Annotated in this window: 35 protein-coding genes (1 of these 35 running past the window's edge); 13 read left to right on the top strand and 22 right to left on the bottom strand. The window is 72.4% G+C overall.

Going from position 1 to position 57671, the window contains the following annotated elements; all coding sequences use genetic code 11:
• The 4 genes from IE332_RS15785 to IE332_RS15770 form a co-directional block, all read right to left on the bottom strand.
• A protein-coding gene (locus IE332_RS15785; RefSeq protein ID WP_189916477.1) for a flotillin family protein crosses the window boundary here: on the bottom strand, positions 1 to 566 show its 5' portion. 1495 nt of this gene lie to the left of the window's left edge; 566 of the gene's 2061 nt are visible here — the first part of the coding sequence; it begins with the start codon at positions 564 to 566; its stop codon lies beyond the left edge, outside the window.
• Positions 567 to 654: 88 nt separating this feature from the next.
• Positions 655 to 1467 carry a hypothetical protein gene (locus IE332_RS15780; protein WP_189916584.1) on the bottom strand — a complete coding sequence of 271 codons (813 nt, stop codon included), beginning with the start codon at positions 1465 to 1467 and terminating at the stop codon, positions 655 to 657.
• A 249-nt stretch (positions 1468 to 1716) separates the two neighbouring features.
• On the bottom strand, positions 1717 to 2832 hold the full coding sequence (locus IE332_RS15775) for a PucR family transcriptional regulator (RefSeq protein ID WP_189916476.1): 1116 nt from the start codon (positions 2830 to 2832) through the stop codon (positions 1717 to 1719).
• A gap of 146 nt (positions 2833 to 2978) precedes the next feature.
• Positions 2979 to 3779 (bottom strand): GntR family transcriptional regulator, encoded by an 801-nt coding sequence (locus IE332_RS15770; protein ID WP_189916475.1) that lies wholly within the window; start codon positions 3777 to 3779, stop codon positions 2979 to 2981.
• Positions 3780 to 4091: 312 nt separating this feature from the next.
• On the opposite strand from IE332_RS15770, the gene IE332_RS15765 reads away from it, so the two are divergent.
• Entirely contained in the window at positions 4092 to 4856 is a 765-nt protein-coding gene (locus IE332_RS15765) for a tyrosine-protein phosphatase (protein ID WP_189916474.1), read from the top strand.
• Positions 4857 to 4979: 123 nt separating this feature from the next.
• Positions 4980 to 5543 (top strand): DUF4291 domain-containing protein, encoded by a 564-nt coding sequence (locus IE332_RS15760; RefSeq protein WP_189916473.1) that lies wholly within the window; start codon positions 4980 to 4982, stop codon positions 5541 to 5543.
• Positions 5544 to 5590: 47 nt separating this feature from the next.
• Here IE332_RS15760 and IE332_RS15755 read toward each other — a convergent pair whose 3' ends face one another.
• Entirely contained in the window at positions 5591 to 6442 is an 852-nt protein-coding gene (locus IE332_RS15755; RefSeq protein WP_189916472.1) for an ABC transporter permease subunit, read from the bottom strand.
• Positions 6439 to 7350 carry an ABC transporter ATP-binding protein gene (locus IE332_RS15750; protein ID WP_189916574.1) on the bottom strand — a complete coding sequence of 304 codons (912 nt, stop codon included), beginning with the start codon at positions 7348 to 7350 and terminating at the stop codon, positions 6439 to 6441. Before IE332_RS15750 ends, IE332_RS15755 begins: the two co-directional genes overlap by 4 nt.
• A gap of 134 nt (positions 7351 to 7484) precedes the next feature.
• On the opposite strand from IE332_RS15750, the gene IE332_RS15745 reads away from it, so the two are divergent.
• Complete coding sequence (locus IE332_RS15745) at positions 7485 to 8663, top strand: sensor histidine kinase (RefSeq protein WP_189916471.1); 1179 nt, start codon at positions 7485 to 7487, stop codon at positions 8661 to 8663.
• Positions 8660 to 9322 carry a response regulator gene (locus IE332_RS15740; protein WP_189916470.1) on the top strand — a complete coding sequence of 221 codons (663 nt, stop codon included), beginning with the start codon at positions 8660 to 8662 and terminating at the stop codon, positions 9320 to 9322. Before IE332_RS15745 ends, IE332_RS15740 begins: the two co-directional genes overlap by 4 nt.
• A 160-nt stretch (positions 9323 to 9482) precedes the next feature.
• On the opposite strand, the gene IE332_RS15735 is transcribed toward IE332_RS15740, so the two are convergent.
• The 8 genes from IE332_RS15735 to IE332_RS15700 all read right to left on the bottom strand — a co-directional run bounded on the left by IE332_RS15735 (position 9483) and on the right by IE332_RS15700 (position 18929).
• On the bottom strand, positions 9483 to 10589 hold the full coding sequence (locus IE332_RS15735) for a hypothetical protein (RefSeq protein WP_229928623.1): 1107 nt from the start codon (positions 10587 to 10589) through the stop codon (positions 9483 to 9485).
• A gap of 401 nt (positions 10590 to 10990) precedes the next feature.
• The gene (locus IE332_RS15730; RefSeq protein ID WP_189916469.1) at positions 10991 to 11584 is read right to left on the bottom strand and encodes a hypothetical protein; all 594 of its coding nucleotides are present in this window, start codon (positions 11582 to 11584) and stop codon (positions 10991 to 10993) included.
• Positions 11585 to 11733: 149 nt separating this feature from the next.
• Positions 11734 to 12783 carry an N-acetylglucosamine kinase gene (locus tag IE332_RS15725; protein ID WP_189916468.1) on the bottom strand — a complete coding sequence of 350 codons (1050 nt, stop codon included), beginning with the start codon at positions 12781 to 12783 and terminating at the stop codon, positions 11734 to 11736.
• A gap of 172 nt (positions 12784 to 12955) precedes the next feature.
• The gene (locus tag IE332_RS15720) at positions 12956 to 14239 is read right to left on the bottom strand and encodes a 6-phospho-beta-glucosidase (RefSeq protein WP_189916572.1); all 1284 of its coding nucleotides are present in this window, start codon (positions 14237 to 14239) and stop codon (positions 12956 to 12958) included.
• Between the two features lie 29 nt (positions 14240 to 14268).
• Complete coding sequence (locus IE332_RS15715) at positions 14269 to 15195, bottom strand: carbohydrate ABC transporter permease (protein WP_189916467.1); 927 nt, start codon at positions 15193 to 15195, stop codon at positions 14269 to 14271.
• Between the two features lie 21 nt (positions 15196 to 15216).
• Positions 15217 to 16233: a carbohydrate ABC transporter permease gene (locus tag IE332_RS15710; RefSeq protein WP_189916466.1), complete on the bottom strand. Its 1017-nt coding sequence runs from the start codon at positions 16231 to 16233 to the stop codon at positions 15217 to 15219.
• A 27-nt stretch (positions 16234 to 16260) separates the two neighbouring features.
• A complete protein-coding gene (locus IE332_RS15705; protein ID WP_189916465.1) occupies positions 16261 to 17616 on the bottom strand; it encodes an ABC transporter substrate-binding protein in 1356 nt (451 codons plus the stop codon).
• Positions 17617 to 17738: 122 nt separating this feature from the next.
• Positions 17739 to 18929, bottom strand: a complete 1191-nt coding sequence (locus IE332_RS15700) for an ROK family transcriptional regulator (RefSeq protein WP_189916464.1) — start codon at positions 18927 to 18929, stop codon at positions 17739 to 17741.
• A gap of 637 nt (positions 18930 to 19566) precedes the next feature.
• Between IE332_RS15700 and IE332_RS15695 the strand changes: the two genes are divergently transcribed.
• Complete coding sequence (locus IE332_RS15695; RefSeq protein ID WP_189916463.1) at positions 19567 to 20130, top strand: tetratricopeptide repeat protein; 564 nt, start codon at positions 19567 to 19569, stop codon at positions 20128 to 20130.
• A 91-nt stretch (positions 20131 to 20221) separates the two neighbouring features.
• On the opposite strand, the gene IE332_RS15690 is transcribed toward IE332_RS15695, so the two are convergent.
• A complete protein-coding gene (locus IE332_RS15690) occupies positions 20222 to 21400 on the bottom strand; it encodes a mechanosensitive ion channel family protein (RefSeq protein WP_189916462.1) in 1179 nt (392 codons plus the stop codon).
• A gap of 521 nt (positions 21401 to 21921) precedes the next feature.
• Here IE332_RS15690 and IE332_RS15685 point away from each other — a divergent pair.
• Entirely contained in the window at positions 21922 to 22566 is a 645-nt protein-coding gene (locus IE332_RS15685) for an HNH endonuclease (RefSeq protein ID WP_189916461.1), read from the top strand.
• Between the two features lie 278 nt (positions 22567 to 22844).
• On the opposite strand, the gene IE332_RS15680 is transcribed toward IE332_RS15685, so the two are convergent.
• Positions 22845 to 26801, bottom strand: coding sequence for a glycoside hydrolase family 84 protein (locus IE332_RS15680; protein WP_229928621.1), 3957 nt, complete (start codon positions 26799 to 26801; stop codon positions 22845 to 22847).
• A 271-nt stretch (positions 26802 to 27072) separates the two neighbouring features.
• A complete protein-coding gene (locus tag IE332_RS15675) occupies positions 27073 to 31185 on the bottom strand; it encodes a ricin-type beta-trefoil lectin domain protein (RefSeq protein ID WP_189916460.1) in 4113 nt (1370 codons plus the stop codon).
• 593 nt (positions 31186 to 31778) lie between these two features.
• Here IE332_RS15675 and IE332_RS15670 point away from each other — a divergent pair.
• The 4 genes from IE332_RS15670 (at position 31779) to IE332_RS15655 (ending at position 42126) form a co-directional block, all read left to right on the top strand.
• On the top strand, positions 31779 to 39020 hold the full coding sequence (locus IE332_RS15670; protein ID WP_189916459.1) for an RHS repeat-associated core domain-containing protein: 7242 nt from the start codon (positions 31779 to 31781) through the stop codon (positions 39018 to 39020).
• Complete coding sequence (locus tag IE332_RS15665; RefSeq protein ID WP_308437571.1) at positions 38944 to 39426, top strand: DUF5959 family protein; 483 nt, start codon at positions 38944 to 38946, stop codon at positions 39424 to 39426. Before IE332_RS15670 ends, IE332_RS15665 begins: the two co-directional genes overlap by 77 nt.
• A gap of 212 nt (positions 39427 to 39638) precedes the next feature.
• Entirely contained in the window at positions 39639 to 41780 is a 2142-nt protein-coding gene (gene malQ / locus IE332_RS15660; protein WP_189916457.1) for a 4-alpha-glucanotransferase, read from the top strand.
• A 118-nt stretch (positions 41781 to 41898) separates the two neighbouring features.
• Positions 41899 to 42126, top strand: coding sequence for a hypothetical protein (locus IE332_RS15655; protein WP_189916456.1), 228 nt, complete (start codon positions 41899 to 41901; stop codon positions 42124 to 42126).
• A gap of 154 nt (positions 42127 to 42280) precedes the next feature.
• On the opposite strand, the gene pepN is transcribed toward IE332_RS15655, so the two are convergent.
• Both pepN and IE332_RS15645 read right to left on the bottom strand, forming a co-directional pair.
• Positions 42281 to 44860 carry an aminopeptidase N gene (pepN, locus tag IE332_RS15650; protein WP_189916455.1) on the bottom strand — a complete coding sequence of 860 codons (2580 nt, stop codon included), beginning with the start codon at positions 44858 to 44860 and terminating at the stop codon, positions 42281 to 42283.
• A 184-nt stretch (positions 44861 to 45044) separates the two neighbouring features.
• Positions 45045 to 46697, bottom strand: coding sequence for an outer membrane protein assembly factor BamB family protein (locus IE332_RS15645; protein WP_189916454.1), 1653 nt, complete (start codon positions 46695 to 46697; stop codon positions 45045 to 45047).
• 535 nt (positions 46698 to 47232) lie between these two features.
• Between IE332_RS15645 and IE332_RS15640 the strand changes: the two genes are divergently transcribed.
• From IE332_RS15640 to IE332_RS15630, 3 genes are all read left to right on the top strand, one after another.
• Positions 47233 to 48411, top strand: coding sequence for an ROK family transcriptional regulator (locus tag IE332_RS15640; protein WP_189916453.1), 1179 nt, complete (start codon positions 47233 to 47235; stop codon positions 48409 to 48411).
• A 291-nt stretch (positions 48412 to 48702) separates the two neighbouring features.
• Positions 48703 to 50607: a 1-deoxy-D-xylulose-5-phosphate synthase gene (gene dxs, locus IE332_RS15635; protein WP_189916452.1), complete on the top strand. Its 1905-nt coding sequence runs from the start codon at positions 48703 to 48705 to the stop codon at positions 50605 to 50607.
• A 170-nt stretch (positions 50608 to 50777) separates the two neighbouring features.
• Positions 50778 to 52304, top strand: coding sequence for an ArnT family glycosyltransferase (locus IE332_RS15630; RefSeq protein WP_229928620.1), 1527 nt, complete (start codon positions 50778 to 50780; stop codon positions 52302 to 52304).
• A gap of 130 nt (positions 52305 to 52434) precedes the next feature.
• Here the strand turns inward: IE332_RS15630 and IE332_RS15625 are convergent, their stop codons facing one another.
• The 3 genes from IE332_RS15625 to IE332_RS15615 all read right to left on the bottom strand — a co-directional run bounded on the left by IE332_RS15625 (position 52435) and on the right by IE332_RS15615 (position 57344).
• Positions 52435 to 54582 (bottom strand): 3-hydroxyacyl-CoA dehydrogenase NAD-binding domain-containing protein, encoded by a 2148-nt coding sequence (locus IE332_RS15625; RefSeq protein WP_189916451.1) that lies wholly within the window; start codon positions 54580 to 54582, stop codon positions 52435 to 52437.
• Positions 54583 to 54584: 2 nt separating this feature from the next.
• The gene (locus IE332_RS15620) at positions 54585 to 55802 is read right to left on the bottom strand and encodes a thiolase family protein (protein ID WP_189916450.1); all 1218 of its coding nucleotides are present in this window, start codon (positions 55800 to 55802) and stop codon (positions 54585 to 54587) included.
• 288 nt (positions 55803 to 56090) lie between these two features.
• Positions 56091 to 57344 (bottom strand): HRDC domain-containing protein, encoded by a 1254-nt coding sequence (locus IE332_RS15615; protein WP_189916449.1) that lies wholly within the window; start codon positions 57342 to 57344, stop codon positions 56091 to 56093.
• Positions 57345 to 57671: the final 327 nt, after the last annotated feature.

The raw sequence follows: 57671 nt of genomic DNA, 5'->3' as shown, positions 1-57671 counted from the left end.
TGGCTCATCGGGGTCTGTTCCAGGTGGTCGATGGCAGCGTCCTCCAGCGTGTAGCCGTTGAGGTCGGTGCCGATGACCGCGATGATCTGGTCCCGGAACTCGTGCCGGTGGGTGTACAGGTCGGTGAAGTCCAGCTGCTTGCCGACGGTCTTGAGCGCCTCGGCGAACTTCGCGGCGAAGAAGTCCTGGATCGCCTGCGGGTCGCTGGCCCGGACGGTGCCGATCGACTGCGCGACCTTGACGACGTCCTCGACGGTCTTGTTCACCCGGACGAAGAAGGAGATCCGGATGTCCGCCCGGATGTTGTCGCGGCAGATCAGACCGTCCCGGCCGGCCCGGTGGATCTCCACCGTCTTGGCGGTGATGTCCATCAGCTCGGCCTTGTGCAGGATCGGCAGGACGATCGCGCCGGTGAAGGTGACGTCCACCTTCTTCGTCCGGGAGACGATCAGGGCCTTGCCCTGCTCGACCTTCTGGAACAGGCGGCCCACGAACAGCAGCACGGCGAGCACGATGAGCAGCACGACGGCGACGAGTACGCCGAAACCCACGGCGATGGTGTCCATCACGGAGTCCTTTGACGAGATGGTGCGAAGAGGAAGCGAGCGGAAGTGGAGCGAGGTGACGCTGAAGTGACTGTGCGTCAGGCGATGTTCAGGTGAGACCCGGCGGTGACGGATCGAACGGCGCCACCAGGAAGTGCTCGCCGTCGGCGTCGTAGTCGTAGATCAGAGCGGTCCGCCCGGCCTTCAGCTCGGGCTCGGGCGTGGGGGTGCGGACCTGGACGGTCGCGGTGGAGCCGTCCTCGGCGGTGACCTCGGCCTGCCCGAAGTCGGCCGTCACCCGGCCGGTCCGGATCACGCAGACCCGGCCGACGAAGTCCCCCCGGGTGATCGGCCGGTCCTCCGGGAACAGCCGCCGCAGCGGCTTGACCAGCACCCGGGTGCCCGCCCAGGCGGCGACCAGCGCCACGGCGAACACGCCGCCGCGCGCCGGCGCCCCCGAGGTGAGCACGGTGCCCGCCAGACTGACGAACCAGGCGATCGCGACCAGCAGCGACACCGCCACGGTCACGGGCACCCCGCCCAGGCCCAGCGCGTCCGGCACGCCACCGTGGTGGCCGGCCCCGGTGTGGGAGCCGTTGCCCCCGTGCCCCCCGCCGGCGTTGCCGCCCGCGCCGTGGCCGTCGGTGCCGTGCCCGCCGGGCGCCCCGTGGGCCACGTGCCCCCCGACACCGTGCCCCCCGGCACCGTGCCCGACGTGACCCACCTGCCCGACGTGCCCGGCATGGCCGACGTGGCCGATGTGCCCGGCGTCCAGGTGACGTCCGACGCCGTGCCCCCCGTGCAGGGCGTCGAACCCCAGTCCGCCGAGCAGCATCAACAGCCAGTACCCGACGACCACCACCAGCGCGAAGCTGAACAGCGCGGTCGGGAAGGCCAGCGCGGCCGCGAAGAATCCCCCCACCCCGGCCACGCTCCCCCGTCTTCCCCACGGCACCGCGCTTCGGCGCCGGGGAGATCATGACAGTGGCGGAGCCCGCCGCACATTGCCAGGATCCGGCAATCTCTACGGCCTCTTGACACCCTGGTACACGCGTCCCACGTGACACTGCAACAGTCGGGCAACAGGCCGGTCGCCGGGCCGTCCCAGCGGGTCCGCGCGGGTTTGCGCGGCGGGCCCGAACGAGCGCGCACCGGCCCGCTCCGCGCCGCCCTACAGCGGCTGCTCCGGCCAGTTCAGCAGCCGGGCGCCCATCGCCGCCGTCTCCAGGGTGAAGCGCTGCAGCGCGTCCGACGGGTCGTACCCCGTGAGCGCCTTGATCCGCTCCAGCCGGTAGCTCAGGGTGCGCACGCTCAGCCCCAGCCGGCGCGCCGCCTCCGCGTTCACGTACGCGGCCTCCGCCTGCACCACGATGGTGTCCAGCAGCGGACGGGCGCCGCCGCGCGCCTCGGTCAGCGGGCCGAGGACGCTGCGCACCAGGTCGGCCATGGCCGCCCGGTCGCGCATCAGCACCGGGAAGACCAGCAGCTCCTCGGCCTTCAGCTGCCTGGCCGACAGGCCGAGGCGCTGGGCGTAGTCCAGCGCGTCCAGCGCCTCCTCGTAGCTGCGCAGCACCCCGCTCGGGCCCGAGTGCCGGCGGCCGGTGGCCACCCGCAGCACCGGGCGGTAGCCGGCGCCGGGGCGCAGCGTCAGGTCGGCGAAGGCCTCCAGCACGGCCCGATCGGAGTCCGGGGCGATGCAGACCAGCCGGCCGTCCTTGCTGGCCAGCAGCACGTCCCGCTCGCCGAACCGCCCGGACAGCTCCCGCTCCACCCGGTGCACCAGCGGATGCACGTCCGCGAACGGCTCGTCGCCCACCGCGACGGCCACCGTGTACGCGCCCGCCAGCCGCAGTCCGAACCGCTCCGCGCGCTCGGCGAGCAGCCCGAGGTCGCTGCGGCCGAACAGCAGGTCGTCGATGAACTCCCGCCTGGCCGCCTCCTCCTGACGGACCGCCAGGCGCTGCGCGCGCTCGTGCCCTTCGCCGAGTGCGGCCAGCGCGGCGTCGGTGGCGGAGAGGACGGCGTCGCCCATCCGGCGCAGCTCGCCGACGCTGGTCGCGGCCGTCGTCCCGGGCAGCGTCTGCCAGGCCCGGCGGGCCGCCGCCAGGCAGTGCGACACCACTTCGCGCAGCCCGTACCCCGCCTCGGCGCAGTGCTCGCCGAGCTTGCGCAGCCCCTCCAGCTCGTCGCGGCGCAGCAGCCGGCCGGTGCGCGAGACGTCGGCGAGCAGGACGAGGTAGGCCTCGGCCAGCTCGGTGGGTATGTCGTACTCGATCCCCTCGGTCATCGCGTCCTGCCATCCCCCGTACGACCTGGTATTTCGGCGCTGAACACTAGCAGGATCGATACGCCCGGAGACCGGTGCCGCCGGCCCCGCGACGGGCCTGCCGCGCCCGCCGGAGCCAGGGGTCGAACCCGGGGTGGAACTCGGCGCTACCGGTCGCGGAAGTGCAGTACGAAGCGCGCGCTGCTGCCGTCGATCCGCCGCCGGACGTACAGCGCCGGGGTGCCGTCCGGGGTGCAGCTGACGCCCTCGCGGACCAGCAGGGCGGTGCCCGGCGGGACGCCCAGCAGCTCGGCGTCCGCGAGGTCCGCGCCGACCGCGCCGAAGGCCCGCCAGTCGTACTCCAGCTCCACCCCGGCCGCCCGCGCCAGGGCCGGCACGAGGTTCCCCGGGCGGCCCGGGCGGACCAGCTCGGCGGGCAGCGGGCCGAACGGCACCCAGTAGCTGCAGGCCGCCCGGGCCCGCCCGCCCAGCCGGATCACCGAGTCCACCCGGGACAGCTCCCGCGCCGTACGGCCCAGTCGCCGGGCGGCCTCTGCGTCCTCCGCGGAGCCGGTCACGGCGGGCGCGGCCACGACGAACTCGCCGTCCCCCGGGGCGCGGCCCTCCCGGTCGCCGTCGGGCAGCGCGGCGTGCACGCTGCCGAGGTCGAAGCGCTGGCTGCGCGGGTCCACGGTGATCGACACCCGGACGGCGGGCGGGCGCACGAAGGTGCCCACGCCCCGGCGGATCTCCACCACGGCGGCCCGCTCCAGCTCCGCGACGGCCTGCCGTACGGTCAGCCGGTTCACGCCGAACTCGGCGGCCAGTTCCGGCTCGCTCGGCAGCCGGGCGCCGGCCGGGTACGCGCCGGCGTCGACGCGCTCCTGGAGCCGACGGGCCAGGCGGCGGTACACCGGGGTGTTCGGCTGGTCGGCCGCTTCGTTGCTGCTCGGCTGGTTCGTGCCCACGCACCGATCCTACGGAGGACTCCCGCCGGCCCGGGTCGCCGCCACCCGCTCCGGTTGCCCCTGCCCCCGCCCGCTCCGGTCGCCCCGCCCGCGCCGTCCGCCCCCGCCCGCTCCGGTCGCCGCCGTCCGCCCCCGCCCGCTCCGGTCGCCGCCGCCCGCCGACAGGAGTGGGATGGAGAGATGCGCCGGTTCCGCGGCTTGCCCGGCACCCCCGGGACGGGTTAGACATCTAGACGTCTAGATGTCCTGCCCCCGTCCCGCTCCCCCCGGGCGCGGGCGCGCCGCCGAGCGGCTCCACCGAAAGGCCTCCGCATGTCCCTGGTCAACTTCCGCGACGCCGCCGCCCTCGGCGACCCCGAGGGCCGCCTGGTCCGCCCCGGAGTGCTGTACCGCTCCGCCCAGCCGTTCCCGGCCGCCGACGAGGCGACCGTCGCCCAGCTGCGCGCCTGCGACATCCGCACCATCGTGGACCTGCGCGACCCGCGCGAGACCGACCCCGCCGACTGGGCCGCCGCCGAGGCCGCCGGCATAGCCGTCGTCGCGGCCCCGGTGAACCCCGCCACCGACGCCCTCACGGCGCGGATGAGCACCATGGCCACGGCCGCCGACCTCGGCGACTTCTACGTGCTGCTGGCCGAGTCCGCGCCGGAGGCGCTCGCCGCCGCCGTCGAGGCCACCGTCCGCCCCGGGGCCGTCCTGCTGCACTGCGCGGCCGGGAAGGACCGCACCGGTCTGCTGACCGCCCTCCTGCTCGACCTCCTCGGCGCTTCGGCCGAGCGGATCGTCGAGGACTACGCCCGCACCACCGACGCCCTCCCGCAGATCTTCGCCGGCCTCGCCGAGCGCCACCGCACCGCGCTCAACGACCGGTCCACCTCCCGGGTCACCGACTCCCAGGGCCGCAACCTCACCATCCCCGCGCCGCTCCTGGAGGCCCCGGCCGAGGCGATGTCGGTCTTCCTCGACCGGGTCCGCGCCCACCACGGCGGCGCCGCCTCCTTCCTCCCCGCCTGCGGCGTCCCGGCGGCCACCCTCACCGCCTTCCGCACCAAGGTCGGCGCCACGGCCACGGTCTGACCCGGCCCCTGCCCCTGTTACCCCCGTCCCCACCCGCGCGGCAATTCCGTTGCGCCACCCCGCCCGGCCTGGCAGCGTGCCGGGCCAAGGGGTACGGGGGCGACGACCAAGGGGTGCGCGGAGATGACCGCACTGCGCGAGATCCGCGCCGACCACGACGACCGGACGATCGTGCTCTACCAGGCCTACCCGCCCGCCGTCGCCGACGCGGCGCTGGCGGCGGGGCGCTTCGTCGCGCCGTTCGGCTTCCACCGGATGACGTGGATCAAGCCCTCGTTCCGCTGGCTGATGCACCGCAGCAACTGGGCCCAGAAGCCGGGGCAGACCCGGGTGCTGGCGGTCCGGATCACCCGCGAGGGCTGGGAGGAGGCGCTCGCCCGGGCCGTGCCGACCACGGCGCACCCGGACGAGCTGGCCCGGGCCGCGGTGCACGTCCAGTGGGATCCGGAACGGACCCTGCGCGGGGCGGCGCTGAACCACTACAGCATCCAGGTGGGCGTCGGCCGCTCGCTGGTCCGGGCCTTCGCCGAGGAGTGGGTCACCGGGCTCACCGACCTCACCCCGCAGGTGCGGCGGATCGCCGCGCTGGTCCGCGGCGGGCAGGCGTCCAAGGCCCAGCGGCTGCTGCCGCCCGAGCGTCCGTACCCGCTGCCCGCCGCGACCGCGCGGCGCCTCGGCCTCGGCTGACCGCCGGGTCGGCGCGACGCCTCGGCCTCGACCGACCGCCGGGGGCCTCAGACGTCCCGCCGCCGGACCAGGACCACCGTCACCGCCACCGCGACGATTGCCCACACCCCCATCGTCACCCAGGCGTCCAGCACGCTCGGCGCGTACTTCCCCATCGTGGCCGACGAGTTCGGGTTGAGCGTGAGCCGGTTGACGGTGCTGAGCGGCAGGTGGGTGCCGATCTCCTTCAGCCAGCGGTAGCGGTCCCCGCCGAACATCAGCGGCATGATGAACATCAGCACCACCAGCGACACGATCGAGGCGGTGGCGTGCCGCAGCACCGCGCCCAGCGCCATCCCGATCAGCGCGCAGACCGGCACGATCGCCGCATAGCCGAGGACGGCCCGCAGGCAGCCCTCGTCGGTGATGGAGAGCCCGACGTGCCGGGAGGCGAGCATCGCGTTGGTGGCGAAGAAGGACCCGGTGGACACCACGGCCCCGGCGAGCGCGGTGATCCCGCCGATCAGCACCACCTTGGCGGCGATCACGCCCCGCCGGTCCGGCACCGCGGCGAAGGTGGTGCGGATCAGGCCGGTGGTGTACTCGCCGAACACGGTGATCGCGCCGAGGCTGCCGGCCGCGATCGCCATCAGGTCGCCGGCGATGCTGCCGAGCCCGTGGAACAGCGGGTCGTACCGGTACGCCGGGAGGCCGTCCGGCGGCGGGGGCGCGTGGTCGATGTACGTCAGGTCGGTGTGGACGGCGTTCAGGTTGACCGCGATCGCCGCCAGCGAGGCGAGCGCGAGCACCCAGTACGTCGACCGCAGCGAGCGCAGTTTGATCCACTCGGCGGCGAGCAGGTCGGTGAACCGGGCGCGCGGTTCGACGGGCGGGGCGAAGGAGTTCATCGGGTGGCTCATCGGGCTTCTCCAGCCAGGTATTCGACGCTGTCGGCGGTCAGGGACATGAACGCCGACTCCAGGGACGACGTCCGGGCGGCGAGTTCGTGCAGCACGACGCCGTGCCGCAGGGCGAGTTCGCCGATCCGCTCGGCGGGCAGCCCGGTGACGATCCCGAACCGCGGCTCCACCTCCTGGACTTCGGCCCCCTCGGAGCGCAACACCTCGGCCAGTGCGGCAAGTTCGGGTGACCGGACCGCCACCGACGTCGCCGCGTCCCGGGCGGCGAACTCGGCCAGGCTCTCGTCGGCGATCAGCCGGCCGCGCCCGATCACCACCAGCCGGTCGGCGGTGTGCTCCATCTCCGCCATCATGTGGCTGGAGACGAACACCGTCCGGCCCTCGTCGGCCAGGCGCCGGAACAGGCCGCGCACCCAGAGCACGCCTTCCGGGTCCAGCCCGTTCAGCGGCTCGTCGAAGAGCAGCACCGGCGGGTCGCCGAGCAGGGCGCCCGCGATGCCGAGCCGCTGCTTCATGCCCAGCGAGTAGCCGCCGATCCGGCGCCCGGCGGCCTTGCCGAGGCCGACCTCCGCCAGCACCTCGTCCACCCGGGCGTCCGGGATCCGGTTGCTCCGGGCCAGCGCCGACAGGTGTGCCCGGGCGCTGCGCCCGCCGTGCACGTCGCCCGCGTCCAGTAGCGCGCCGACGTGGCGCAGGCCGCGCGGCCTGCTCGCGAACGGGACGCCGTCCACGGTGACGGTGCCGGCGGTGGGGGTGTCCAGGCCCAGGATCATCCGCAGCGTGGTGGACTTGCCCGCGCCGTTGGGGCCGAGGAAGCCGGTGACGGTGCCCGGCCGGACGGTGAAGGTCAACTGGTCGACGGCCGTGGTGGCGCCGTACCGCTTGGTCAGTCGCTCGATCTCGATCACGGGGACAACACTGCTGGTCACCGCCCCGTCCGGGCATCGGGCCGCGGGCCACAACCGGCCGGCGCCGTACTGGCCCGGGGGATTACGCCCGCGGGCCGATGTGGCGCCGGACGGGCCGCGGCTACCATCGCTCCATGATCATCGAAGCTCGGCGCCCGCTGCTCCGGCGCCTGCCCGCCGGTGTGTGGGTGGGGGCGTTCTGGACGGCCCTGGTGGTGTTCCGGGCCTTCACCCGGGACGAGGAGCTGCACCACCTCTTCAACTACCAGGGCAACCTGGAGGACATGCCGCTGGTGGTCACCGCGGTCGTCACCACCCTGGTCGCGACGCTGCTGGTCCGGCTGCCGCTGGCCGCCGTCGCGGTGGCGCTGGCGGGCTGCGTCTACTCGCTCGGGATGTGGACGGTGCCGGAGACCGCCGTGCTCCAGTTCCTGATCGCCGACGCGGTGGTCGGCCACTGCGCCGCCTCCCGCTCCCGCCGGGTCTCGCTGACCGCCCTGGGGCTGCCGCTGGCCACGCTCGCCGGGCTGTTCCTCTGGGGCTTCGCCAGGGACTTCCCCGTCAACCCCTTCGCGTACGGGGGCCTCGCGGCCACCGCGCTGATCGCCTGGCTGATCGGCAACACCGTCCACCAGGGCCGCGCCCACACCGAGGCGCTGCGCGGCCGCGCCACCGAACAGGCGGTGACCGCCGAACGGCTGCGGATCGCCCGCGAGTTGCACGACATGGTCGCGCACAACATCGGCATCATCGCGATCCAGGCCGGCATGGGCAGCCGGGTCATGGACACCCAGCCCGCCGAGACCCGCAACGCGCTCGACGCCATCGAGACCACCAGCCGGGAGACGCTGGCCGGACTGCGCCGGATGCTCGGCGCCCTGCGGGCCGGTGAGGGGGAATCCGCGCCGCTCGAAGTCGCCCCCGGGCTAGCCGAGTTGGACCGCCTGGTGGAGAAGAGCGCGGGTGCCGGCGTCCGGGTCGCGGTGACCCGCGGCGGCGAGCCGCGCGCCCTGCCCGCCGACGTCGACCTGGCCGCCTTCCGGATCGTCCAGGAGGCGGTGACCAACGTGGTCAAGCACTCCGGCACCCGCGACTGCCACGTCACCGTCGACTACCGGCCGGACGAACTCGCCGTCACCGTCGTCGATCTGGGCGCCGGACCGGCCACCGGCGGCCCCGGCGCCGGCTACGGCCTCGTCGGCATGCGCGAGCGCGCCGCGCTGCTGCACGGCGAGTTCAGCGCCGGCCCGCGCCCCGAAGGCGGCTTCCGGGTCGCCGCCCGACTGCCGATCCCCGTGGAGGTGGGACCGTGATCCGTGTCGTACTCGTGGACGACCAGCCGCTCATCCGCACCGGCCTGCGGGTGCTCATCGCCGACGCCCCGGACCTGGAGGTGGTCGGCGAGGCCGGCGACGGCGCCGAGGCCGTCGAACTGGTCACCCGGCTGCGCCCCGACGTCGCCGTGATGGACATCCGGATGCCCGGCACGGACGGCATCGAGGCCACCCGCCGGATCACCGCCGACCCGGACCTGCCCACCCACGTCCTCGTCCTCACCACCTTCGACGACGACGACTACGTGTACGGCGCGCTGCGGGCCGGCGCGAGCGGCTTCCTGGTCAAGGACCTCGCCCTGGAGACCATCCTGGACGGCGTCCGGATCGTCGCCGCGGGGGACGCCCTGATCGCCCCGGGCATCACCCGCCGCCTGATCGGCGAGTTCGCCGCCCGCCCGGACGCGGCGGCCGCGAACCGGCCCCGGCGGGCCGTCGTCGAGAGCGTCACCGAACGCGAGCGCGAGGTGCTCACCCTGGTCGGCCGCGGCCTGTCCAACGCCGAGATCGCCGCGGAGCTCACCATCAGCGTGGCCACCGCAAAGGCCCACGTCGCCCGGCTGTTCACCAAGCTCGGCGCCCGTGACCGGGTCCACCTGGTCATCCAGGCCTACGAGTTCGGGCTGGTCAGCCCGTAGCGGCGGGCGGGGGCGGGTGCGCGGAGCGCCGGGGCGGGCCCGCACAGCCCGCCCCGGCGCTTCCCCTCCGGAGCTCCCCACCCCGGAGCTGCCCCCTCGACCGACCGCCGTCAGTCGTCTCCCGACCGCTACCGGCCGGGAATCAGGGGACGACCGGGAATCAGGGGACGACCGGGTGCGAGATCTCGCAGCCGCCCGCACCGCCGTTGTAGTCGTTCGCCCAGGTGCCCTGCATGGCGAAGGAGCCGGTCGCGAAGGCCACGTTCTGCGAGCCGCCGACCCCGCCGGTGCCCTTCCAGGCGCACTTGTCGGCGTTCTCGTAGCCGGTCGAGTCGGTCCAGCCGCCCGCCGGGTTCTGGTCGGTGACGGTCTCCGAGTACTCGTGCCCGTACACCATGGTCACGCCGTCCAGCAGGCCCGCGCTGCCGCTGTTGACGTAGTTCTGGCCGCAGGAGGTGCCCATGTCCGTCACGTACGGGTCGTTGGTGAAGGCCAGGTCGCCGTACGGGGACGGGGCCGCGCCGCCGCTCAGCGTGGTGTCGCCGTTCCAGTCGTGCCAGGCGCAGAAGTTGCCCGAGGAGGTGTTGAAGCCGTCCGGGTGGGTGCCGGTCGGCGACAGCACCACGTACTGCACGTTGCGGTTGGCGGCGGCCGTGGTGTTGCCGAAGTGCCCGGCGGCCTTGACCGCCTCGGTGGCCAGCTGGTTGCCGGTGGCCTGGCCCGGGGCGGCGGCCGAGGAGTCCACCCAGACGCCGGCCAGCGCGCCGCCGGTCGGGTAGCCGACGTGGGCGGCGGTGGACGGGCAGCTGGTGGAGCCGGTGGCGACGCCCTCGCAGTACTGCGTCATGACGCCGGACCAGGTCTCGCCGTTGGTGCCCAGCCCCTTGAACAGCTGCTGGGCGCGGACGGCCTCGCCCATCGGGTCGCCGGAGAGGGTGGTGTAGCCGTTGGCGTCGGTGCCCTGGGTGCCCCACTGGGAGCCCCAGAAGATCAGGTAGACCTTTGGCGCGCCGGTGGTGACGCCGATGCCGTCGACACCGCCGCCGTACTTCAGGTTCGCGGTCCGCTTCCCGGTGGCGGCGGCGCCGGCCTCCTTGGTGGGGACGACACCGTGCCGGTAGGGGTGGGTGTGCCCGGCGGTCTCGTTGACCGGCTGGTCGGCCTGGGCGGCCGGAGCGGCCGCGAATCCGGTGGCGGCGAGCGCCAGCGCGCTGAGCCCGGTCAGGGCCCGGGTCCGCGTCCGGCGGGAGGTGGGGGACATGCCCATCGTGAGGGTTCCTCTCTCATGTGCCGACCGCACGCCGGTAGGGCGCGGCGGCACCGTGGGGGGACGAAGGGGAGTGCGACGACGGCAGGCCGGAGCCGCGGGCCGCCCGGCACGGGCGGTCCGCGAGGTGGGGATGGGGGCCGGATCACCGTCGACGGCCGGAAGCAAAGCAGAGCCGCGGAAACCGGGTCAACGACGCAGGAGGTAAGACCCGCCCCATGGAAGGCCCTTGCGGACGTATCAAACGTCAAAAGCCCCCAGCTGGGGCGTGGCCGACGCGCGTAGCGCAGCCGAATGTCAACAGTTGCGGGGAGCTTCTACACCGTATTCACCGCGGCCGGACGGCCCGTGGCCGCCCAGAACCGCAGCCGCCCAGGATCCTGGCCCAGGCGCCCGGCGGCTCACTCCCCGCCGACCTCCGCGATCCGCATGATCCGCCCGTGCGAGTCCAGCACCACGTCGTACGCGTTCCCGTGGCAGCCCCACGGGTCCGCCGGGTCCCGTTCCGCCAGGCAGTCGTTGAGGTGGACGATCAGGTCCTCCAGCGGCACCGCGCGGGCCGGGTCGCCGCTCGGCCGGTCGACCAGGGTCGCCGCCACGCCGGCCGCCGCGAAGCCGTAGTGCACGGGGGAGCCGGTCGGCTCGTAGCGGCCGGGGTCGCAGCTGTAGCGGGCGGGCTGGGCGGTGACCTCGGCGGGGCCGGCGGAGACGACGACGAGCACCTCGTGGCCCGGGAGTTCCTCGGGGGCCGTGCAGTCCGGAGCGGCGGCCGGGGTGGTCGCGGACGCGCCGTCGGCGGGGGAGTAGGCCTCCTCGTCCTCCTCCGCCAGGAAGTCGTCGTCCTCGTCCCAGAGGTCGTCCGTCCCCTCGTCGTCGGCCGAGGCGGAGGCGGCGGCCGTCGTGGGGTGGGGGTCGGCGGGGGTGCAGCCGCTGAGTGCGGCTGCGGTGCAGCAGGCCAGGACGGCTGCGGCGAGGAGGTTGCGGGGCACGGCCATGGCACAAGTCTCCCCGGCGGTGGCGGTTGTCGGTACTCGGTTGTACACGACGGTTGCCGGGAGCGCGGTTCCCTCCTCCACCGGGAGCGCGGTTCCCTCCTCCGCCGGACGTGCGGATCCGGCGGAGGAGGGAGGTCTTGGACGAGGGGTCAGGCCGCGACCGGCCGCGGTCCCTCGTAGGCTTCGCGCACCCGGGCCTGGGCCTCGGTGCCGGCGTCCAGGTGGTCGAGTCCGAGCAGGGCCGCGCCGAGGACCGGCGGCGCCACGACGACCCGGGGTTCGGCCAGCGGCGCGGCCGCGGCGAGCCGGGCCCTGAGGTTGTCCAGCAGCAGCGGCTGCCGCGAGGCGAGGACGCCGCCGCCGAGCACCACCGGGGTCGGGGCGTCGAGCAGTCCCAGGCGGCCGAGCGCGACCACCGCGAGCCGGACGATCTCGTCGGCCTGGCGGTCGATCAGCTCCAGCGCGACCTCGTCCCCGGCGTTCGCGGCCGCGAACAGCACCCGGACGATCTCGTGCAGCCGGGTGCCCGGCAGCCGGCCGAGGTGGACGGCCTCGGCGACGGCGCCGGCGCTGGGCAGGCCGAAGTGCGCGGCGATGGCGGGGGCGAGCGCGGTGGGCCCGCCGCGGCCGTCCTCGGCGCGTACGGCGTGCCACATGCTGGTGAGGGCGAGGCCGGAGCCGCCGCCCCAGTCGCCGGTGAGTTCGCCGAGGGCGGGGAAGCGGGCGGTGCGGCCGTCCGGGAGGAGGCCGACGCAGTTGATGCCGGCGCCGCAGACGACGGCGACGCCGCGCGGGCCGTCGGTGCCGGCCCGGAGCAGGCCGAAGGTGTCGTTGACGACGGTGTTGCTGGCGCCCCAGGGGTGCGATTCGAGGGCGTCGCGCAGCGCCTCCTCCTCGACCGGCAGGTCGGCGTTGGCGAGGCAGGCGCTGACGTGGCTGGTGAGCACGCCCTGCCAGGTGGGGTGGCCGGCCTCGGCGGCGGCCTGCGCGACCAGCGGGGCGAGGCCGGCGACGGCCGCCGCGCCGCCGATCTTCTGGGGTTCGAAGCCGCCGCCGCGGGCGCTGCCGAGGACGGTGCCGTCGGCGCCGATCAGGGCGACGTCGGTCTTGGAGTTGCCCGCGTCGATGGCGAGAACGCCCGGCAGGAGTGGGGCGGGCAGGAGCGGGTCGGGCAGGAGTGGGTCGGGCTGGTGGGTCATCAGGTCCCCGCGGCTCGTACGTGGCCCGGCCGTCGGTGGCGGCCGGGGTGCCCGGTCGTGGTGTCCGAACGGGTGGTGCCCTGCCGGGAGTTCCCCGGCCGGGGGTGGAGGTCTCCTCGCGGTGCCCGGCCCGCGCCCCGTGGGGCCGGCGGGCCGGGCACCGCGGGCCGGGTCAGGCCCAGGCGAGGTGCTCGCGGTTGTGGGCGAGCAGCCGGTCCGTGAGCCGGTCGGCGAGGTCGATCTGGCCGACCAGCGGGTGGGCGAGCAGCGCGTCGAAGACCCGGTCGCGTCCGCCGTGCAGGGCGGCGTCGAGGGCGAGGTGCTCGTACGCGGTGACGGCGGCGACGAGGCCCGCGTACAGCGGCTCCAGGGGGCGCTGCGGCAGCGGGCGCACGCCCGCCGCGTCGACCTCGGCCGGCACCTCGATGACGGCGTCGTCCGGCAGGAAGGGCAGCACGCCGTCGTTGCGGGTGTTGACGACCTGGACGGAGGTCGCGCCGCCGGTGCCGAGCAGCGCGGCGATGAGCTGGACGGCGGCCTCCGAGTAGAAGGCGCCGCCGCGCTCGCCGAGCAGTGCGGGCTTGGTGTCGAGGGCCGGGTCGGCGTACAGCTCCAGCAGCCGCCGCTCGATCTCGGCGACCTTCGCGGCCCGCGAGCCCTGCTCCCGGAGCTCGGCGACGACCGCGTCGTGCTGGTAGAAGTACCGCAGGTAGTAGGAGGGCACGACGCCGAGCCGCTCGATGACGGCCCGCGGCAGGTGCAGGTCCTCGGCGATCTCCTTGCCGAAGCCGCCGAGCAGCTCCGGCAGCACCTCCCGCCCGCTCGTGGAGCCCGGCCCGTCCAGCAGGGTCACCCCGCGCTCCCAGGTCAGGTGGTTGAGCCCGACGTGGTCGAGGCGGATCAGCTCCGGGTCCACGCCGAGGTGCCCGGCGAACTTGCGCTGGAAGCCGATGGCGACGTTGCACAGCCCGACGGCCTTGTGGCCGGCGCTCTGCAGGGCCCGGGTGACGATGCCGACCGGGTTGGTGAAGTCGACGATCCAGGCGTCCGGGTTGGCCCGGCGCACCCGCTCGGCGATGTCCAGCACCACCGGGACGGTGCGCAGCGCCTTGGCGAGCCCGCCGGCGCCGGTGGTCTCCTGCCCGACGCAGCCGCACTCCAGCGGCCAGGTCTCGTCCTGGTCGCGCGCCGCCTGCCCGCCGACGCGCAGCTGCAGCAGGACGGCGTCGGCGTCGGCGACGCCCGCGGTCAGGTCGGTGGTGACGGTGACGGTCGCGGGGTGCCCCTGCTTGGCGAAGATCCGCCGGGCGAGCCCGCCGATCAGCTCCAGCCGGTCGGCGGCCGGGTCGATCAGCACCAGTTCGCCGACCGGCAGGGTGTCGCGCAGCCGGGCGAAGCCGTCGATCAGCTCCGGGGTGTACGTCGACCCGCCGCCGACGATGGCCAGCTTGAGCATGGCGGCTCCGGACGTCTTCGGTGCGGACATCAGCCCTTGACCCCTGTCAGTGTCACGCCTTCGATGAAGGCCTTCTGAGCGAAGAAGAAGAGGACGATCACCGGCGCCATCACCAGCAGGGTGGCGGCCATGGTGAGGTTCCAGTTGGTGTGGTGGGCGGCCTTGAACGACTCCAGGCCGTAACTGAGGGTCCAGGCCCCGGGGTTGCTGCTGGCGTAGATCTGCGGGCCGAAGTAGTCGTTCCAGCAGTAGAAGAACTGGAACAGCGCGACCGCCGCGACGGCCGGCTTGGCCATCGGCAGGACCACCCGCAGCAGGGTGCGCAGGTCGCCGCAGCCGTCGATCCGGGCGGCCTCCAGGTACTCCTTGGGGATGGTCAGCAGGAACTGGCGCAGCAGGAAGATGGAGAACGCGTCGCCGAAGGCCATCGGGATGATCAGCGGCCAGAGCGAGCCGCCCATGCCCATCTGCTTGGCCCAGAACAGGTACATCGGGATGACGGTGACCTGCGGCGGCAGCATCATCATCGCGATGACCGCCGTCAGGGCCAGGTTGCGGCCGCGGAAGCGGAACTTGGCGAGCGCGTAGGCCACCGGCAGGCTGGAGACGACGGTCAGCAGGGTGCCGAGCCCGGCGTAGAGCAGGGTGTTGCGCCACCAGGTGAGGAAGCCGGGGGTGTCCCAGACCTTGCTGTAGTTGCCCCACTGCCAGGTGGCCGGCCAGTAGTCGGTGGTGAGCGCCTGCTGGTCGGTCATCACCGAGGTGAGGAAGACGAAGACGAAGGGCAGCAGGAAGAACAGCGCCGCGGTGACGGCCAGCGAGTGGACGGCCACCCAGTTGAGCAGGGCGCGGCGCCGGGCGGCCCGGGCGGCGGGGCCGCCGGGGCGGGCCGGGCGGGCCGGCCGGGTGGAGCCGGTCGGGGACGGTGCCCCGGTGAGCGTGTTGCTGAGAGTCATGATCAGGTCCTCACTGGCCCGCTAGTCGTCGCTCGCCATGAAGCCGGACTTGCGGCGGAGCAGGATCGAGGTGACGGCCATGGAGATGGCGAACAGCACCAGGGCGACGACGCAGGCCGCGCCGTAGTTGAAGCGCTGGAAGCCGAGGTTGTAGACCATCTGCGGCAGGGTCCAGGTGGAGCCGTTCGGGAAGCCCGGCTCGAACTGCTGGCCGGAGTTGCCCGCGATGCCGCCGGCGACCTTCCCGGCGACGATCGCCTGGGTGTAGTACTGCATGGTCTGGATCACCCCGGTGACCACCGCGAACATGATGATCGGCGAGATGTTCGGCAGCGTGACGTACCGGAACCGCTGGAACGGTCCGGCGCCGTCCAGTTCGGCCGCCTCGTACTGCTCCTTGGGAACGTCCAGCAGCGAGGCCATGAAGATGACCATCAGATCGCCGACGCCCCACATGGCGAGCAGGGTCAGCGCCGGCTTGGACCAGTCCGGGGAGGCGAACCAGCCCGGCTGCGGCAGGCCGAGCTCGCCGAGCAGGTGGTTGACCGGGCCGGTGCCGGGGTTGAACAGGAAGGCGAAGGCCACCGTCGCGGCCACCGGCGGGGCCAGGTACGGCAGGTAGAAGGCGGTGCGGAAGAAGCCGGCACCGGTCTTGACCTTCGTGATGAGCATCCCGACGCCGAGCCCGAAGGCCACCCGCAGGCTCACCATGACGACGACCAGCCACAGGGTGTTGCGCAGGCCCTGCCAGAAGGTCGGCAGGTGGTTGAAGACGTAGTCCCAGTTCTTCAGGCCGGTGAAGCTGGGCTGGCCGAAGCCGTTGTAGCTGGTGAAGGAGAAGTAGGCGGTGGAGACGAGCGGGTAGGCGAAGAAGACGCTGAACCCGATCAGCCAGGGGGAGAGGAAGGCGAGGGTGCGGGCCGCCTCCCGGCGGCGCTTCCGGCGCAGCAGGTGCTGCGTGGAGGGCGCCGCCGGGGCGGACGGTCCGGCGCCGGCCTTGCCGCCGTTCCCCTTGCGGGTGCCGAACGCGAGTGACATGGGAACTCCGTGGGCCGTCGCCGGCCCTTACTTGGCCTGGGCGATGTCGGTGTCGATCTGCTTGGCCGTGGCGGCCAGACCGGCCTGGAGGTCGGTCTGCTTGCCGGACTCGTAGTCGTAGCCCAGGTTCTGCAGGGAGACGATGTAGCCGCTGCCGTTGACGGCCGCCGGGGTGGTGCCGGAGTTGGCGTTCTTGGCGACGTTCAGGAAGGTCTTGAAGTTGTCGTCGCTGACCAGCTTCGGAGAGTTGAGCGCCTCGAAGGTGCTGGGCACGTTGTGGATCGCGTTGGCGAAGTCGACGACCGCGTCGGTGTCCGTGGTCAGGTACTTGACCAGCTCCCAGGCCGCGGCCTGCTTCTTGCTGGTGCTGGCGATGCCGACGATGGTGCCGGTCTGGTAGCCGCGGCCGTAGGTGTCGGCCTGGTCGTCCGGCACCGGGAAGGCGGCGGTGGCCCACTCGAAGCCGGGCTTGTTCTCGGCGAGCGAGGCGGTGCGCCACTCGCCGTCCAGGGCCATCGCCACCTGGCCGGTGTGGAAGGGGTTCTTGGCGCTGAACTCCTCGCCGAAGGTCGAGCGGAACTTCTCCAGCTTGTCGTAGCCGCCGAGCTGGTCGACCAGGCCCTTCTGCCACTTGAGCATCGCGGCGACCTTCGGGTCGGTGGCGAGGTTGGACTTGCCGTCGGGGCCGAAGTAGGTGGGGCCGTACTGGCCGAGGTAGTGCTCGGTGGTGGACTCGTAGCCGTGGTACAGCGGCATGAAGCCGAGCTGCTTGTACGAGTCGCCGTCGGCCTTGGTCAGAAGGGCGGCGTCCGCGGCGAACTCGCTGAAGGTCTTGGGCGGGTTGGCGATGCCCGCCTCGGCGAAGGCCTTCTTGTTGTAGTACAGGCCGTACGCGTCGCCGAGCAGCGGCAGCGAGCACTGGTTGCCCTGGAACTGCGTGTAGTTGAGCATCGCGGCCGGGAAGGTCTTCGCCGGGTCGATGCCGCTCTTCTGGAGCAGCGGCTTGAGGTCGACGAAGGCCTTGGTCGAACAGAACATGCCGACGTTGTTGGTGGTGAAGGAGGACACCACGTCGGGCGCGTCGTCACCGCCGGCCCGCAGGGCCTGGTTGAGCTTGTCGTCGGCGATGTTGCCCACGGTCTTGACGTGGATGTTGGGGTGGGCCTTCTCGAAGGCCGCGATGTTGGCGTCGATCGCCTTGGTCTCGTTGTCCTGGTTCCACCCGTGCCAGAAGGTGATGGTGACGTCCTTGCCGCTGGCCGAGTCGTCGTTTCCGCCCGAGTCGCTGGAACCGGTGCAGGCGGTGGCGAGCAGGGCCAGGACGGCGCTGCCGGCGACGGCGACGATCGTGCGGCGGCCTCTGCGGGAGGTGGTGGCGAGCACTTCGTGGTCCTCCTGGTGGTGCGCGGGCAGGCGTCGTTGCCTCGGGTCCCGCGTTCGGGGGTAGGGGAGAGGTGGGTGCGGGGAGCGTCGGGGGGCGGGAGCGCGGGTGGGTGGAGAGAGCGTCAGTGGGTGGAGAAGACCGCCTCGCGGGCGTCCGCCAGGGCGCGCTGCAGGGCGCCCAGCAGGACCGGTGAGCCGGGCAGGGCGCTGCTCCGCACCTCCGGGCGGGCGATGGAGAGCTTGGCCAGTTCGTCCTCGACGAGCGCGCGCAGGCGTTCGCCGCCCGCGCTGGGCACCGCGCCGGAGAGGACCACCAGCTGGGGGTCGACGACCGAGACGATCACGGTCAGGCCGACGGCGAGCCGCCCGGCCAGCTCGGCGAGGAACGCGTCCCCGGCCCCCGGGGTCGCCAGGGCCTTGGCGACGGACTCCTCGGCGGTCGGCGCGCCGAGCCCGTGCTCCCGGGCCAGCGCCCGGACCGCGGGCGCGCCGACCAGCGCCTGGAAGCCGCCGAAGTTGCGGCGCCGTGGGTCCCACTCGACGGGCGAGTCGGGCACCGGCATGTAGCCGACCTCCCCGGCGCCGCCGGTGAAGCCCCGGTGCAGCCGCCCGGCGATGACGATCGCCGCGCCGACACCCGCCTCGGCCCAGAGCAGGACGAAGTCCTCGCAGCCGGCCGCCGCACCGGAGGCCTGCTCGGCGACGGCGGCCAGGTTCACGTCGTTCTCGATCGACACCGGCGCGCCGATCGCCTCGGACAACTCCTCGACCAGCCGCGGCGAGTGCCATCCGGGCAGGTGGGAGGCGTAGCGAAGCTTGCCGGTGACCGGGTCCGGGGCGCCGCCCAGGCCGATCACGACGGTACGCAGGCTGCCCTCGGCGAGCCCGGCGGCCCGGACCGTCGCGGCGACCGCCGCGGCGACCTTCGGGACCGTCCCGGCGGCCGGCACGCCCTTGGTGGTGACGGTGTGCTCGGCCAGCGTGGTGCCGGTGATGTCGGCGACCGCGACCCGGATCCCGTGGTTGGTGACGTCCAGCCCGGCGACGTACCCGGCGGCCGGATTCACCTGGTACAGCTGCGCGTTGGGCCCCGGCCCGCCCGCCGTGGTCCCGACCGGCAGCACCAGCCCGCCCGCCTCCAGCCGGGCCAGCAGCTGGGAGGCGGTGGGCTTGGAGAGCCCGGTCAGGGTCCCGATCTGAGTACGCGAGAGCGGGCCGTTCTCCAGCAGCAGCTCGAGGGCGGCACGGTCGTTGATGGCCCGCAGCAGGCTGGGGGTACCGGCGAGGGGGGCCTTGGCGGTGCTCTTGGTCATGCCCGGAATCCTCCTCGTTCGGCTCGCCCCGGAGAACTGTTAGGAAACTTTCCAGTCGCTTGGGTAGGACCGTAAGGGCCGCGTCAGCGGGGTGTCAATGCCCGGTCCCCCGGAGGATGCCGAAGCGTTACCACCCAGCCCCAACCCCGGCCCCCAAGGAAGGAACTCGATCGCGAGAGAAGTGAGAAGGGGGAAGAAGGGTGTCGGCCTCTCCCGTCGAGAGGGCAGCAGAAGTCCCGATCGACAGCGGCCCCCCTTGGCACGCCGAGGGGGGCCGCGACAAAAGCATCAGCAGGTCGACCCGGGCACGTGCAGCTCATACCCCAGCGCTTCAGACCCCTTCCGCAGTACCAGGGCTCCGTGTTCGGACGTCAACCGCGGCAGGGACAAATGTCGCCCCTCGGCACGCTGGGGATCCCGTCGCCGCTTCGGCATGGCCGAAGCGGCGACGGCCGACTTCCGGCCCTCTGCGCAGGAAGTCGGCCAGACCGACTTCCTGCGCGTAAGCCGGGTGCCCTCGAAGGAGCAAGCGGTCGTCGCACGCCAGACCGACCAGCTGTAGTGCCACGCTGAGCAGAACCGGACGACGGAGAGTCACGTGCTTGGGCACCTCATCACTCACGACGACAACCTGCGGATGGTCCCCAGCGACCGGGACGAGCTGACCACCGCCGTCGGCCGACTCCACGAGGAACTGCGGGCTCTGCCCGAGGAGAGCGACCCCGCTCGCGCTCGGGTCCTGACCAGGTGGATCGGTATCGGCCGGATGTGCCTGGGCCACCACGAAGAGGCCCGTGCGTTCCTCCGGCAGTCGCTCGACCTGGCCGCGGCGATCGGCAACACCCGGGCCGTCGTCGCCACCGGGCTCAACCTCGGTGACGCGCACCGCTACGCCGGTGACGCGCAGACGGCGGACGCGCTCTACCGCAGTGCGCTGAACACCGCGCGAAGCCGGCACCCGGAACTTGTCGACTTCGCGCTTCAGCACACCGGAAAGCACCTGATGGAGCGCGGTGACCTCGTGGATGCCCAGGCCCACTTCCAAGAAGCGCTGCGGCTGCGGATCGCCAAGGGCGACGCCGGGCTGATCGAGTCCACCCAGGCCGCCCTCGACCGGGCCACATTGCTGATCGGCCAGGCCGACGCATCGGCGGCAGGCAGCGCGGTGCCGCGCCGGTGGAGCGGTCCCGCTACCTATTGATCAACCCGGACCCCGGCCGCCCGCAACCGCCGGCGGCGGGCCCGCCCCGTTCTGTGGCTGCCCCTGAGAGCCACCGGGGTACGGGCGGGGCCTACGGTTCCGGCTTCGGGGCGGGGATCGGCTCGGTGGCCTTGAAGCGGGCCGAGTTCGGGTCGGCGAGTGCGGAGGGGGCCGCCTGCTCGGCCGCGGGGGCGGGCACCGGTGCGATCACCACGCCGGTCGCCGCGCTCGCCGCCGCCGCCGCGCCGGCGGCCGTCAGGGCCTCCTCCTTGACCTTGATCCCGGCCCGGTCGAAGGCGATCTTCAGCCGCTGCCGCAGTGCCCGGGAGACCACCGCCGACTTGCCCGGCGCGGTCCTGGCCTCGATCCGCACCATCACCGAGTCCGCCGCGACGGACTCCACGCCCAGGATCGACACCGGCGCCCAGACCAGCTCGTCGTACGGAGCCTCCTTGGCCAGCTCCTCGGCGGTCTGCAGGATCAGGTCCTCGGCCCGCAGCAGGTCCTCCTTGTAGCCGATCTGGACGTCCACCGAGGCGGTCGACCAGCCCTGGCTCATGTTGGCGATCCGCTTCACCTCGCCGTTGCGGATGTACCAGATCTCGCCGTTCGCCCCGCGCAGCTTGGTCACCCGGAGGCCGACCTCCAGGACCGTGCCGGTGGCCACCCCGGTGTCGATCTCGTCGCCGACGCCGTACTGGTCCTCCATGATCATGAAGACCCCGGAGAGGAAGTCCGTGACCAGGTTGCGGGCGCCGAAACCGATCGCCACACCGGCCACACCGGCGCTCGCCAGCAGCGGCGCCAGGTTCACCCCCAGCGCGGACAGCACCATCAGCGCCGCCGTGCCCAGGATCGAGAACGAGGCCACGCTGCGCAGCACCGAACCGATCGCCTCCGAGCGCTGCTGGCGCCGCTCCGGGTTCACCACCCCGGTGTTGGCCAGCAGCCCGCCCAGCCGGCTCTCCTCCTGGTGCTCGGCGGTGCGCGCCATACGCCCTATCAGCTGGGAGATCAGCTTGCGCACCACGGCCCGCAGCACCAGCGCCAGCACCACGATGAAGACGATCCGCAGCCCCGAGGCCAGCCAGCCCTGCCAGTGGGTGTCGAACCAGCTCGCGGCCTGCTTGGTGGTGTCCGAGACCTCCTGCGCGCTGGTCGGGATTCTCAGGTCCAGGTTCGGCAGCTGCGCGGTGGGGCTGGGGGCCGGCGTCGGAGCGGAGGGCGTCGAGGACGCGTCGGACAGACCGGTGGCTCCGGAGCTGAACACGTGCGGACCTTCCTTGCAGGGAGCGTGTCGGGCCCGCACCGCCGGCAAGCGGCCCGCGGACCGTGCGCCTTAGCCTATCCGGCACCGGACACCCGGCCGGACACGCCGAAGATCGTCCGAGGCCCCGCGCGGGGCCGCCGCAAGCCGCCGGACGCCGGCGGAGGCCGGCGCAGGGCGTACGGAACAGCCCGGACGCCCCGTCAACGCTCCGGTGCGCTCCCCCCGAACCCCGCCCCGGATCCCGCCGCTCCCCGCCCCCGCACTGCTCCGACCGGCCGATCCGTCCCCCGGGAGGGCCACCGGACGGTACCCGGAGGGCACCCGGGTGCAACCCGACCGTCCCCCGGGCATACCGGTTATGACAGAGACCACACCCGGAGTTCACGTCAGGTCCGTTACACAGGAGTGGTGGCGCCGTACAAAGGCGTAAGGCGACACTGGGGGAGATCGCGCACTCGTTGTGCGATCCAACCGCTCGTCCCGGCGCGAGCCACGCGCCGCAGGCGTCCAAGGAGGCATCCGTGCCGCATGTCCTGGTCCTCAACGCGTCCTACGAGCCACTCGGCGTCGTATCGATGCGCCGCGCACTCATCCTGGTCCTCAACCACAAGGCGGTCAGCCTGGAGGACTCGGGAGTCACTCTGCACAGCGCCACCAGCGCCCTTCCGGCGCCGTCCGTCGTCCGCCTGACCCGCTTCGTCCGGGTCCCGTTCTGCGGGCCCGTCCCGCTCACCCGCCGGGCGCTGTTCGCCCGCGACCACGGCCGTTGCGTCTACTGCGGGGCCGCCGCCACCAGCGTCGACCACGTCATCCCGCGAAGCCGGGGCGGCCAGCACCGGTGGGACAACGTGGTGGCAGCCTGCCGCCGCTGCAACCACACCAAGGCCGACCGCCACCTCACCGAACTGGGGTGGCGGATGAAACGGCCACCCGCACCGCCGAGCGGCCTCGCCTGGCGGATCATCGGCACCGGCATCAAGGACCCGCGCTGGCGCCCCTACCTGGAGCCGTACGGCGGTGCCGACCAGCTGCGAGCCGCGCAGTGGGGCGAGTACGAGCACCACGACCATACCGAGGCCGGTCACTCGGTCCCGATCGGCCGGGCGCACAGCGCCCACCCCGCCCCCGTCCGCCGCGGCGAGCAGCCCGAACCGCTCTCCGCCTGACCGAAGCGACACAAAGGGCCCGCCCGTCACACCGTCGGTACGCGCCTCATGGGCCGCCGAGCCCCCCGCACCGGGGAGCCGGCGGCCCGCCGCTTTGGCCCCCCTTTTTTGGCCCGGCTCGCCTCCGGGGCGCTCGAACCCGGCGCCGACGGTCGGCGCTCCAAGGCCCCTCGTTCCTCAGGGCCTCCTCGCTTCTCCCTTTCGGCACCGGCGCGCCCCTTCGGCTCGCCGGGCTCCGCGTACGGTTGCCGCTACCCGCTACCCGCTACCCGCCCCGGTCACGGCTTCGGCGGCGCCGCCGGGGGAGCCGTGGAGGTGCCCGGTGCCCCGCCCGGCTGTGCGGGCTGCGCGGGCTGGCCGGGCTGGGCGGGCTGCCCGGCCGGGGGCTGGGGCTGGGCCGGCGGGGTCACCGCGTAGAGCTCGACCCCCCACAGCGAGTAGCCGTACTTGGTGGCCCGCGCCACGCCCTGGACCCGGACGAAGCGGACCCCCGGCGCGTCGAAGCGCACCGTCTCGTCGCCGCCCTTGCCGTTGTCCACGGTCGCCGCGTCGGTCCAGGAGTTCCCGTCCGCCGAGACCTGGATCCGGTACGAGCTGGCGTACGCGGCCTGCCAGTGCAGGACCGCCGCGCCCAGCCGGGTCGCCTGCGGCAGCTCCAGCCGCACCCACGCGTCGTCCTTGGCCGGCGAGGACCAGCGGCTCTTCGGGTCGCCGTCGGTGACGGCCGAGGCCGGGTAGTTCGCCGTCTCGTCGCCCGAGGAGGTGGCCTTGGCGGCGAGCGCCAGGTCCGCACCGCCGGTCGGCGGCACCACGTGCACCTGGAGCACCTGCCGGACGGTGGTCGTCCCGGCCACGAACTGCACCGGCACCTGGTACGTCCCGGACGGCGTGTCCGGTGCGGCGCTGACCTGCAGCGGCACCCCGACCCGGCCGCCGCGCGGCACGGTGACCGGGCCGGACGGGGTCGCGGTGAGGCCCTTGGCGGCGGCCGGCACCTCGGTGCGCAGCTCGCCGGTGGTGCCCTCGGGGCGGCCGGCCTCCACGGTGGCCCGGGTCTGGGCGGGGGCGGCCGCGCCGGTGACCACGTCCAGGGCGGGGTCGGACAGGCTCAGCCGGGCCGCCGGGGCGTCCGCGTACCAGGGGATGACCTGGTTGACGACCGGCGGGTCGCCGCCGGGCTTCCAGGTCATCCGGAACGCGTCGGCGATCTGGCCGCCGGCCGGCAGCTCGTTGTAGCCGGGCTGCACGGTGCCGATGTCCGTCCAGGTGCCGTCGGCGCGCCGCACCGCGACGGTGGCGGTGGCGCGCACGCCCGGGTCGGTCAGTACGGTGAGCCGGTCCAGCGGGCGGGCGGTGCCGAGCTCGACGGTCAGCGGCTCGTCCTGCGCGGTGGGCGCCTTGGCGGCCCGGTACGCGGTGTCCGGGTTGCCGTCGAGGACGGCGGCGGCGGAGGAGCCGGGCAGCGCGTCCGGCCCGCCGGTGACGCTGGTCGGGGCCTCGTCCGGGGCGGTGACGGTGAACTCGCGGACGGCGACGGCGGTCTTCTGCGCCGAGGTGGCCCGCAGCCGTACGGCCCGGACGACGGTGCCGGGCGGGAGCTGGGCGCTGACCGTCTTCTGGTTCCTGACCACGGCGAGCTGCTTCCAGCCGCCTTCGCCGGTGGAGTACTCGAGCACGCCGTCGCGGATGTAGTCGTCCACGGCGGTGCGGGCGTCCGCGCCGTTGCCCCAGCCGCCCATCAGGACGGTGACGCCGCTGACCGGGCGGCCGGCGCCGAGGTCGAGGCCGACCGCGTCGCCGGGCTGCGGGGGAGCGGAGCTCCAGTAGAAGGTGTCGGCCACGCCGTCGGTCATCAGCGCGGGCAGGTGGTCCTGCGCGGTGCCCATGGTGGTGGTCGCGGTGACGCCGCCGCTGACCACGCCGGCCCAGTTGTCGGCGGCGCGGACGGCGCGCTCCAGGAACGGGCCGAGCACGCCGGCGCCGATGGTGGCCGGGGCCCGGTCGAGCTGCTCGCGCAGCCGGTTGAGCTCCACCCGGGCCTTCCAGGCGGCCGCGCCGTCGCCGCCGTGCTGGGCCAGCAGCATGTTCAGCGCGGCCTGCCCGGCGAGCCCGTAGTCGCGCAGCGGGCCGAGCCAGGGCGCGGCCTCGCCGGCCAGCTGGGCGGTGGCCGGGGTGCCGGCGAGGGTCTGCTGGGCGGTGGCCATCGCGGCGAAGGCGTCGCGCAGCGGCGCGGCGGCCTCTATCAGCCTGGTGAGGTCGGGGGCGGTGCCGGAGGTGGGTTCGGCGGCGGCCCAGAAGCGGTCGAGCAGCGGGGTCAGGTAGCCGGACTCCTGCTTGGACAGCGGTGAGGAGGTGCTGTTGCCGGCCAGCGCGGTGACGGCGGGCAGGGCGGTCCCGGCGGGTGTCGCGGCGGCGCCGGTCGGCCCGGCGAGCGAGCGGACGGCGGCCTGCCAGGACTCGTCGGGCTTGTAGCCGGTCGGGTTCCAGGCGAAGTCGCCGGCCGTGGCGATCGCTATCCGGGAGGCCACCGGCTGCTGCATGGCGCCGGTCAGCATCACCGCGGAGCGGGTGGCCACGCCCGGGTCGCGCCCGGTGTAGGCGCCGAGGAAGAGCCGGTCCGGGGTGGCGTCGTTGACCGGGTAGTTGTCCATGGTGACCAGCGGGTGCCCGTACAGGTCGGCGGTGTCGGAGGCCTGGGCGGTGGTGATCTTCTCCGGGATCACGCCGACCCCGCTCCAGGCCACCTGTACGCCCTGCGGCAGCGCCGCGGCCAGCGCCTTGCGGTACGGGGTGGCGCCCTGCTGGTGGTACTCGGTGGGGACGACGGACAGCGGGGCCAGGCCCGGGTTCCTGGCGATCAGCCGGTCCTGCACCTTCTTCACCAGCGCGGCCTGCGCCTTGGCGGCCGCGGCCGGGCCGGTGCCGTACTCGTCGCGGTCGTCGTCGCAGTGCCACTCGTCGTAGCTGACGTCGAGGAACTGCAGCTGGAAGGCGGTGAAGCCGAGCTTGCGCAGCCCGTCCAGCTTGGCGACCAGCGCGTCGGTGTCCTTGCCGGAGCTGAAGCAGAGGGACTGCCCCGGGTCGATCGCGTAGCCGAGGGTGACGTGGTTGCGCCGGGCCCGGTCGGCGAGTTCGCGCAGCTCGTCGGCTTGCGCGGCCGGGTAGGCGTTGCGCCAGCGGGAGAGCCGGTACGGGTCGTCACCGGGGGCGTAGAGGTAGAAGTTCTGCTTGGAGCGGCCGAGGAAGTCGACCTGCTCCAGCCGCTGCTGCGCGGTCCACGGGGTGCCGTAGAACGCCTCGGCGGTGCCGCGCACCGGCGCGCCGGTCGGCCAGTCCCGCAGGGTGATCCCGGGCAGGCCGAGGCCGTTCGCGCCGGCCGCCTGCCCCTGCCCGACGGGTACGGCGGCGAGCAGCTGACGCAGGCTCTGCGCGGCGTAGAAGGTGCCGGTGGTGTCCGCGCCGGCCAGCACCACGGCGCCGTAGGTGCCGCCGCCCTGGGCGGGCAGCTGACCGGCCGACAGCACGTAGCCGCCGGTCGGCAGGTTCGCGGTCGACGGCGCGCTGCCGTCCTTGCCGCCGGCCGCGGCGGCCAGCTGCCGCAGCACCCGGTCCACCTCGCCGTCGGCGCCCTCGGACGGGCCGCCGACGTACACCACCAGCGAGCCGGCCGCCGGCGTCCCGCCGTCGGCCTGCGGCGACACCTCGGTGGCCCCGGCGACGGCCAGCACCTCACGGACGGCCAGTACCGCGCCGATGTCCGCCTTGGGCGAGGCCACCAGCGCCACCTCGGCGGGCACCACGACCGGCTTGCCCGCCACGGTCTGCTCCTGCGGCCGCGGGAACACCCGGGGGTCGGTCACGCTCCCCAGCGGCGTCTGCGGCGCGGTGCTCACCACGTCGGGCCCGGGCGCCGCCGCGTACGCCGTCGGCAGCGGCCCGGCCAGCAGCCCGCCGAACACGGCCGCCGCCGCGACCCCGGCCGCGATCTGCATCGCCCGCCGCCCGGGCCGGCCCGAGGCCCGCTCCGCCCGCACCGACGCCAACAGCGGTTCCGTCCCCTTGAGATCGGCGATCAGCCGGTCCGCCGTCCGGGGCGCCAGCTGACGGCACGTCCGCGCCGTCGCCCGCCGCGCGACCAGCGCCGCGGGGTGCTGCAGCACCTCCCGCAACGCCGGACTCTGCTCCAACTGCGACCGCAACCGCCGCCCGGCCGCGACGGACACTCGGGATTGCACAGGAGCCTCCTCGCCAGGCCGGAACCACATCGCCGCCACCCCACCAGCTACCCAACCCGGTGTCAACGTCGTCGACGGCTATGCCGTCCTTGCCCCGATTCATCCCCTCCTCGACCGCTCCGCGAACCCCTCCCCGGCCCTTCCCCGAACCTCCCCCGAATCCCCTCCTGACCTCCTCCGACAGTCCGCCTGACCTCCTCTGACGACGCGAAAGGGCCCGCTCCGCCGATCAGCGGAGCGGGCCCTCGACTCCCAGCTCAGGACATGGACGTCAGGAGCGCGGCGGAGCGGGCAGCACAGCCGTCCGCAGGGTCGGGACGCTCCACTGCTGGTTCGCCTCGTACGCGCAGTCCCACAGGTCCAGCCGCGCGCCGTTGACCGCCTGCCACTGCGGCAGGGTCAGGCAGCGGCCGGAAGCCGGGTGGTACAGCGCGTTGTTCGCGAGCGGCACCCACTTCTGCGCCGCCGTGCCGTCGCAGGTGCGGTACTCCAGCGGCGTGCCGTTGCCGGTGCCGGCGTTCACCGGGGCGATGCACCCGCCCAGCACGCGCAGGGTGCCGTCGTTGCCGAGCGACACCTGCTGCGACGGGTTCCCGTGGCAGCCGTAGAGCTGGATCGCGGTGCCGTTGGCGGTACCCGCGCCGGCGTCGTCGACGCACATGTCGCCGTTGACGGCCGAGCGGACGACGCCGGTGGCGCCCGGAGCGGCGGGCGCCACCGCGAACGGGTAGACGGCGGTGCTGCTGATGCTGCCGTCGAAGCTCGCGCTCTGCTTGGACTGGTACTTGTAGCGGCCGAGTGCGAACGGCCCCGAGGACGGCGGGCTGCTGCTCGCCCAGTGGACCCTGGTGCCCGCGAGCACGCCGTCCACGTACAGCGCCATCAGGCCGGTGTCCGCGTTGTAGGAGGCGGTCAGCCGGGTCCAGACGCCCAGCCGGGTCTGGGCGGCGGCGTTCACGATCTCCGTGTAGTGGTACGACCAGTTGTCGTCGTCCGCGTACGCCAGGGCGAAGTTCCAGTTCCGTCCAGGGCCGTCCGTGTAGAGCAGGAAGTTGCTCCCGTGGACGGTCCCCTGGCTGGCGACCACGCCACCGCCCGGACCCGCCTTGGCCCAGGTGGAGAGCGTGAAGCTCTTCCGGGTGTCGACCACCGGGCCCGACATGGTGATGTTCGAGCCCGCACCGGGGCTGAAGGCGCCCACGGTGACCGCGCGGCCGTCCACCGCGTCCCCGACCCAACTGACGCCGGAGGCCGTACCGTTGGCACGCTTCTGGCCGTCGCCGACGGTGTCGCCGCCGTCGGGCGCCGCCAGCCAGTTGCCGACCGGGTGGTTGAGGTTGCCGAGCGCGACCGGGCTCTTCTCCAGGCCGGTCACCGTCGCGCCGCTGTTGGCGTCGGGCGCCTTGGCGCCGACACCGGCCCAGGCGACCAGCTGATTGGTGGTGTCGACGGCCCAGAGGTCGGGCACACCGTCACCGGTGACGTCGCCGTTGGAGCCGACCTTCGGGTAGAGCCTGGCGTCGACGCCGTTGGCCAGCCAGCCCTTGGTGGGCACCGAGAAGCCGGAGGCGTCGAAGGTCCCCGGGGCGCCGCCCTTGAGCAACTGGTAGGCGTGGACGGTTCCGTCACCCTTGGCCCGGCCCCAGACGGTGGGGACGTTCGTGCCCTTGGTCGGGCCGGGGGTGATCAGGTCGTAGCTGTCCCAGGACTGGTCCTGGGACAGGAGGATGGCCGGTCCGTCGAGGTGCTTCACGTTGTCCGACAGGTTGAGCCACAACCTGCTCTTCTCGACGAAGAGCAGGGAGGACCGGGGCAGACCCGCGAGGGTCGTACCCGCTTTGTCCGGCGTGTCGCCGTAGGGCGATCCGAATGCGGCGATCTGGGTGACGCCGGACCAGTCACTGCCGTTGCCGTTGGCGGCGCAGTCGATCGGCGTGCCGTCGGGCAGGATGCAGAAGCGGCTCTTGGCCAGCGTCGTCGCGGCCTGGCCGTCGAGATGCCCGGCGATGTCGTCGTTCGGGTAGAGCGAGAGGAAGGGGCTGCCGGGAGCGTGTGCGACGAGGTCGTCCACGTTCCGGTCGCTGAACGAACCCCGGTGGGTGATCTGGGCCGTGCTCCAGTCCTGGTTGTCCGCCGCGCCGGGCGCGGAGGCCGGCTTGGTGTTCGGGGCCGCGTACGGGTCGGCGTTGGCGCCCACCAGCCGCAGCGAGCCGGTGCCGTCCGGCAGGAGGACGTCGCCCTTGCGGTCGCCGTCGATGTCGCCCATGACGGGGTCGCCGGCGGCGGGGTTGCTCGGCACGAAGTAGGTGTACGCGACCGGCTGCGACATGTTGCCGGCGTTGTCCTGGGTCTGCAGGTAGAGGAAGTTGGTCCCCCAGTGCCACGGCGTGTACGTCAGCTGGACGCTGCCGTCGCCGTTCATCTTGACGATGTTGCCGCCGTCGGTGCAGTTCCACCCGGTGGCCGCGGCCTGGACCGGGTCCGTGGTCCACCGGGCGCAGGCCAGGCCGGAGGAGCGGCCGCCGGTGGCCGGAGCCGGGTCGGCGCCGGTCAGGGTGAAGACGCCCTCCTGGCCGACGAGCTTCGGGTGGCCGCCGAGGGTGCCGGACTCGGGGAAGTCCGTCGAGGTGACCCGCGCGGTCGGCGGGGTGCGGTCGATGCGGAGGAAGCACATCGGCGAGTTCTCGCTGTGGAGCGTGCCGTCGTCGGTGACGGCGTACCAGCCGTACTGGTGCCCGTCGATCAGCGGGCCGACGCTCACGTTCTTGCGGCCCGAACTGGCTCCCCAGTCCGTCGAGTAGACGGCGGAGGAACCGCCGTTGTCGTCGTCCCAGATCTTGAACGTCGTCCAGAGCTGCTCACCGGTCCGCGACCAGGTGTCGACGCTCAGGTTGATGTCGGTGTTGATCCCGACCCAGCCCGGGTTGTCCCAGGGGTTGCCAGTGCCGGGGGTCTGGCACGCGTTGTAGGTGGCGTCACGAGCGAACCCGGGGGTCGGACTGGTGGCGGGGCTGCCGATGTTGGGCGCGAAGTCGTAGGTGACGACGATGTGCGGGCTGTTCGCGAACCGCTGGTGGTAGTACTTGTTGGTCTCGTCGTCGGGGGCGAACATGAAGGTCCAACCACCCCAGTGTTCGCTCGCCGCCTGGGTCATCTGGGTGAGGACGTCGAACTCCTTGCCGCCCGCCCCCTGGATCCAGTTCAGGCCGACCTTGGCGCAGTTCGAGAGCTCAGGGCAGGGCTGGGCCTCCCAGCGGGTCCACTGGTTGATCGGGTTGTTGTTGCCCGAGCCGGTCGAGTACAGGCCCATCGGCGTGGGTGTCGACGGGCTGGAGGACTCCGCGACGGTGGCGTACAGCTTGGCGCTCAGCACGGCGGAGTCCCAGAACACCGGGTCCAGGCCGACCTGGAAGTAGGCGCGTTCCTTGCCTTCCCTCTCGCAGCGGTTCCTGGTGTCGATGTAGCCGCAGTAGCCGGCTCCCGGCTTGTCCTGGCCGTACTGGGTGCCGTTGTACTCCGGGGTGGTGGGGTAGGCCGACTGGACCTGCGCCCAGGCCTGGGTGCCGTTGTCGGCGGTCGGGTTCCAGCCCGGGTCGATGTACCAGGGGCCGGTGCCCTGTCCGAGCGCCGAGGGGTCCGGCACCAGGTCGATGCCACTGCCGGTGACGGTGGTGGTGATCGGCGCGGTCCGGGCGCCGGGGCCGGGGGCCTTGCTGTCGGAGCCGGCCGGGACCGGAGCGCCGTCGGCCGGGGGCGCCGCGGTGGCCTTGGACTGCGAGCCGGCGGGGGTGGAGTCCCACATGACCGGAGCCGGAGCGGTGAAACGGGCCTTGCCGGTGGCGTCCTCGGCGGTCAGGTTGCCGTTGGCGTCCGCCTTGACGGTCAGCCCGTCCGTGGTGGTGTCGAGGTGCAGCTTCTTGATCTTCGGGTCGGCCGCGGCCTGGACGGTGCGGACGATCAGGATCTGACGCCAGCCGCCGGCGGCGGTGGCACTCACCTCCAGGTCGACGTCGGGCAGGACGGACCGGTAGAGCGCGCTACTGCCCGCGAGTTCGGGCTTCGGCAGGTCGAACGGCGCCTTGATCGACAGTTTCCTGCCGTCCGCCGTCGCCATGGTGGCCAGCGGGCCGCTGCCGCCACCGGAGAACGTGAGAGCGGACGGGACGGCGGTCGGCGTGACCGTGCCGTCGGCGTTGGCCCGCAGGGTCGCGTCCACGGCCCGCCAGGTGCCGTCGGCGTTCTTGACCCGCTCCGCCACCGGCGAGGATTCGCTGCTCACCGTGCCGTCCGGGTTGGCGGTGGTCCGGCTGCTCCCCGTGGTCAGGGAATCGACGACGACGGGCTTTCCGGTGCTCTTCGCCTTCGCCTGCGCGGTGCGAATCACCTCGGTCTGGGCCGAGCGACCACCGGGCTGCCCCTTGGCCGGTGGCGCGGGATGCGCGGGCCAGGAGGTGTCGGCAGGTCCGTGGCCGCGGTCGGCGGGAGCCGCCGCGGCGATGCCGGGCACTGCCAGGAGGCCTGCGCCGAGGGAGAGGACAGCCGTACAGGCGAGCGGCAGCAGTGCCGCGCCGAATGTCCGGCTTCTTGTGCCCCGCCCGGGAGTTGGAGGAAATGGTGGTTTCGACCTTGACATGAAGACCCCGTCGTCAAAGGTGATGTGAGCAGAAGTCAGCCGCACGGTGCCTTCACATTTGCTTCGCTGTCAAAGCGTTTTGTCGACACCGTGTCCGAGTTGTCGCGGGAGGTGACACATTGCTCTCCGGGTGACGTTCCTCACACTGCGTGATCATGAAGTCTTCCTGTTCCGGATAGGTCGTGTGCCCATAAGGTGCCGGAGGCCTGGGCCGGCACGGTCGGTCCGATTCGGGCTCCGGGGATCTGTGGGGGGATCAGTTGTCTCGTCGTGTCCGCGTGTTCACCCGTCCGCGCAGTCTGCGCGTGGCCGTCGCGGCAGCCTTGGCCGTCTGCATGTCGGTGGTGACGATCCCCTCCGTCGAGGCGGTCACCCACGCGGACCCGCCACCGAAGGTCTGGGTGCCGCCGAACACGCCGGTGCCGGAGACCCACCCGGTGAAGGGCGCGAACGGCAAGGCCGCCGGGTACCAGCCCGACCCCGGGAAGAAGTGGTCGCCACCGGCCGATTCCAGTCCACCGTCCGGCAGAGCCACCGCCGTCCTCGACGGTCCCGGCGCCAAGGCGGATCCGGCTCCGTTCGCATCCGAGGCGGCGCCGACGGCTGCGCCCTCGCAGCCGGTCCAGGCCGGCTCGCTGCCGGTCTGGATCGCCCCGGCCCCCGGCGCGAAGCCTGACGCCCTGACCGCGTCGGCGGCCCCGGCGAACGGCGCCCCCTCGACGCTCCAGGTCGAACTGGCCGATCAGGGCCAGATGAAGGCCGCCGGAGTGAACGGTGCCCTGGTCGCCCTCACCGACACCGGCGCGGGCCACCAGGCGGGCCGGGTCCAGGTCGGGATCGACGTCCAGGCCTGGGCGAAGAACGCCGGCGCCAACTGGGCCTCCCGGGCCAGGATCGTCCAGCTGCCCGGTTGCGCGCTGACCACCCCTGGCGCCGCGGGCTGCACGACGCGCACCCCGGTGCCGTCCCACCGCGACGCCTCCACCGGCCGACTGGTCGCCGAGGTCGACGTCCCGCAGCCGACCGGCGAGGCCTCCAAGTCCTTCGCCTCGGGCGCCTTCGAGAGCTCGGCAGCCTCCTCGGCGGTGGCGCTCGCCGTCGAGGCGGACGCCAAGGGCAGCAGCGGTGACTTCACCGCCTCGCCGATCACGCCGTCCGCCTCCTGGCAGGCCGGTGCCAACGCGGGCAACTTCACCTACGGCTACACCGTCGAACTGCCCTCCGCCCTGGCGGGCCCGGCCCCCGACGTCTCGCTGGGCTACGACTCCTCCTCGGTGGACGGTAAGACCGCCTCCACCAACGCCCAGCCGTCCTGGATCGGTGAGGGCTGGGAGTGGCACCCGGGTTCCATCGTCCGCGGCTACAAGGGCTGCAAGGACGCCGGCATCGACAAGTCGGGCGACCAGTGCTGGGGCGGTGACCTGCTCCAGCTCTCGCTCGCGGGCCACGCGGGTCAGCTCGTCAAGGACGACACGTCCTGCGACTGGCACCTCCAGGGTGAGGACGGCACCAAGGTCGAGCGGCTGACCGCGCAGAACAACGGCGCCTGGAACGGCGAGGCCTGGCGGATCACCACCGTCGACGGCACCCAGTACTACTTCGGCGCCAACCACCTGCCGGGCGGCGATGGCACCGACCAGGCCAGCAACTCGGTCTCCACCCTTCCCGTGTACTGGCCCGGTGGCCAGGACCCGTGCCTGAAGACCGGCTCCCCGGCCACCGGTTCCTGGAACCAGATGGGCTGGCAGTGGTCGCTGGACTACGTCGTCGACCCGCACCAGAACCTGATCACCTACCGGTACGACCAGGAGCAGAACTACTACGTCCAGGGCGGCGGCCAGAACAACGGCACCGGCCCCCGGGTCCAGTACCAGCGCGCCGCCTACCCAACCTGGGTGGGCTACGGCCAGCGCCTGCCCGACCAGATCGCCGCCAAGGGCAAGGCCAACCCGGCCGCCCAGGTGTGGTTCCGCACCGCCGAGCGCTGCCTGCCGGACAAGGACTTCACCTGCGACCCGTCCCAGCGGACCAAGGCCAACGCCAAGCGCTGGCCGGACACCCCGATCGACCAGAACTGCGACGCGACCGGCGACTGCACCGTCTACTCGCCGACCTTCTGGACCACCAAGCGCCTCACGAAGATCGACACCGAGGTCTGGGAGGGCACCAAGTACCGCGCGGTCGACTCCTTCACCCTCAACCAGTCCTTCCAGGACCCGGGCGACGGCACCTCGCCGTCACTCTGGCTGGACTCCGTTCAGCACACCGGCAGCAACAACCGCACGCCGATCACCCTGCCGGCGGTGTCCTTCCAGCCGCTGCAGATCGCCAACCGCGTCAAGGGGCCGGTCGACGGCACCTCGGCCTCGGTGGAGCCGTACAACCGTCCGCGTATCCAGAAGATCACCACCGAGACCGGCGGTCTGATCAACGTCGTCTACCGGCCCGCCGAGTGCTCGCGGGAGGCCGGCGGGACGATGCCGGCGTCCGAGGACGGCAACACGATGGCCTGCATGCCGGTCAAGTGGTACCTGCCCGGGCAGAGCGCGCCGGATCCGGTGAACGACTGGTTCAACAAGGTCATCGTGCAGTCCGTCACCCAGGAGGACTCGGTCGCCGGCGGCCAGCCCGCAGTCGTCACCAACTACGTGTACGGCGGCGGCGCGGCCTGGCACCGCAACGACTCCGAGATGGCCGACTCCAAGACCCGCACCTGGGACCAGTTCCGCGGGTACGCGACGGTCACCACCCTCACCGGCAGCGGAAGCGACGTCGAGTCGCCGCGCACCAAGTCGGTCGCCACGTTCCTGCGCGGCATGGACGGCGACGTCCTCGCCAACGGAACCGCCCGCCAGGTGACGGTGGCCGACGTGCACGGCGGCACGATCAAGGACGAGAACGCCCTGGTCGGCTTCATCCGCGACTCCGCCACCTACAACGGCGAGAACGGCGAAGTCCTCTCCACCGTGGTCTCCGACCCGTGGGTCGGTCCGGTCACCGCCACTCGCAACCAGTCCGGCGGCATGCCGGCGATCACCGCCCGGGCCGTCAACGTCCTCAAGGTGACCAACCGCGACAAGCTCGCCAACGGCTGGCGCACCCGCGAGCGCTCCACCACGTACGACTCGACTCCCTTCGCCCGTCCGCTCACCGTCTACGACAACGGTGACCTGGCCCACCCCGAGCAGCTGCTCTGCACCTCCTTCGAGTACGCGAACGGCCCCGGCAACGCGCCGACGCAGCTGGCCTCGCGCACCCTGGTCCTCAAGGGCGCCTGCGGTCAGACCGCGACCAAGGACAACACGGTCGCGGACACCCGGGCGTACTTCGACGGTCTGCCGTTCGGCCAGTCCGGCGCCAAGTCCGAACAGACCTCGACCGAGGTCCTGGAGCGCTACGACGCTGCGGGCCAGCCGGTCTACCGGGCCACCGCCAGGGTGAGCTTCGACGTGTACGGCCGGGTCATCAGCACCGTCGACCCGACCCGCACCGACGCCACCCACCCGACCGGCGCCGAGACCAAGACCGCCTACTCCCCGGCCACCGGGCAACTGCCCACGCAGGTCACCCACACCAACCCGCTGGGCTGGCAGACCGTCAGCACCCTCGACGTCGGCCGGGGCTCGCCGCTCAAGATCAAGGACGAGAACGGCCGGATCAGCGAGCAGGACTTCGACGCCCTCGGTCGCGCCGTCGCCAGCTGGAGCCCGGACAACAACCGTGCCAAGAACCCGAACCGGCCCACTCGCAAGATCTCGTACTCGGTCAACGGCACCAACGCCCCCTCCCAGGTTCTCACCCAAGCGCTGATGGGCAGTCTGAAGCTCTACACCTCGAACTTCACCATCTATGACGGCCTCGGCCGGGTCCGGCAGACCCAGGCCACCCCGCCCTCGGGCGCCACCGGCCGTATGATCACCGACGCGCTGTTCGACTCGCAGGGCCGGCAGACCAAGACGAGCGCCGCCTACTACGACGACAAGGCACAGCCCAGCGGCCAGCTCTTTCTGCCCAACGGCGGCGTCGAACCGGACAGCAAGATCCCCTCGCAGACCGTCCAGAAGTTCGACGGCATGGGCCGGGTCACCGACTCGATCTTCCAGTCGCACGGCGTGGAACAGTGGCGCACTCACACCGACTACCTCGGCGCCGATGAGGTCCGCATGACCCCGCCGGCCGGTGGCTACGCCTCCGCAAAGATCACCGATGCCCGCGGCAACACCGTCGCCCTGCGCCAGTACAAGGGCAACACCCCGACCGGCGCGTACGACGAGACCACGTACGGCTACACGCCGGACGGCAAGGAGGTCTGGCGCAAGGACGCGGCGGGCAACCAGTGGACGTACGAGTACGACCTTCTGGGCCGCCCGGTGAAGACCAACGACCCGGACTCGGGTACGGGAACGACGGCGTACGACGACACCAAGAACCTGGTCACCGTCACGGACTCCCGCGGCAAGAGCGCGACGTCCGTCACCGACCTGCTCGGCCGCACCACCGCGGCCTACGAGGGTACGACGGTCGACCCGGCCAAGCAGGTCGCCGCCTGGACCTTCGACACCCTCGCCCTGGGCAAGCCGACCTCCTCGACGCGCTATGTCGGCGGAGCGAGCGGGGCCGCCTACAAGTCGGAGATCACCGGTTACGACATCGGCTACCGCGAGAAGGGCGCCAAGACCACCATCCCCGCCGTCGAGAACGAACTCGCCGGTGTTTACCAGACCGACAACATCTATGACGAGGGTGGTCGGCTGGCGACCACGACCCTTCCAGCCGTGGCCAACATGGGCCGGGAAACCCTGACCTTCGCTCCCGACGACGTCGGCCAGTTCGGCGGGCTGTCCGGTCGGTTCGGCGCAGGCCAGGCGAGGACCTACGTGGCTGACGTGCGCTACGACCCCTACGGTCGTCCGTACCGCACCACTGTGGGCGTCGCCGGCGCTCAGGTGGTCACCACCATGACCATCGACGACGCCACCGGCCGCGTCACGCGCTCGATCCTGGACAAGCAGAGCGCCGAGACCGCCCACGTGGACTCCGTCGACTACACCTACAACCCGCTCGGCCAGGTCACCTCGGCCCGCAACGCGCAGGACGGCCAGGTCGCCGACCTGCAGTGCTTCACCCACGACTACCTCGGCCGACTCACCCAAGCCTGGACCGACACCGGCACCCAGAGCACCAAACCGATGCCCAGCGTTCCCGGTGTCGGAGCCTGCACCAACACCGACGGGCCGTCGGTGACCAACGGTCAGCCGAGCGTCGGCGGCCCGGCCCCGTACTGGCAGCAATACGAGTACGACCTCGTCGGCAACCGCACCAAGCTGGTCCAGAAGGACGTCAACGGCGACACCACCAAGGACGTCACCACCACCCAGACCTTCGGCACCGGCCCCAACACCCCGTCCACCGACCCGAAGACGGGCGGCGGCACGGGCGGTCCGCACGCACTGACGAAGTCCACCCAGACCGGCCCGGCCGGCACCGCGGTGACCTCGTACACCTACGACGCGGCGGGCAACACCACCTCGATCACCGACACTCCGGGCACCAGGACGCTGACCTGGAACGCCCAGGGCAAGCTCGACCAGATCACCGGCACCGGCCAGAGCGGCGCCACCAGCTACCTGTACGACCTGTCCGGCGGCCAGCTGATCCGCCGCGACCCGGGCAAGACCACCCTCAACCTGGGTGCGGACCAGCTCACGTTGGACACCAACACCAAGGTCGTCACCACTGTCCGCACCTACGGGGCGTCCAACGGCCTCTCCATCACCCGGACGATGAGCAGCGGATCCTCCACGCTCGCCTACCAGGGCGCGGACCCGCACGGCACCAACGGCGTCCAGATCGATGCCGCGACCCTCGCCCACGTCCGCCGTCCCACCGACCCCTTCGGCAACGAGCGCGGCACCCAGCCGTCCGCGGGTGTCTGGGCCGGCGACAAGGGCTTCGTCGGCGGCACCAAGGAGAAGTCGACCGGCTTCACCCTCCTCGGCGCCCGCGAGTACGACCCCAGCGCGGGCCGCTTCATCAGCCCCGACCCCATCACCGACCCCGGCGACCCCCAACAGTGGAACGCCTACGCGTACGCCAACAACAGCCCGATCAACAAGTCCGACGCCAACGGCCTGCGCCTCGAATGCGACCAGGCGACGGAGTGCGCCGGCTGGCACACGGACTCACACGGCGAAACCACCCAGGTGGTCGTCGTGGAGAAGCCCACAGCCGAGGTGCAGACGGCCCAGCACGCCGTCGAAGAAGCGGACCACATCGTCCGCGTCAACAAGCACAAGCGTGACGAACTCGTGCACAAGGTCGTCGACATCGTCGGCGATCTGATCGGCTACAACGACGCCCGCGACTGCTTCACCAAGGGCGAAGTGATGAGCTGCATCAACACGGCACTGAACGTGGTGCCGTGGGGAAAGCTCGCCAAGGCTGTCAAGGCCGGCATCGAAGCCCTCAAGATCTACAAAGAGATCAACAAGATCTACACCGCCATCCGGAGCGGCGAACGCGCCGCCAAGGAAGCCGAAGCCGCCCTGGTCACCGCCAAGACCGCCGCGGGCGAGGCTCGCGCAGCCGAAAAGGCAGCAGCCAAGGCCGCAGAAGAAAAAGCAGCAAAAGAAACAGCAACAGATGCGGCAGGAACCGAGAGTAAGGCAGTAGCCAAGGAAGCCGACGAATCGGCCGCGTCCAGTTGCTCCCTCGTCCGCAACAGCTTCCCGACCGGCACCAAGGTCCTGATGGGGGACGGGTCACTCAAGCCCATCGAGGACATCCACGAGGGCGACGTCGTCATGGCGACCGACCCCCAGACCGGCGAGACCCACCCCGAGCCCGTCACCGCCACCATCACCACCCCCGACGACAAGGACTTCACCGACCTCACCCTCACCGACGACGCCAACCCCCGCGGCCCCCCGGCCGCGGACCAGGCGAAGATCACCTCCACGTACCACCACCCCTACTGGAGCGAGACCCGCCAGCAGTGGGTCGACGCCGGCGAACTCACCCCCGGCGAACACCTCCGCCAGCCCGACGGCACCACCCTCACCATCCAGTCCGTCCGCAACTACCCCTACGCCGTCACCACCCACAACCTCACCGTCAACCTCCTCCACACCTACTATGTGCTGGCGGGAGCCATTCCGGTCCTGGTTCACAATACGTGCGGTGATGTCGACTATGGAGAGGTGAATGCGGACGGGAAGCGAAGCGGAGTCATTGCCGTTGTTTCACCGGCAGACATTGGAACCGGGACCACCGCGGGCCGGCGAATTATTCCTCCAGGCTTCGTCAAGAACTCTCCGGGCCATACCAGGGGGCACCTTCTGCCTGCCGCACTCGGTGGCGATGGAAAGGTTCCGGCGAACATCGTTAGGACAAATTCAAAGACCGATAACGGAGCCATGGCCGCATTTGGCGAGTCCATTGCCGAGCATGTGAGCAGCACCCAGAGAAGCGTGCTATTCCAGGCCGCGCCGCGCTATCATCCAGGATCGAATGTCCCATATCGGGTGGACATTCACGCCTTCGATGATCACGGATGGTCAACGTTCGGCCAGTTCCTTGTCGGGTGAGAGGGTGTGGCGTATGTTGCCTTTTGAGCTGGTCCGGTTGACCGACCTTGAGAATGAAGTCCGAATTATTGTTCACTCGGCCATGGAATCGGGATTCTGGGAGGCTGAGATTGCTGTAACCAGCATGTTTGTCAAGGGTGGCACCCTTCTTGTCCTCTCGCGCCCGAAGCTTGAGGCGTGGGGGCGCGCCCTGGAGGAGCTTTCTCAGGGGCGGGATATCGTTTGGATGGAGATGAATCGTGGCCCCACGGTCGCCATTCAACTCGATGGTGATCGGGATTGCCCTGAGGTCGTGGTGGACGACGAGTCGATCTCTATGGTGACCGTCAGGATCCCGATCGCGCTGGAGGAAGGGTGGATTGCCGATCACCAAGCCAGGGTTCGCCAGTTCCTTGAGTGGGCGTGAGGCAGCCTGAAGGTGAGTGAGCGCTCGGTGGAGATTCGCGCCGGGCGCTTCGCTCTGTGAGTGGTGCCTCCACTGAGGGCGCACCCCCTGTCATGCGCTTGTGATCGATGCACCCATGCCGCCGTCGTGTCGCGCAGCGTCGTCGGGCGGTTACCCGGGTAGGACTTGGGGAGCCCTGACCGGGCGTAGCCGAGACATCGCAGGAGCCGCGAGTGGCCGCTTACCACGACAGTGACGGAGCCGAGCAGGTACCGGCGCAGGACGCTCCGCCGCCACCGGCCGAACTGGTCGCGCTGGCACAGGCGTACGGGGTGGACACCCGATATCCGGGGCCGGGCGGGCAGTTGGTCGGGGCGCGGACGCTGGTCGCCGTGCTGACGGCGCTGGGCGTGGCGGCCGGCACGCCGGAGGAGGTGCGGGGGGCGCTGGAGCGTCACCGGGCCGAGCAGCAGGCGAGGTTGCTGCCGCCGTGCGTGGTGGTGCGGCAGGGCCGGCGCACCGCGCTGGACGTCCCGGCGGACGCCCGGCTGCGCGTGGAGCTGGAGGACGGGGGGAGCTGGGAGCTGCCCCGGGGGCACTCGCACTGGCTGCCGGCCGACCTGCCGCTGGGCCGGCACAGGCTGAGGGCGGAGAGCAACGGACGGGCCGCCGAGGCGGCGCTGGTCGTCGCCCCGGAGCGGTTCCCCCGGCTGCCGGGCCGGAGTTGGGGCTTCCTCGCCCAGCTGTACTCCGTCCTCTCGGACCGCTCCTGGGGCATGGGCGACCTCGGCGACCTCGCCGAACTGGCCCGGTGGGCGGGCGCCGGCCTCGGCGCGGGCTTCGTGCAGATCAACCCGCTGCACCAGGGCCTGCCGGGAACCCCCTCCGACCCGTCCCCCTACCGCCCCTCCTCGCGCCGCTTCGCGGACCCGGTGCACCTGCGGATCGAGGCCGTCCCCGAGTACGCGTACCTGGACGCGGAGCAGCGGGCGCGGACCGAGGAGCTGGCCCAGCGGGCCGCCCGGCTGCGCGACGAGGTCCTGGCCCACGACGGGCTGATCGACCGGGACGCGGTCCGGACGCTCAAGCGCGAGGCCTTGGAGCTGCTGCACGAGGTCCCGCGCGGGCCCGGCCGGCAGGCCGCGTACGAGGCGTTCCGGCGCCGCGAGGGCGAGTGGCTGCGCCGGCACGCCCTGTGGAGCGCCCTGGCCGAGGTGCACGGCTCCGACTGGCACCACTGGCCGAAGGGCCTGCGTCACCCGGACGGCTCACACGTCGAGCAGGCCGGCAAGGAGCTCCAGGAGCGGGTCGAGTTCCACCTCTGGCTGGCCTGGCAGGTCGACCAGCAGCTCGCCGACGCCCAGCGCGCCGCCCGCGAGGCGGGGATGCCGGTCGGCCTGATCCACGACCTCGCCGTCGGCGTGCACCCGGACGGCGCCGACGCCTGGGCCCTGCAGGACGTGCTGGCCGGCGGCATCTCGGTCGGCGCCCCGCCGGACGCCTTCAACGCCCACGGCCAGGACTGGGGCCTGCCGCCCTGGCGCCCGGACGCCCTCGCCGAGGCCGGCTACGCCCCGTACGCGGAGCTGCTGCGGGCCGCCGCCCGGCACGCGGGCGCCCTGCGCATCGACCATGTGATGGGCCTCTTCCGCCTCTGGTGGGTACCGGCCGGCCACCCGCCCACCGAGGGCGCGTACGTCCGTTACGACGCGGAGGCGATGCTCGGTGTGCTGGCCCTGGAGGCGCACCGGGCCGGGACGGCCGTGATCGGCGAGGACCTGGGGACGGTCGAACCGGGTGTCCGGGAGGAGCTGGCGGCGCGCGGGGTGCTCGGCACCTCGGTGCTCTGGTTCGAGCGGGACTGGCAGGGCGACGGCGCCATCCTGCCCCCGGACCGCTGGCGGCCGGGCTGCCTGGCCACCCTCACCACCCACGACCTGCCCAGCACCGCGGCCCGGCTCTCCGGCGAGCACGTCGAGCTGCGCCACCGCCTCGGCCTGCTGGCCCGCCCGCTGGGCGAGGAGCAGGAGGAGGCGGCGGCCGAGCTGGCGGACTGGCGGGCGGAGCTGGCCGCGCGGGGGCTGCTCACCGCGGACGAGCCGCTGTCGGCGCCCGTGCTGTACCGCTTCCTGCGGTCGACCCCGGCGGAGCTGGTCGGTGTCTGGCTGCCGGACCTGGTCGGGGACCCGCGCCCGCAGAACCTGCCGGGCACCTGGGACCAGTACCCGAACTGGCGCCTCCCGGTCGCCGACGGCGCCGGCACCCCGGTCACCCTCGACCGCCTGGCCGACAATCCCACCGCCCGCCTGCTGGCCCACCTCCTCGCCCCACCGGCCCCCCGCGGCCCCGGGTCCCCGCCCACTGACCACCACTGACCACCACTGACCACCACTGACCACCACTGACCCCGCGCGCGGGGCCGGTCGAGCGCCCCCCACCCGCCAGGCCGACCCCGACGCGCGCCCTCCCATAAGCGGCGGGTAAGTTGGAAACGTGGACAAGAGGAACGCTTTGCGAGCCGGCGCGGTCTCCGCAACGGTCACGCTGATGATGCTGCTGTCGTCGCCCGCCATGGCCTTCACCCGGGACGACGGCGATGACCCCGGTTCCGGCCTGAGCGTCGGCCAGACCCTCGGCCTGTACGTGTTTCTCCCGCTCGTCGCCTTCGCGCTGATCGCCGCTCTGGCCGGTCTGCCGTACGGCAAGGGCAAGAAGAAGTAACACCCCCGCGCGCAGCGTCCCGCCCGGGCGCCTCGCAAGGTGTCCCGGGCGCCCCGCAAGGTGTCCTCGCAGGGTGTCCGTCAGGACCCGTACAACCCCCGAAGGGGCGCCGGACGATCCCGTCCGACGCCCCTTCCGGCTTATCCGCGGACCGTCAGCGGGTGCCCGCCGCGCGGTCGGCCGCCTGGGCCTTGAGCGCGCGGTCGATGCCGGCCCGCGCCTCGACGACCTGCCGCCGCAGCGCCGGCGCCGGGTCGGCCGAGGCCAGCCAGGCGTCGGTGGCCTCCAGGGTCTCGGCCGTGACCTGCAGGCCGGGGTAGAGCCCGACGATGATCTGCTGCGAGATCTCGTGGCTGCGGCTCTCCCAGACGCCCTTCACGGCCGCGAAGTACTTGGCCGCGTACGGTGCGAGCAGTTCGCGCTGGTCGGACTGCTGGAAGCCGGCGATCACCGCTTCCTGGACGTAGTTGGTCAGCTTGTCGGACTCCACCACCGACGCCCAGGCCTGCGCCTTGGCCTCGGCGGTCGGCCGGGCGGAACGGCAGGTGGCCGCGTGCTCCTGGCCGGCCGCGGTGTTGTCGCGCTCCAGCTCGGCGGCGACCGCCGCCTCGTCCGCGCGGCCGGTGGCCGAGAGCCGGGTGAGCAGCGTCCAGCGCAGCTCGGTGTCGACCGCGAGGCCCTTGATCTCGACCGACCCGTCCAGCAGACCGGCGAGCAGGCCGAGCTGACCGTCGGTCCGGGCGACGGCGGCGAGGGTGCGGGCCCAGGCCAGCTGGTGGTCGCTGCCGGGCTCGGCGGCGCGCAGGTGCTCCTCGGCGGCGGCGGCCCAGCGGGAGAGGCCCTCCTCGCGCCAGTCCGGGTCGGTGTAGGCGTCGAGGGCGAGCTTCACCTGGCGCTGCACGGACTGCACCACGCCGATGTCGGACTCGCGGCCGATGCCGGACAGCGCGAGCGACAGGTAGTCGCGGGCGGCGAGTTCGCCGTCGCGGGTCATGTCCCAGGCGGAGGCCCAGCACAGCGCGCGGGGGAGCGACTCGGTGAAGCCGCCGAGGTGGTCGGTGACGACGGCCAGCGAGTCCTCGTCGAGCCGGATCTTGGCGTACGAGAGGTCGTCGTCGTTGAGCAGCACGACGGCCGGGCGGTGACGTCCGACCAGCTCGGGTACCTCGGTGCGCGGGCCGTCGACGTCGAGCTCGATCCGGTCGGTGCGCACCAGCGCGTCGCCGTTCAGCTCGTAGAGGCCGATGGCGATGCGGTGCGGCCGCAGCACGGCCTCGCCCTTGGCGCCGGCGGGCAGCGCGGGGGCCTCCTGCAGCACGGCGAAGGACTCGATCTCGCCGTCGGTGTTCAGCACGATGGACGGCCGCAGCACGTTGATGCCGGCGGTCTCCAGCCAGGACTTGGACCAGGCCTTGAGGTCGCGGCCGCTGGCCTCCTCCAGGGCGCCCAGCAGGTCGCTCAGCCGGGTGTTGCCCCAGGCGTGGCGCTTGAAGTAGGCCCGCACGCCCTGGAAGAAGGCGTCCTGGCCGACGTAGGCGACCAGCTGCTTGAGCACCGAGGCGCCCTTGGCGTAGGTGATGCCGTCGAAGTTGACCTGGACGTCCTCCAGGTCGTTGATCTCCGCCATGATCGGGTGGGTGGACGGCAGCTGGTCCTGCCGGTAGGCCCAGGTCTTCATCTGGTTGGCGAAGGTGGTCCAGGAGTGCGGCCACTTGGAGCCGGGGGCCTCGGCCTGGCAGACGGCCTCGGCGTAGGTCGCGAAGGACTCGTTCAGCCAGAGGTCGTTCCACCACTCCATGGTGACGAGGTCGCCGAACCACATGTGGGCGAGCTCGTGCAGGATCGTGGCGGCGCGGGCCTCGTAGGCGGCGTCGGTCACCTTGGAGCGGAACACGTACTGGTCGCGCAGGGTGACGGCGCCCGCGTTCTCCATCGCGCCGGCGTTGAACTCCGGGACGAAGAGCTGGTCGTACTTCGCGAAGGGGTAGGGGAAGTCGAACTTCTCCTGGAAGTAGTCGAAGCCCTGCTTGGTGACCGCGAAGACGGCCTCCGGGTCCAGGAATTCGCGCAGCGAGGGCCGGCAGTAGACGCCGAGCGGCACCTTCTGCTCGCCGTTCTCGTAGCTGTCGAAGACGCCGACGTACGGGCCGGCGATCAGGGCGGTGATGTAGCCGGAGATCCGGCCGGTGGGCTCGAACGCCCAGACCTGGGTGTCGCCGTCGCCGACCGGGGTCGGGGTCGGCGAGTTGGAGACCACGACCCAGCCCTTGGGGGCGGTCACGGTGAACGTGAACGCGGCCTTCAGGTCGGGCTGTTCGAAGTTGGCGAAGACCCGGCGGGCGTCCGGCACCTCGAACTGGGTGTACAGGTAGGTCTCGCCGTCGACGGGGTCGACGAACCGGTGCAGGCCTTCACCGGTGTTGGTGTACTCGCAGTCGGCGACGACCCGCAGCTCGTTCTCGGCGGCCAGGTCCGGCAGCGGGATGCGGCTGTCGGCGAAGCTCGCCGGGTCGAGCGGCGCACCGTTGAGGGTGATCTCCTCGACGCGCGGGGCGACGAGGTCGATGAAGGTGGCCGCGCCGGGCGTGTTGGCGGTGAACCGGACCACGGTGGTGGACCGGAAGGTGCCGCCCTCACGGGCCGAGGCCAGGTCGAGCTCGATGTCGTACGCGTCCACGCGGAGGAGATCGGCCCGGTTGCGGGCTTCCTCGCGGGTCAAGTTTGTGCCGGGCACTCGCTGCACTCCTTTGTCGGGCTGATGGTGCGAATCCTCGCATGTCCAACGCCCGGGCCCGCCGGAAAATCACACGCGGGGCGGGCCCGGGCAGATGCCCGTACCCGCCCCGCCTGTGGTTCGACACGGCCGCTACCGGCCACGACGAGGGGTCATGCCCCGAGCGGGGGGCACGACCCGGACGTCACTTCTTCCACTTGGTCAGTGGACCGTCGGTGGAGCTGTAGCGACGGAAGGCGTAGACGGCGCTGCCGTCGTCCGAGACGAGGTACTCGGAGGTGCTGGTGCCGATGTCCAGGCCGTTCGGCATCGCGATGGTGCCGATGTCGGTCATCGAACCGTCGGTCGGCGAGAGCGTCACCAGGCGGGCCGGCTTGTCGTAGCCCTGCTCGACGACGGCGCGGACCTTGCCGTCCTTGTCGACGCCGGAGACCAGCCGCATGTCGTTGCTGGAGCCGGCCGCGGCGGCCGCCCACAGGCGCTTGCCGGTGTTCAGGTCGTAGGCGTTGATGCCCGGCTTGGTGCCGCTGACCTGGACGTACAGGGTGGAGCCGCTGACCACGTTGCGGGTGAGGGCCTCGTCCTGGCCGGACAGGCGGAGGCTGTCCGAACCGGCCTCCTTGACGGACATCTGGTTGCCCGGCTTGTTGTCCTTGTCGAACGGCAGGACGTAGTCGCCCTGCGGGCCGCTGGACATCAGCAGGACGAGCGGCTTGTCCGAGACGACCTGGTCGACCTGCTCGATGGTGCCGGTCAGGGTGATCGGCGTGCTGGCCGCCTTGCCCGTCTCGGCGTTGACGATGACCAGCTGCGACTTGGGGCCGCTGCCGCCGTAGCAGCGGTCGCTGACGGCGATCTGGGTGCCGGCGGCGCGGCCGCGCACGCTGCAGTCCTTGTCGCGGGGCTGGAACTGCCAGGCCGGCTGGCCGTTGGCGATGTTCAGGGCGCCGACCATGTTGCCGCCGATGGCGACGACGTTGTCGGTGACGCTCAGGGTCGGCGAGGACATCCGGTCGGCCGAGACCTTGACGCTCCAGAGCAGCTTGCCCTGGTTGAGGTCGACGGCGCCGACGGTGGAGCAGTCGCTGTCACCGGTGTTGAAGGAGAGCGCGGCGACGCCCTTGGAGTTGGCGCCGTACGAGGCGGTGCACAGCTCCTTGACGCCGGCCGGGACGGGGATCGTCCAGGCCTCCTTGCCGTCGGTCAGGTTGTAGGCCTTGATGCCGTTGCTGTCGACGCGGATGGCGAGCTTGTCGGTGCCCCAGACGCCGAGCATCTGGTTCGAGCCGTCCGTGTTGGCGCCCTTGGGGGCGCTCCACGCGACGTTGAAGGTGGCGCCGCCCTTGGGGCCGGGGCCGGGGGTGGCGTCGTTGCTCGGACCGTCGCTGGTGCCGCCGCTGCTGGCGACCGGGCCGGGGCCCGGCGTCGGGTCCGGGTCGGGGTCCTTGAGCAGGACGACCAGGGCGACCACGATCGCGATCGCCAGCACACCGCCGATGATTCCGCCCCACAGCATCACCGGGTTGCGCTTGGGCGCGGTCGGGGCGCCGGGGTAGCCGTACCCGGGCTGCTGCTGCGGGGGGTAGGCGTAGCCGCCGGTGGTGTTGTAGCCCTGTCCGGCGTCCGGGCCGTAGCCGCCGGCCACCGGGTCGTACGGGCCGACCGGCGCACCGGGCGGCGGGGCCTGCGCGGGGAAGCCGCCGGCCGCGGTGGGCGCGTACGCCGCGTACTCGGCGCCGCCGACGGGCGGCTGGGCGGGCGGTGCCGGCGGCTGGGCGGGCGGCGGTCCGGCGGGCGCCGCCGGGCCCGGGATGGCCGAGCCGTCGAGCTGCGTCATCTGGTCCGCGACGGCGGCGGGATCGACACCGCCGCCCGGCGGGCGTCCGAACGATACGCCCCGGTTGTCCTGCGGACCGCTGCCGGGCGTTTCGCCTGTCCCCGGCGTAGGGTGATCCCCTGCCATCTGATTCCCCGTCATGTCTGGAAGTGTCCCCCTGCCGGTACCGTCCACGGTCCGGATGGGACGGGTGAGAAGTGGGCACCATGCTAGTGGTGTGTGGTTTTCGGCCGCCGCCAGGACGGCCGAACCCCGTCCCCGCAGGTCCCGGCCGTGCAACACCTTCACCCGGCGATCACCCCGCACCCACCCCCGACACCCGGGCGTGACCACGCCCCGGCCCTCCGGGCCCGTACGCTCCCGTCGCCGCCGCTCGCCGTCACCCGGCCCGCTCCGGAGCCGCCCGGCGCCCGCCCGGCGCCCTCCGCCACCCGACCGCCCCCGTCGGCACACCCCGCCCCGCCCCCGGGCCGTACCCTTCAGGAGTTGAAGGGGACGCCCGGCGTAGGGTTCCCCGCCCCTGGGAGGGTGGATCATGTCGACCGACACACCGGGCTCGCAGTCGTCCCTGCACCGGGCGAACCTGGAGCGGGTCCTGCGCGCGGTGCGGATGGCCGGCTCGCTGACCCAGGCCGAGATCGCCCGCGGCACCGGTCTCTCCGCCGCCACCGTCTCCAACATCGTGCGGGAGCTGAAGGAGAGCGGCACCGTCGTGGTCGCCGACACCTCCTCCGGCGGCCGCCGCGCCCGCAGCGTCTCGCTCAGCGGCGACGCCGGCATCGTGGTGGGCATCGACTTCGGCCACACCCACCTGCGGGTCGCGGTCGGCAACCTGGCGCACCGGGTGCTGGCCGAGGAGAGCGCCCCGATCGACGTGGACGTCTCCGCCCAGCAGGGCTTCGACCGCGCCGAGGCGATGGTCGAGCGGCTGCTGGCGCAGGCCGGGTTCCGGTCGGACAAGGTGATCGGCGTGGGCCTGGGCGTGCCCGGTCCGATCGACGTGGAGACGGGCGCGCTGGGCTCCACCGCGATCCTGCCCGGCTGGACGGGCATCGCCCCGGGCCGGGAGCTGGGGGAGCGGCTCGGCATGCCGGTGCACGTGGACAACGACGCCAACCTCGGCGCGCTCGGCGAGCTGGTCTGGGGCGCGGGCCGCGGGCTGAGCGACCTCGCCTACATCAAGATCGCCAGCGGTGTCGGTGCCGGCCTGGTGGTCAACGGCCAGATCTACCGCGGTCCGGGCGGCACGGCGGGTGAGATAGGGCACATCACGCTGGACGAGGCCGGGCCGGTCTGCCGCTGCGGCAACCGCGGCTGCCTGGAGACCTTCGTCGGCTCCCGCTACCTGCTCTCCCTGCTCACCTCCACGCTCGGCCCGGACCTCACCCTGCCCCGGGTGGTCGAGCTGGCCCACCAGGGCGACCTCGGCTGCCGCCGGGTGATCGCCGACGCCGGCCGGCAGATCGGCACCGGCGTGGCCACCCTGTGCAACCTGCTCAACCCGCGCCGGGTGATCCTCGGCGGGGACCTCGCCGAGGCCGGTGAGCTGGTGCTCGCCCCGATCCGGGACTCGGTGGCCCGCTACGCCATCCCCAGCGCCGCCCGCCAGCTCTCGATCGTGCCGGGCACCCTCGGCGGCCGGGCCGAGGTGCTCGGCGCGCTGGCCCTGGTGATGAGCGAGATGGGCGAGTCCGGGGCCCTGGGCCGCGCCTAGCCGCGGCCGCCCGGCGGGACGGGGACGAGGCGGGAACGACACCGGGACGGGACGGCGAGATAAAGATGATCGAACGCCCGTACGTCAATCTGACGTGACCCGCACCCCCCGGCCGACCTCCGGGAATGGCGGTAACCGAACGGTGGCACCGGGCGCGCCGCTCGGCGTCCGGCAGGCGGACATTAGACTCGACCGGTCGGTACCGGCCGCGACCGCCGGTCCGCCGCCGGACCGGGCAGCGACGCCCGTCGGACCGTCCACGGTCCGCGAACACTGAACGAGGAGGAACGGGTGGCCCTGCTGACCCGCATTCGGGGACCGCGCGATCTCGACCGGCTCACGCCCGGACAGCTGGCCGCACTGGCCCAGGAGATCCGGACCTTCCTGGTGACCGAGGTCTCCAAGACGGGCGGCCACCTCGGCCCCAACCTCGGCGTGGTGGAGCTCACCATCGCGCTGCACCGGGTCTTCGACTCGCCCCGCGACCGGATCCTCTTCGACACCGGCCACCAGAGCTACGTCCACAAGCTGCTCACCGGCCGCCAGGACTTCTCCCGGCTGAAGATGAGCGGCGGCCTGTCCGGCTACCCGTCCCGCGCCGAGTCCGAGCACGACGTGATCGAGAACTCGCACGCCTCCACGGTGCTCTCGTACGCGGACGGCCTGGCCAAGGCCAACAAGATCCAGGGCAAGGCGGACCCGGTCGTCGCCGTGATCGGCGACGGCGCGCTGACCGGCGGCATGGCCTGGGAGGCGCTCAACAACATCGCCGACGCCAAGGACCTGCCGGTCGTCATCGTCGTCAACGACAACGAGCGCTCCTACTCGCCGACCATCGGCGGCCTGGCCAACCACCTCGCCACCCTGCGCACCACCCAGGGCTACGAGCGCTTCCTGTCCTGGGGCAAGGACGCGCTGCAGCGCACCCCGGTCGTCGGCCAGCAGCTGTTCGAGACGCTGCACGGCGCCAAGAAGGGCCTCAAGGACTTCATCGCCCCGCAGGGCATGTTCGAGGACCTCGGCCTCAAGTACATCGGCCCGATCGACGGCCACGACCTGACCGCCCTGGAGTCCGCGCTGACCAAGGCGCGCGGCTTCGGCGGCCCGGTGATCGTGCACTGCCTCACCGAGAAGGGGCGCGGCTACCACGCCGCCGAGAACAACGACGAGGACCGCTTCCACGCCGTCGGCGTGATCCACCCGGACACCGGCCTGCCGGTCAAGAGCTCGGGCAAGGACTGGACCTCCGTCTTCGGCGAGGAGATGGTCGCGCTCGGCCACGAGCGCGAGGACATCGTCGGCATCACGGCCGCGATGCTGCACCCGGTCGGCCTGGCCCCGTTCGCCGAGGCCTTCCCGGACCGCATCTTCGACGTCGGCATCGCCGAGCAGCACGCCGTCACCAGCGCCGCCGGCCTGGCCACCAACGGCCTGCACCCGGTGTTCGCGGTCTACGCGACCTTCCTCAACCGGGCCTTCGACCAGGTCCTGATGGACGTCGCCCTGCACAAGCTGGGCGTCACCTTCGTGCTCGACCGGGCCGGCGTCACCGGGACGGACGGCGCCTCGCACAACGGCATGTGGGACATGTCGATCCTCCAGGTCATCCCGGGCCTGCGGCTGGCCGCCCCGCGCGACGCCGACCAGGTACGGGCGCAGCTGCGCGAGGCCGTCGAGGTCAAGGACGCCCCGACCGTGGTCCGCTACTCCAAGGGCACGGTCGGCCCGGCCGTTCCCGCGGTCGGCCGGGTCGGCGGCATGGACGTGCTGCGCGCCGCCGGGGAGCCCTCGGGCGCCCACCGCGCCGACGTGCTGATCGTCTCGGTCGGTGCGATGGCCCCGACCAGCCTGGAGGTGGCCGACCTGCTGGCCGCCCAGGGCATCACCGCCACCGTGGTGGACCCGCGCTGGGTCAAGCCGGTGGACCGGGCCCTGCCGGGCCTGGCCGCCGAGCACCGGGTGGTCGTGACGATCGAGGACAACGGCCGGGTGGGCGGCGTCGGCGCGGCCGTGGCGCAGGCGCTGCGGGACGCGGACGTGGATCTGCCGGTGCGCGACTTCGGGATTCCGCAGGAGTTCCTGGACCACGCGAGCCGGAACGAGATCCTGGCCGAGATCGGCCTGAACGCCCCGGACATCGCCCGAAAGGTGACGGCCCTGGTGGCGAGCCTGGACGCGACGCCGGTCGACGCCTGACCGAAGGCCGTCAAAAAGGGCGACAGCCCGATTCCGACGGGTGATGGGCCGTTCCGGCGACAACCGTTCGTCGTAACTCTGTAACAGTTCGTCACGAAACAAGCCGACAATAGTACTGAAAGGCGGGACCGGCGCCATCGGCGCCGATCCCGCCCGGTAGGTTGTCAACCGTGCCGACCCCCACCCGCCCCCGCCTCGCCGGACTGGCCGAGCGCCTGCCCGAGCGTGTCCGTACCCATGTCCAAGCCGGGTACTGGACCAGGCTGGTGCCGGTCCTCGCGCTGGTCGCGCTCCTCACCCACATCCCCTCCTTCGCCCGGCCCGTCTGGAGCCCGGACGAGGGCTTCCTGGCCACCCAGGCCCGGATGCTGGCGGACGGCGGGGTGCTCTACGACACCGTGGTGGACCGCAAGCCCCCGCTGCTGCCCTGGCTCTACCAGGCCTGCTTCGCGGTCTTCGGCTCCGCCTCGCTCTGGCCGCTGCGCACCCTGGCGGTGGTGGCCCACCTGGTCACCGCGATCCTGCTGGCCTCGATCGCCCGCGGCCGCTGGGGCAACCGGGCCGGCGCCGGCGCCGGGCTGCTCTACCTGCTGGTCTCCATCGGGCTCTCGCCGGAGGACACCCAGGCGGCGACCTTCGAGGTCTTCATGCTGCCCGCCATGGTGGCCGCCTTCCGGTACGCCGAGCGGCGCCGCTGGCTGGCCGCGGGCATCGCGGTGGCGCTCTGCTCGCTGACCAAGCAGACCGGCGGCGCGGTGCTGCTGCCGGTGCTCTGGATGCTGTTCCAGGACGCCCGCCGGCGCGGGGTGCGCTGGCCGCCCGCACTGTTCAAGATCGGGTTCGGCTTCACCCTGCCGATAGCGCTGGTCGCGGTGATCCTCACCAAGCCCAAGGGCTTCCTCTTCTGGGTGGTCACCGGCAGCGGCGACTACGCCACCTTCGGCGGCGCCTGGCTGCAGATGGTCGGCCGCGCGCTCGGCAACTCGGCCATCCTGGTCGCGGCCGGCCTGGGCTTCCTGCTCCCGGTCGGGCGCCGGCTCTGGCTCAAGTACCGCCACCGCCCGCTGCCGGTGGCCGGCGAGGAGCACGGCTCGACCACCGACCTGTGGGTCTGGCTGCTCTCCTCGGCCGTCGCGGTCAGCGTGGGCTTCCACTTCTTCGGCCACTACTACCTGCAGCTGATCCCGCCGCTGGTGCTGCTGGGCACCGGGGCGGTCGCCACCTCGGCGATCCGCTGGAAGCCCGTCCTGGCGTACACCACGGTCGCCGCGACGGTGTTCTGGGGCCTGGCGCTGGCCTGGCCGGGGGAGCGGCTCAACCGCACCACCGAGGTCGCCACCGCCGTCGCCGCGCAGACCACGCCCAAGGACACCGTGCTGGTCTGGGGCATGCACCCCGAGCTGTACTGGCTGGCCGACCGCAAGCCCGCCACCCGCTACCTGACCGCCGGCTTCCTCACCAACTACAGCGGCGGCAAGGACGGCAGCGGCAACGTCGGCGAGCAGTTCAGCGTCTCCAACGCCTGGCAGACCTTCGACAAGGAACTCGCCAACGGCCTGCCCGAGGTCGTGGTCGACGACTCCGGCATCGCCCCGTACCAGCCGGTCCTGGTCCCCCGGATCGAGAACCTGCTGGACACCCACTACGAGATGGTCGGCGTCTTCGCGGACACCGTCGTCTACCGCCTCAAGCACTGAGACGCCCGTACACGGGCCGCCCTGCTGAAACGCCCGTACACGGGCCCGCCCGCGGAAACGCCCGTAGACACGGAGGAGCCCCGGTGACCACCAGGTCACCGGGGCTCCTCCGTGTCTACGGGGCCATGCGCTACGCGGGCACCGAGGCCAGGCCGGGGGCCAGGAACGGCTTGCCGTTCACGCGCTCCGAGATGCCCTCACGGTCCAGGTACGGGGTGATCCCGCCCAGGTGGAAGGGCCAGCCGGCACCGGTGATCATGCAGAGGTCGATGTCCTGCGCCTCGGCGACGACACCCTCCTCCAGCATCAGGCCGATCTCCTGCGCCACGGCCTCCAGGGCGCGGGCGCGGACCTGCTCCTCGGTGAGGACCGAGTCGCCGAAGGTCAGCAGCTCCAGCACCTCGGGGTCGAGGACCTGCTGGCCGTCCGTCCAGGTGTAGAAGCCGCGCTTGCCGGCCTTGACCACCTTGGCGAGGTTCTCGGAGACGGTGAACCGCTCCGGGAAGGCGCCGTGCAGGGTCTCCGAGACGTGCAGCGCGATGGCCGGGCCGACCAGCTCCAGCAGCACGATCGGGGACATCGGCAGGCCGAGCGGCTCGACGGCCTTCTCGATGTCGGCGATCGGGGTGCCCTCGTCGATGATGCCCTGGATCTCGCCCATGAAGCGGGTCAGGATCCGGTTCACCACGAACGCCGGGGCGTCCTTGCAGAGCACCGAGGTCTTCTTCAGCTTCTTCGACACGGCGAAGGCGGTGGCCAGCGACGCGTCGTCGGTCGCGTCGCCGCGGACGATCTCCAGCAGCGGCAGGATCGCGACCGGGTTGAAGAAGTGGAAGCCGACGACCCGCTCGGGGTGCTTCAGCTTCGAGGCCATCTCGGTGACCGACAGCGAGGAGGTGTTGGTCGCCAGCACACAGGTCGGCGAGACCACGTTCTCCAGGTCCGCGAAGACGGTCTGCTTGACGCCCATCTCCTCGAACACGGCCTCGATGACGAAGTCCGCGTCACCGAAGGCGGCGGCCTTGTCGAGCGAGCCGGAGACCAGGCCCTTGAGGCGGTTGGCCTTGTCGTTGCCGATGCGGCCCTTGGAGAGCAGCTTGTCGATCTCGGCGTGGACGTAGCCGACGCCCTTGTCGACGCGCGCCTGGTCGATGTCGGTGAGGACCACCGGCACCTCCAGACGGCGGGCGAACAGCAGCGCCAGCTGCGAGGCCATCAGACCGGCGCCGACGACGCCGACCTTGGAGACCGGGCGGGCCAGCGACTTGTCCGGAGCGCCGACCGGGCGCTTGGCCCGACGCTGCACCAGGTTGAAGGCGTAGATGCCGCTGCGCAGCTCGCCGCTCATGATGAGGTCGGCCAGGGCCGCGTCCTCGGCGTCGAAGCCGCCCTGCAGGCTGGCCTTGTCGGCGAGGTCGGCGTCCTTGACGGCGGCGATGATGTCCAGCGCCTTGTAGGCGGCCGGAGCGGCACCGTGCACCTTGGCGTCGGCGACCAGCCGGCCCCAGGCGACGGCGTCGTCCCAGCCCTTGCCGCGGTCGATCGCCTCGCGCTCGACGACGACGTCGCCCTTGAGGACCTTGGCGGCCCACAGCAGCGACTGCTCCAGGAAGTCGGCCGGCTCGAAGATCGCGTCGGCGATCCCCAGCTCGAACACGTCCTTGCCCTTGAGCTGCTTGTTCTGGTTCATCGAGTTCTCGATGATGACCTTGACGGCCTTGCCGGCACCGATCAGGTTCGGCAGGATCGTGCAGCCGCCCCAGCCGGGGACGAGGCCCAGGAAGACCTCGGGCAGCGAGAAGGCCGGGACGCCCGCTGACACCGTGCGGTAGTCGGCGTGCAGGCCGACCTCGACGCCGCCGCCCATCGCCGCACCGTTGTAGAAGGCGAAGGTCGGGACGGGCAGCGCGGCGATCCGCTTGAAGACCTCGTGGCCGCCCTTGCCGATGGCCAGCGCATCCGCGTGCTCCTTGAGGAGCTCGACGCCCTTGAGGTCGGCGCCGACCGCGAAGATGAACGGCTTGCCGGTGATCGCGGCACCGACGATCTTGCCCTCGGCGGCCTCGGCCTCGACCTGGTCCAGCGCGACGGACAGCTTGAGCAGCGAGCCCGGGCCGAAGGTGGTCGGCTTGGTGTGGTCGAAGCCGTTGTCCAGGGTGATCAGAGCCAGCTTGCCGGCCTGCAGGGGCAGGTCCAGGTGACGGACGTGGGCCGTGGTGACGACCTCGCCCGGGAACAGCTCGGCGCCGTGCTGGAGCAGCTCAGTGGTGTTGCTCATGGTCACTTACCACCCTCGAAGTGGGGGTTCTCCCAGATGATGGTGCCGCCCATGCCGAAGCCGATGCACATCGTGGTGAGGCCGTAGCGGACGTCCGGACGCTGCTCGAAGCGGCGGGCCAGCTGGTTCATCAGGCGCACGCCCGAGGAGGCCAGCGGGTGACCGAAGGCGATCGCGCCGCCGAACGGGTTGACCCGCTCGTCGTCGTCCGCGATGCCGTAGTGGTCCAGGAAGGACAGCACCTGGACGGCGAAGGCCTCGTTGACCTCGAAGGCCTGGATGTCGTCGATGGTCAGACCGGCCTTGGCCAGCGCCTTCTCGGTGGCCGGCACCGGGCCGATGCCCATGACCTCGGGCTCGACGCCCGCGAAGGCGTAGGAGACCATGCGCATCTTGACCGGGAGGCCGAGCTCCTCGGCGACGTCCTCGGCGGCCAGCAGCGAGGCGGTGGCACCGTCGTTCAGACCGGCCGAGTTGCCCGCGGTGATGTTGCCGTGCGGGCGGAACGGGGTCTTGAGGTTCGCCAGCGACTCCATCGTGGTGCCCGGGCGCATCGGCTCGTCCACGGTGGCCAGGCCCCAGCCGGTCTCGCCGACCTCGGGGTTGGTGTTGCGGATCGAGATCGGCACCAGGTCGGGCTGGATGTCGCCGTTGGCGTACGCCTTGGCGGCCTTCTCCTGGGAGCGCACGGCGTAGGCGTCGCAGCGCTCCTTGGTGATGTGCGGGAAGCGGTCGTGCAGGTTCTCCGCGGTCATGCCCATGAACAGGGCGGACTCGTCGACCAGCTTCTCGGAGACGAAGCGCGGGTTCGGGTCCACGCCCTCGCCCATGGGGTGGCGGCCCATGTGCTCGACGCCACCGGCCACGACCACGTCGTACGCGCCGAAGGCGATGCCGCCCGCGGTGGCGGTCACGGCGGTCAGCGCGCCGGCGCACATGCGGTCGATCGAGTAGCCGGGCACGGACTTCGGCAGGCCGGACAGCAGGGCGGCGGTGCGCCCGATGGTCAGACCCTGGTCGCCGATCTGCGTGGTGGCCGCGATGGCGACCTCGTCGATGCGCTCGACGGGCAGGTTCGGGTTACGGCGCACGAGCTCCCGGATGCACTTGACGACGAGGTCGTCGGCGCGCGTCTCGTGGTAGATGCCCTTCGGGCCGGCCTTGCCGAACGGGGTGCGGACGCCATCGACGAAGACGACGTCCCTCGCGGTACGAGGCACGGGGGCTCTCCTCCCAGGGACCAACATTTGAGGTGGGCAGGCTGCCGCCGGCGAAAAAGACCCGAGCGGCGCCGCATCACGGCCATGCTACCGGTCGGTAACCAACCTGCCCAGGCCCCGCGGTCGGTTCTGACCATGTGTCCCGCGACACGTCCGACCAGGAACGCCGTGCCCGGGCCCTCCGCGGGCCGCTCTCAGTCCCTCTGCGGGCCGGCCATGGGCCGCTCCCGGGGACGGCGAAGGGGGTGCCGCCCCTACGGACGGCACCCCCTTCCGGGTTCTGCCGGGTCAGCCCTGGTCGGCGGCCGCGGCCACCGCCGCGGCGAACGCGGCGGCCATCGCCGGCGCCACCAGGTCCACCTGCCACTGCCGGGCGCCGAGCCGGCGCAGCGCGGTGGCCACGCCCTCGGGGCCCCGGTCGGCCGGCGGCTCCCAGGAGACCCGCCGGACCAGGTCCGGGGTGATCAGGTTCTCGGCGGGCAGGTTGTGCCGCTCGGCCAGCTCGCTGACCGCGGTGCGCGCCCCCGACAGCCGGGCGGCGGCCACCGGGTCCTTCTCGGCCCAGGCCCGCGGCGGCGGCGGTCCGTCGTGCGGCGCGGCGGCCGGCGGCAGCTGGTTCTCCGGGATCTCCCGGCCGCGCTGCACGGCCGACAGCCACTGCTCCAGCTGGCGCCGGTGCACCCGGGGCCCGAAGCCCTGGACGGCCTGCAGCGCGGCGATGTTCAGCGGCATGGCCAGCGCGGCGTTGACGATCGCGGCGTCCGAGAGCACCCGGCCGGGGGAGACGTCCCGCTCCTGGGCCATCCGGTCCCGGGCCAGCCACAGCTCGCGCACCACGGCCAGCTGGCGGCGCCGGCGGACCTTGTGCAGCTGCGAGGTGCGCCGCCACGGGTCGGTGCGCGGCGCCGGGCGGGGCGCGGCGGCGATCGCGGCGAACTCCTCCAGGGCCCAGTCGAGCTTGCCCTGGGCGTCCAGCTCCTGTTCGAGTGCGTCGCGCAGCTCGACCAGCACCTCGACGTCCAGAGCGGCGTAGCGCAGCCACGGCTCGGGCAGCGGGCGGGTGGACCAGTCGACCGCCGAGTGCTCCTTGGCCAGGCTCAGGCCCAGCACGTTCTCGGTCATCGGTCCGAGGCCGACCCGGGCGAAGCCGGCGATCCGCCCGGCCAGCTCGGTGTCGAACAGCCGCTTGGGTCTCATTCCCACCTCGGCCAGGCAGGGCAGGTCCTGGGTGGCCGCGTGCACCACCCATTCGGCGTCCCCGATGGCGGCGTCGAGCGCGCTCAGGTCGGGGCAGGCGATCGGGTCGATCAGGGCGGAGCCGGAACCCGCGCGGCGCAGCTGGATGAGGTAGGCACGCTGCCCGTAGCGGTAGCCGGAGGCGCGCTCGGCGTCCACGGCGACCGGTCCGGAGCCCGCGGCGAAGGCGGCGATCGTGGCGGCCAGCGCCTGCTCGTCCGCCACGACGGGCGGGATCCCCTCCTTCGGCTCGAGGAGCGGGACCGGGGCTGCTTCTTCTGGGATGGCTGCTACGGCGTCGGTCACCTACCAAGGGTACGACGGTCCTCGGGACCGGGAGTGTTGTCGGACTGGTCAGACAGTTACGGACGGGGTTGTGACCCGCCCGCCCTGTGACTCGCCCGCTCGCCTCCGGGGCGCTCGGACCCGGCGCCGACGGTCGTCGCTCCAATGCCCCTCGTTCCTCAGGGCCTCCTCGCTCCTCCCTTTCGGCACCGGCGCGCCCCTTCGGCTCGGGGCGGGTACTCGCCCGCTCGCGGGGTTGTCGGCTCGGGGCGGGTGCTCGCCCGCTCGCGGGGTTGTCGGCTCGGGGCGGGTGCTCGCCCACTTGCGGGGTTGCCGGCCTTCGCTCCG

The sequence above is a fragment of the Kitasatospora xanthocidica genome (assembly GCF_014656195.1).
In the GTDB taxonomy this organism is placed as follows: Bacteria; Actinomycetota; Actinomycetes; order Streptomycetales; family Streptomycetaceae; genus Kitasatospora; species Kitasatospora xanthocidica.
This window is presented reverse-complemented; position numbering and strand designations above follow the sequence as displayed.

What these genes read in the sequence shown, in the direction of transcription:
- IE332_RS15775 (WP_189916476.1), bottom strand. Translation starts at nt 2,832, where the DNA reads ATGACCGAGGGGATCGAGTACGACATACCCACCGAGCTGGCCGAGGCC.
- IE332_RS15765 (WP_189916474.1), top strand. Translation starts at nt 4,092, where the DNA reads ATGTCCCTGGTCAACTTCCGCGACGCCGCCGCCCTCGGCGACCCCGAG.
- IE332_RS15760 (WP_189916473.1), top strand. Translation starts at nt 4,980, where the DNA reads ATGACCGCACTGCGCGAGATCCGCGCCGACCACGACGACCGGACGATC.
- IE332_RS15755 (WP_189916472.1), bottom strand. Translation starts at nt 6,442, where the DNA reads ATGAGCCACCCGATGAACTCCTTCGCCCCGCCCGTCGAACCGCGCGCC.
- IE332_RS15745 (WP_189916471.1), top strand. Translation starts at nt 7,485, where the DNA reads ATGATCATCGAAGCTCGGCGCCCGCTGCTCCGGCGCCTGCCCGCCGGT.
- IE332_RS15735 (WP_229928623.1), bottom strand. Translation starts at nt 10,589, where the DNA reads ATGGGCATGTCCCCCACCTCCCGCCGGACGCGGACCCGGGCCCTGACC.
- IE332_RS15730 (WP_189916469.1), bottom strand. Translation starts at nt 11,584, where the DNA reads ATGGCCGTGCCCCGCAACCTCCTCGCCGCAGCCGTCCTGGCCTGCTGC.
- IE332_RS15725 (WP_189916468.1), bottom strand. Translation starts at nt 12,783, where the DNA reads ATGACCCACCAGCCCGACCCACTCCTGCCCGACCCGCTCCTGCCCGCC.
- IE332_RS15720 (WP_189916572.1), bottom strand. Translation starts at nt 14,239, where the DNA reads ATGCTCAAGCTGGCCATCGTCGGCGGCGGGTCGACGTACACCCCGGAG.
- IE332_RS15715 (WP_189916467.1), bottom strand. Translation starts at nt 15,195, where the DNA reads ATGACTCTCAGCAACACGCTCACCGGGGCACCGTCCCCGACCGGCTCC.
- IE332_RS15710 (WP_189916466.1), bottom strand. Translation starts at nt 16,233, where the DNA reads ATGTCACTCGCGTTCGGCACCCGCAAGGGGAACGGCGGCAAGGCCGGC.
- IE332_RS15700 (WP_189916464.1), bottom strand. Translation starts at nt 18,929, where the DNA reads ATGACCAAGAGCACCGCCAAGGCCCCCCTCGCCGGTACCCCCAGCCTG.
- IE332_RS15695 (WP_189916463.1), top strand. Translation starts at nt 19,567, where the DNA reads ATGGTCCCCAGCGACCGGGACGAGCTGACCACCGCCGTCGGCCGACTC.
- IE332_RS15665 (WP_308437571.1), top strand. Translation starts at nt 38,944, where the DNA reads ATGTCCCATATCGGGTGGACATTCACGCCTTCGATGATCACGGATGGT.
- IE332_RS15645 (WP_189916454.1), bottom strand. Translation starts at nt 46,697, where the DNA reads ATGACGCAGCTCGACGGCTCGGCCATCCCGGGCCCGGCGGCGCCCGCC.
- IE332_RS15640 (WP_189916453.1), top strand. Translation starts at nt 47,233, where the DNA reads ATGTCGACCGACACACCGGGCTCGCAGTCGTCCCTGCACCGGGCGAAC.
- IE332_RS15625 (WP_189916451.1), bottom strand. Translation starts at nt 54,582, where the DNA reads ATGAGCAACACCACTGAGCTGCTCCAGCACGGCGCCGAGCTGTTCCCG.